51 protein-coding genes (2 of these 51 running past the window's edge) are annotated in these 57,671 nt (G+C 44.4%); 42 read left to right on the top strand and 9 right to left on the bottom strand.

The annotated features are described in order from the left end of the window. The 5 genes from BLW49_RS23170 to BLW49_RS23150 all read left to right on the top strand — a co-directional run. A protein-coding gene (locus tag BLW49_RS23170; RefSeq protein ID WP_076310759.1) for a UDP-glucose dehydrogenase family protein crosses the window boundary here: on the top strand, nt 1–332 show its end. 958 nt of this gene lie to the left of the window's left edge; only the last 332 of its 1,290 coding nucleotides appear in the window; the start codon falls outside the window, past its left edge; the stop codon is at nt 330–332. 184 nt (nt 333–516) lie between these two features. Then, on the top strand, nt 517–882 hold the full coding sequence (locus BLW49_RS23165; protein ID WP_076310758.1) for a GntR family transcriptional regulator: 366 nt from the start codon (nt 517–519) through the stop codon (nt 880–882). Continuing rightward, the gene (locus BLW49_RS23160) at nt 879–1,754 is read left to right on the top strand and encodes an ATP-binding cassette domain-containing protein (protein WP_076310757.1); all 876 of its coding nucleotides are present in this window, start codon (nt 879–881) and stop codon (nt 1,752–1,754) included. Before BLW49_RS23165 ends, BLW49_RS23160 begins: the two co-directional genes overlap by 4 nt. After that, nucleotides 1,751–2,467 carry a hypothetical protein gene (locus BLW49_RS23155; RefSeq protein WP_076310756.1) on the top strand — a complete coding sequence of 239 codons (717 nt, stop codon included), beginning with the start codon at nt 1,751–1,753 and terminating at the stop codon, nt 2,465–2,467. The genes BLW49_RS23160 and BLW49_RS23155 overlap by 4 nt, the downstream gene beginning before the upstream one ends. Nucleotides 2,468–2,650: 183 nt before the next feature. Further along, nucleotides 2,651–3,001, top strand: coding sequence for a hypothetical protein (locus tag BLW49_RS23150; protein WP_143042151.1), 351 nt, complete (start codon nt 2,651–2,653; stop codon nt 2,999–3,001). Nucleotides 3,002–3,051: 50 nt separating this feature from the next. Here BLW49_RS23150 and BLW49_RS23145 read toward each other — a convergent pair whose 3' ends face one another. Further along, nucleotides 3,052–4,542, bottom strand: a complete 1,491-nt coding sequence (locus BLW49_RS23145) for a glycoside hydrolase family 43 protein (protein ID WP_090727138.1) — start codon at nt 4,540–4,542, stop codon at nt 3,052–3,054. Between the two features lie 258 nt (nt 4,543–4,800). Between BLW49_RS23145 and BLW49_RS23140 the strand changes: the two genes are divergently transcribed. From BLW49_RS23140 to BLW49_RS23095, 10 genes are all read left to right on the top strand, one after another. Beyond that, nucleotides 4,801–5,514: a hypothetical protein gene (locus BLW49_RS23140; protein WP_256209909.1), complete on the top strand. Its 714-nt coding sequence runs from the start codon at nt 4,801–4,803 to the stop codon at nt 5,512–5,514. Between the two features lie 112 nt (nt 5,515–5,626). After that, nucleotides 5,627–6,973, top strand: coding sequence for an outer membrane protein assembly factor BamB family protein (locus BLW49_RS23135; RefSeq protein ID WP_256209908.1), 1,347 nt, complete (start codon nt 5,627–5,629; stop codon nt 6,971–6,973). 203 nt (nt 6,974–7,176) lie between these two features. Continuing rightward, nucleotides 7,177–9,549, top strand: coding sequence for a helix-turn-helix domain-containing protein (locus BLW49_RS23130; protein ID WP_177178829.1), 2,373 nt, complete (start codon nt 7,177–7,179; stop codon nt 9,547–9,549). Between the two features lie 233 nt (nt 9,550–9,782). Continuing rightward, nucleotides 9,783–10,709, top strand: a complete 927-nt coding sequence (locus BLW49_RS23125; protein WP_090727134.1) for an ABC transporter permease — start codon at nt 9,783–9,785, stop codon at nt 10,707–10,709. 22 nt (nt 10,710–10,731) lie between these two features. After that, the gene (locus BLW49_RS23120; protein ID WP_090727132.1) at nt 10,732–11,607 is read left to right on the top strand and encodes a carbohydrate ABC transporter permease; all 876 of its coding nucleotides are present in this window, start codon (nt 10,732–10,734) and stop codon (nt 11,605–11,607) included. 106 nt (nt 11,608–11,713) lie between these two features. Then, nucleotides 11,714–13,171 carry an extracellular solute-binding protein gene (locus BLW49_RS23115; RefSeq protein ID WP_371264618.1) on the top strand — a complete coding sequence of 486 codons (1,458 nt, stop codon included), beginning with the start codon at nt 11,714–11,716 and terminating at the stop codon, nt 13,169–13,171. 172 nt (nt 13,172–13,343) lie between these two features. Next, on the top strand, nt 13,344–14,387 hold the full coding sequence (locus tag BLW49_RS23110; protein WP_090727129.1) for a DUF1835 domain-containing protein: 1,044 nt from the start codon (nt 13,344–13,346) through the stop codon (nt 14,385–14,387). 29 nt (nt 14,388–14,416) lie between these two features. Beyond that, the gene (locus BLW49_RS23105; RefSeq protein ID WP_090727127.1) at nt 14,417–14,863 is read left to right on the top strand and encodes a hypothetical protein; all 447 of its coding nucleotides are present in this window, start codon (nt 14,417–14,419) and stop codon (nt 14,861–14,863) included. An 80-nt stretch (nt 14,864–14,943) separates the two neighbouring features. Then, nucleotides 14,944–15,834 carry a TIGR01777 family oxidoreductase gene (locus BLW49_RS23100; RefSeq protein ID WP_090727126.1) on the top strand — a complete coding sequence of 297 codons (891 nt, stop codon included), beginning with the start codon at nt 14,944–14,946 and terminating at the stop codon, nt 15,832–15,834. 200 nt (nt 15,835–16,034) lie between these two features. Continuing rightward, the gene (locus BLW49_RS23095) at nt 16,035–16,676 is read left to right on the top strand and encodes a nitroreductase family protein (RefSeq protein WP_090727124.1); all 642 of its coding nucleotides are present in this window, start codon (nt 16,035–16,037) and stop codon (nt 16,674–16,676) included. A 147-nt stretch (nt 16,677–16,823) separates the two neighbouring features. On the opposite strand, the gene BLW49_RS23090 is transcribed toward BLW49_RS23095, so the two are convergent. After that, nucleotides 16,824–17,345 (bottom strand): hypothetical protein, encoded by a 522-nt coding sequence (locus BLW49_RS23090; protein WP_090727123.1) that lies wholly within the window; start codon nt 17,343–17,345, stop codon nt 16,824–16,826. A 69-nt stretch (nt 17,346–17,414) separates the two neighbouring features. Beyond that, nucleotides 17,415–18,272, bottom strand: coding sequence for an AAA family ATPase (locus BLW49_RS23085; RefSeq protein WP_090727121.1), 858 nt, complete (start codon nt 18,270–18,272; stop codon nt 17,415–17,417). Nucleotides 18,273–18,464: 192 nt separating this feature from the next. Here BLW49_RS23085 and BLW49_RS23080 point away from each other — a divergent pair, with 192 nt between their 5' ends. The 3 genes from BLW49_RS23080 to BLW49_RS23070 are packed head-to-tail and all read left to right on the top strand — an operon-like array spanning nt 18,465 to nt 19,661. Beyond that, entirely contained in the window at nt 18,465–18,671 is a 207-nt protein-coding gene (locus BLW49_RS23080) for a helix-turn-helix transcriptional regulator (protein WP_076310740.1), read from the top strand. Next, a complete protein-coding gene (locus tag BLW49_RS23075) occupies nt 18,671–19,111 on the top strand; it encodes a hypothetical protein (protein ID WP_090727119.1) in 441 nt (146 codons plus the stop codon). The genes BLW49_RS23080 and BLW49_RS23075 overlap by 1 nt, the downstream gene beginning before the upstream one ends. A gap of 31 nt (nt 19,112–19,142) precedes the next feature. Next, on the top strand, nt 19,143–19,661 hold the full coding sequence (locus BLW49_RS23070) for a DEAD/DEAH box helicase family protein (RefSeq protein ID WP_076310738.1): 519 nt from the start codon (nt 19,143–19,145) through the stop codon (nt 19,659–19,661). A gap of 132 nt (nt 19,662–19,793) precedes the next feature. On the opposite strand, the gene BLW49_RS23065 is transcribed toward BLW49_RS23070, so the two are convergent. Beyond that, nucleotides 19,794–20,348, bottom strand: a complete 555-nt coding sequence (locus BLW49_RS23065; RefSeq protein WP_090727118.1) for a helix-turn-helix domain-containing protein — start codon at nt 20,346–20,348, stop codon at nt 19,794–19,796. A 120-nt stretch (nt 20,349–20,468) separates the two neighbouring features. On the opposite strand from BLW49_RS23065, the gene BLW49_RS23060 reads away from it, so the two are divergent. The 4 genes from BLW49_RS23060 (at nt 20,469) to BLW49_RS23045 (ending at nt 24,513) form a co-directional block, all read left to right on the top strand. Beyond that, a complete protein-coding gene (locus BLW49_RS23060; protein ID WP_076310736.1) occupies nt 20,469–21,047 on the top strand; it encodes a LysE family transporter in 579 nt (192 codons plus the stop codon). Nucleotides 21,048–21,278: 231 nt separating this feature from the next. Further along, on the top strand, nt 21,279–22,220 hold the full coding sequence (locus tag BLW49_RS23055; RefSeq protein WP_090727116.1) for a tyrosine-type recombinase/integrase: 942 nt from the start codon (nt 21,279–21,281) through the stop codon (nt 22,218–22,220). Between the two features lie 791 nt (nt 22,221–23,011). Next, nucleotides 23,012–24,016, top strand: a complete 1,005-nt coding sequence (locus BLW49_RS23050; RefSeq protein WP_090727115.1) for an LLM class flavin-dependent oxidoreductase — start codon at nt 23,012–23,014, stop codon at nt 24,014–24,016. A 170-nt stretch (nt 24,017–24,186) separates the two neighbouring features. After that, nucleotides 24,187–24,513: a hypothetical protein gene (locus BLW49_RS23045; protein ID WP_143042150.1), complete on the top strand. Its 327-nt coding sequence runs from the start codon at nt 24,187–24,189 to the stop codon at nt 24,511–24,513. A gap of 68 nt (nt 24,514–24,581) precedes the next feature. On the opposite strand, the gene BLW49_RS23040 is transcribed toward BLW49_RS23045, so the two are convergent. Together BLW49_RS23040 and BLW49_RS23035 are read right to left on the bottom strand one after the other, a co-directional pair. Continuing rightward, nucleotides 24,582–25,100 (bottom strand): spermidine/spermine N(1)-acetyltransferase, encoded by a 519-nt coding sequence (locus BLW49_RS23040; RefSeq protein ID WP_076310732.1) that lies wholly within the window; start codon nt 25,098–25,100, stop codon nt 24,582–24,584. Nucleotides 25,101–25,127: 27 nt separating this feature from the next. Continuing rightward, the gene (locus BLW49_RS23035; protein WP_090727112.1) at nt 25,128–25,580 is read right to left on the bottom strand and encodes a MarR family winged helix-turn-helix transcriptional regulator; all 453 of its coding nucleotides are present in this window, start codon (nt 25,578–25,580) and stop codon (nt 25,128–25,130) included. 208 nt (nt 25,581–25,788) lie between these two features. Between BLW49_RS23035 and BLW49_RS23030 the strand changes: the two genes are divergently transcribed. The 11 genes from BLW49_RS23030 (at nt 25,789) to BLW49_RS22980 (ending at nt 35,994) form a co-directional block, all read left to right on the top strand. Continuing rightward, nucleotides 25,789–27,042, top strand: a complete 1,254-nt coding sequence (locus BLW49_RS23030; protein ID WP_076310730.1) for a stalk domain-containing protein — start codon at nt 25,789–25,791, stop codon at nt 27,040–27,042. A gap of 12 nt (nt 27,043–27,054) precedes the next feature. Beyond that, nucleotides 27,055–27,426 carry a hypothetical protein gene (locus tag BLW49_RS23025; protein ID WP_090727110.1) on the top strand — a complete coding sequence of 124 codons (372 nt, stop codon included), beginning with the start codon at nt 27,055–27,057 and terminating at the stop codon, nt 27,424–27,426. A 205-nt stretch (nt 27,427–27,631) separates the two neighbouring features. Continuing rightward, nucleotides 27,632–28,510, top strand: a complete 879-nt coding sequence (locus BLW49_RS23020; RefSeq protein WP_090727109.1) for an AraC family transcriptional regulator — start codon at nt 27,632–27,634, stop codon at nt 28,508–28,510. 86 nt (nt 28,511–28,596) lie between these two features. Continuing rightward, nucleotides 28,597–29,898, top strand: a complete 1,302-nt coding sequence (locus BLW49_RS23015; protein WP_090727108.1) for an ABC transporter substrate-binding protein — start codon at nt 28,597–28,599, stop codon at nt 29,896–29,898. Between the two features lie 55 nt (nt 29,899–29,953). Continuing rightward, on the top strand, nt 29,954–30,844 hold the full coding sequence (locus BLW49_RS23010) for a carbohydrate ABC transporter permease (RefSeq protein WP_090727106.1): 891 nt from the start codon (nt 29,954–29,956) through the stop codon (nt 30,842–30,844). Between the two features lie 15 nt (nt 30,845–30,859). After that, nucleotides 30,860–31,738, top strand: a complete 879-nt coding sequence (locus BLW49_RS23005; RefSeq protein ID WP_083655657.1) for a carbohydrate ABC transporter permease — start codon at nt 30,860–30,862, stop codon at nt 31,736–31,738. 158 nt (nt 31,739–31,896) lie between these two features. After that, entirely contained in the window at nt 31,897–32,274 is a 378-nt protein-coding gene (locus BLW49_RS23000; protein WP_090727101.1) for a PH domain-containing protein, read from the top strand. A 35-nt stretch (nt 32,275–32,309) separates the two neighbouring features. Further along, complete coding sequence (locus BLW49_RS22995; RefSeq protein WP_090727100.1) at nt 32,310–32,921, top strand: hypothetical protein; 612 nt, start codon at nt 32,310–32,312, stop codon at nt 32,919–32,921. Between the two features lie 399 nt (nt 32,922–33,320). Continuing rightward, complete coding sequence (locus BLW49_RS22990; protein WP_090727099.1) at nt 33,321–34,133, top strand: class I SAM-dependent methyltransferase; 813 nt, start codon at nt 33,321–33,323, stop codon at nt 34,131–34,133. Nucleotides 34,134–34,260: 127 nt separating this feature from the next. Continuing rightward, nucleotides 34,261–34,743, top strand: coding sequence for an SRPBCC family protein (locus tag BLW49_RS22985; RefSeq protein WP_090727098.1), 483 nt, complete (start codon nt 34,261–34,263; stop codon nt 34,741–34,743). Nucleotides 34,744–34,941: 198 nt separating this feature from the next. Beyond that, the gene (locus BLW49_RS22980; protein WP_090727097.1) at nt 34,942–35,994 is read left to right on the top strand and encodes a glycoside hydrolase family 53 protein; all 1,053 of its coding nucleotides are present in this window, start codon (nt 34,942–34,944) and stop codon (nt 35,992–35,994) included. Nucleotides 35,995–36,058: 64 nt separating this feature from the next. Here the strand turns inward: BLW49_RS22980 and BLW49_RS22975 are convergent, their stop codons facing one another. Beyond that, the gene (locus tag BLW49_RS22975; protein WP_090727096.1) at nt 36,059–36,994 is read right to left on the bottom strand and encodes a LysR family transcriptional regulator; all 936 of its coding nucleotides are present in this window, start codon (nt 36,992–36,994) and stop codon (nt 36,059–36,061) included. A 135-nt stretch (nt 36,995–37,129) separates the two neighbouring features. On the opposite strand from BLW49_RS22975, the gene BLW49_RS22970 reads away from it, so the two are divergent. Both BLW49_RS22970 and BLW49_RS22965 read left to right on the top strand, forming a co-directional pair. Continuing rightward, nucleotides 37,130–38,536 (top strand): MFS transporter, encoded by a 1,407-nt coding sequence (locus tag BLW49_RS22970; RefSeq protein WP_090727095.1) that lies wholly within the window; start codon nt 37,130–37,132, stop codon nt 38,534–38,536. Between the two features lie 807 nt (nt 38,537–39,343). Continuing rightward, nucleotides 39,344–44,752: a S8 family serine peptidase gene (locus BLW49_RS22965; protein ID WP_090727094.1), complete on the top strand. Its 5,409-nt coding sequence runs from the start codon at nt 39,344–39,346 to the stop codon at nt 44,750–44,752. 77 nt (nt 44,753–44,829) lie between these two features. Here the strand turns inward: BLW49_RS22965 and BLW49_RS22960 are convergent, their stop codons facing one another. Continuing rightward, the gene (locus BLW49_RS22960) at nt 44,830–45,129 is read right to left on the bottom strand and encodes an MGMT family protein (RefSeq protein WP_090727089.1); all 300 of its coding nucleotides are present in this window, start codon (nt 45,127–45,129) and stop codon (nt 44,830–44,832) included. A 370-nt stretch (nt 45,130–45,499) separates the two neighbouring features. On the opposite strand from BLW49_RS22960, the gene BLW49_RS22955 reads away from it, so the two are divergent. The 3 genes from BLW49_RS22955 to cysI all read left to right on the top strand — a co-directional run bounded on the left by BLW49_RS22955 (nt 45,500) and on the right by cysI (nt 52,439). Continuing rightward, nucleotides 45,500–48,613 carry a pullulanase gene (locus tag BLW49_RS22955; RefSeq protein ID WP_256209907.1) on the top strand — a complete coding sequence of 1,038 codons (3,114 nt, stop codon included), beginning with the start codon at nt 45,500–45,502 and terminating at the stop codon, nt 48,611–48,613. 232 nt (nt 48,614–48,845) lie between these two features. Continuing rightward, nucleotides 48,846–50,681: an assimilatory sulfite reductase (NADPH) flavoprotein subunit gene (locus BLW49_RS22950; protein WP_090727086.1), complete on the top strand. Its 1,836-nt coding sequence runs from the start codon at nt 48,846–48,848 to the stop codon at nt 50,679–50,681. 33 nt (nt 50,682–50,714) lie between these two features. Continuing rightward, entirely contained in the window at nt 50,715–52,439 is a 1,725-nt protein-coding gene (gene cysI / locus BLW49_RS22945) for an assimilatory sulfite reductase (NADPH) hemoprotein subunit (RefSeq protein ID WP_090727085.1), read from the top strand. Nucleotides 52,440–52,520: 81 nt separating this feature from the next. Here the strand turns inward: cysI and BLW49_RS22940 are convergent, their stop codons facing one another. Then, a complete protein-coding gene (locus BLW49_RS22940) occupies nt 52,521–52,922 on the bottom strand; it encodes a VOC family protein (protein ID WP_090727084.1) in 402 nt (133 codons plus the stop codon). Between the two features lie 171 nt (nt 52,923–53,093). Here BLW49_RS22940 and BLW49_RS22935 point away from each other — a divergent pair, with 171 nt between their 5' ends. The 4 genes from BLW49_RS22935 to BLW49_RS22920 form a co-directional block, all read left to right on the top strand. Further along, on the top strand, nt 53,094–53,792 hold the full coding sequence (locus BLW49_RS22935) for a MerR family transcriptional regulator (protein ID WP_090727083.1): 699 nt from the start codon (nt 53,094–53,096) through the stop codon (nt 53,790–53,792). A 19-nt stretch (nt 53,793–53,811) separates the two neighbouring features. After that, on the top strand, nt 53,812–54,933 hold the full coding sequence (locus tag BLW49_RS22930; protein ID WP_090727081.1) for a DNA alkylation repair protein: 1,122 nt from the start codon (nt 53,812–53,814) through the stop codon (nt 54,931–54,933). Nucleotides 54,934–55,098: 165 nt separating this feature from the next. Then, a complete protein-coding gene (locus BLW49_RS22925; RefSeq protein WP_090727079.1) occupies nt 55,099–56,889 on the top strand; it encodes a cache domain-containing sensor histidine kinase in 1,791 nt (596 codons plus the stop codon). After that, a protein-coding gene (locus BLW49_RS22920) for a response regulator (RefSeq protein ID WP_090727077.1) crosses the window boundary here: on the top strand, nt 56,867–57,671 show its 5' portion. Its footprint extends 722 nt past the window's final position; 805 of the gene's 1,527 nt are visible here — the first part of the coding sequence; it begins with the start codon at nt 56,867–56,869; the stop codon falls past the right edge of the window. The genes BLW49_RS22925 and BLW49_RS22920 overlap by 23 nt, the downstream gene beginning before the upstream one ends.

Raw genomic sequence — 57,671 nt, 5'->3', positions numbered from 1 at the left:
CCGATACAGATGATATTCGGGAAGCACCTTCTCTGCGGTTAATTCAGCAATTGATGGATCATCATGCTGCTATTCATTTGTTTGATCCGATTGCCAAGCTGCCTGCTGAATCAAAATATGATAAGGTTAATATTGCTCATACACCGGAGGAAGTCTTTAACGATGCAGATGCCGTGTTCATATGTACAGAATGGCCGATATTTACAAGCATTGATTGGATGATGCTGCACTCGCATATGAAGCAGCCTAATATTTTTGATGGCCGAAATATGCTTGATGCACAATGGATGAAATCATTAGGATATCATTATCAAGGTATTGGGTATAAGTAACACTCGCGAATGATGATGGCAATAAATAGGAGTATAAAAGCTTCACGAGCCGCCTTTTATGTAAAAGGCGGCTCTTTTTCCGCTATTCTCCATTTACATTCCAAATATTGTATAGTATAGTTGGTTATACAAGTAGCCAACCAACCAACAGATAAAGTGTAATGGCAAGAAAGGAGGACTGTTTTTGAGAGGTTTGTTGGATGAATCCCAACCCATTTTCCAACAAATTGCCCAAATGATCATAGATGATATTGTATCTGGTCTATTAAAGGAAGAGGAGCGAGTTCCTTCTGAGAATGAGCTGTCCCGGTTTTACAACATCAACCGCGCTACGGCCCGTAAGGGGCTGCAAGCCTTAGTTGATGCTGACATTCTATACAAACAGAGAGGAATCGGAATGTTTGTACAAGAAGGGGCGAGAGATCGGGCATTGCGGGACAAACAAAAGAATTTTCGCGAAGATTATATTCGGCCGCTGCTAGAAGAAGCGATGCGAATCGGTATGACGGTGGAGCAGGTCATTGAATGGATTAAGGAGGAGAAAGAATGATCTCATTAAGTAATGTTTCATATGCTTACGATGAAACTCCAGTGATCAAGAGCTTTTCTTACGACGAACATGATCCAATCATAACAGGACTATGGGGACGAAATGGTGCAGGCAAGACAACGTTGATGAAGCTGCTTGCAGGGCATCAGAAGCCAATAGACGGCACGGTTAAGATCATGGGACACCAGCCTTACAATAATGAGAAAGCACAGAAGCATTTGTGCTACATGCAGGAAGATCATCCCTTTAGTGATATTTGGACTGTAGGTGATGCCTTGAGGTTCTATCGATATTTCAATCCGAACTGGAATCAGAACTTGGCCGAACAACTGCTTGAGACATTTAGATTACATCATAAGAAAAAGACAAAGAAGCTGTCTACTGGTATGAAAACCGCTCTCCAGGTCGTAATTGGCCTGGCCAGCCAGGCAGACGTTACTATTTTGGATGAACCGACGAATGGATTGGATGCAGGTATGCGGAAGGAGTTCTATAAGCTAATGCTGGCTAGCTATGACGCGCATCCTCGTCTAATTCTCATATCGACCCATCAGATTGAGGAATTGCAGCCTTTGTTAGAATCGATCGTTGTCGTTCATGACGGGAAGCCACTAATGCACGAATCGATGGACAGTGTCAGAGAAAGAGGGATCTGGTTAACCGGTGAGATCGACAAAGTAAATGAGCTGGTAGGCAGTCAGAGAGTCTACGAAGAGAATATTATGGGTTCTCTGAAGAAGGTTATGATTGACGCGCCATTATCAAGTGAGTGGAAAGAGAGAGCCAAGTTAAGCGGTGTTACCTTGGAGAAAGCACAGTTGCAGGACTATTTGCTGAATATAACGGAGAGAGTGAAGGAGGGTATGCGATGAACAGTGCCCAAGGAACATTTCGTTTGTTGTATGAGGATGCTGCATGGTTTATGGGAAAGCTTCTATTACTATACGTCACGCTTCCGCTAACAGTGGCTTGGATTCTAGTTGGAATCTCCTTTGATTTAAGCGAGACGCTTAGTACCATTGCTGCACCAGCCTATTTTTTCTTCATTCCGTTCTACGGTATTATGGGATTTAAGAGTCTTCTGCCCATTGGTGTTAGTCTCGGTAGCACGCGCACTCAAATCCTCAGAAGCTTCTATGGAGTCGGACTTATTGCTGTATTCGTATATGTATTGATCTTGAATGTACTACAGGGGGTTATTTGGACACTGTATGATCAGGGGATCAGCTCGGTAAGGATTTTACATCCAGGAATACTATATTCAAGTGAATATCAATTTCTGCCTTACTTGTGGATTGATCTTATGTCTAGCTTGGTCCTGTTCAGCGGTGCATTCTTTATTTACAGTATTATGTATCGACTGGGTATGAAATGGACGTTAATTGGTGCAATGATTATGGGGATTGCCGGGATGTTCCTGTATTATTCAGGAGCGCTGGATGCACCATTCGATTGGATATCAAACTTAAATGTTAAGGTGATGAGCGGGTTTACTGTGGCTGGAATTATTGGCTTGATCGCATTGTTTGCTACGTATCCTATGATGCGAAATGCTTCCTTACAGCCAAAAGCGAATCGAGAATAAAGATAATAGTGAAAGAAGAGTGAGGCAGTCGGATAAACGGCTGCTTTTTTTGCGTGTAGTCAAGTTCGATGTATAATTCATATCGTCTACATTTATGGTAGAATGTTACATGTTAAGGAGCTTGTCATTATGAGAAGGCTTATTCTTTCTGTACATAATTTGAATATATTAAGGATGTATATATTGAGTAAAAACGATAATAAAATGATCAATTGGTTTGCTCTGGGTGAATCTGATTCTAAACAGCTGGTCACCTGGGTGTTCTATGCCGGATTAGCTATCGCGCTATATTACTCTTATATTTTCGGAAAGGCCATATCCGTCTTACTTCCAACTACGATTACGGAGTCAACTGGATTCCACACGTATTCGAGTGTTGAAGCCCCAAATTACGCACTTGGAATGATCGGGGGAATCTTGTTTTTCTTTGTTTGTATGATCATTTGGAAGCTATTGTGTGAACTATTGTTGCTCGTCTTTGAAAGCTTACGAATATACATAGATAGTAAGAAAATGAAGGAACACTCGGATTAACACGCAATAAGGGACAGATGCACTCATGCACCTGCCCCTTTTTTTAAACCTTATTCATATTTACAACTGAATTTCGTAAACTCAGCAGATCCACCTTTACCACAAGCATATAAACCAATGACTACACCTGTGAAACCTCCAGCGACCTCTGAGGATAGGTATTTGGTCTGCGCTGTTCCGAGCGGGATTTGTTGATCTCCTTGCTGAAGGAAGAAGCTGTAACGCTCTGGAAGAGCTTGTATGAGAAGTGTAGCATGATTGCTGTCTTCCACAGGAATGATTGTTTGGATCGATTTGATATCCCCAATGTTAAGACGCTCAATGACCTCATAGCCTTGTTCAATCTGACGGATTGCGAGATCATAACGATGGTTCTCATCCATATAGAGAGTGATTCCTGCTTCACCGCTTGTAAGGGCAACATCACAAGAAATAGTTGCATTAAAATCTCTTTGTCGTATACCTATAAAGGTTGGAGATGCGGCTTGATCTAATGTGACTTCAGTCCCTTTGAGCGTCAGTTTATCCGTCCCCAGTTCATAATTCTCGAAATGAGGGTGACGCAGATAGCACCAATCCAAGCCCCATTCTGTATTCTCGAAGGTATACTCTTTCTTCTCATTCTGAACAACGTGCTCTGGGATGCGGTTGGTCTCAAAGCTTGTTAGTGTCGTACCGTTATGGCCTGCAGTAAACCATCCATCCTCACCAAAAGTAACCGGCGTCAGGAAGACTTCGCGTCCCAAGTGGTGGTAAGGAATCCATTTGCCAATCTGGCGGAAGCCCAGGTGGAAGAGCCACCAGTTTCCCTCCTGATCCTGAACCAAGTCACCATGGCCGACGGCCTGAACTTCATAACCACCCAAATTACGGTTTGTCAGAACCGGATTATGCGCGTAGGGTTCAAAAGGACCGTGAAGTGAAGAAGAGCGGGCATAGGTCTCCATATGACCAAATTCCGTTCCGCCTTCAGCAGCTAATAAATAATACCAGCCATTTATTTTGTACATATGCGGGCTTTCAAGAAAACGCCCTCCTGTACCTTTCCAAATAGGGCGGCTAGGAGATAATTTGCGGCCTGTCTCGATATCAATCTCACATTGAAGAATGACACCTGTACCGTCGTCGTCGCTTCCATTGCTCATGAAGTAGGCTTTGCCGTCTTCAAAGTACAGATCCGGGTCGATACCGCCTTGATCAATATAGATCGGATCAGACCACTCTCCATAAATATCATCTGTCCAGACATAAAAATTCTGATGGGTCGTATCGTTTGTGGTGGTCATATAGAAGCGGCCATCGTTATGCCGTATGGTAGGGGCAAAAACGCCGCCTGAGCTGTTCACCTTATCCAGCATGACTTGGCTTTTTCTTGTGAGTACATGTCCGATCTGCTTCCAATTGATCAGGTCCTTACTCTCAAAGAGCGGAACACCGGGATAAAACTGAAACGAACTGGTAACAAGATAGTAGGTATCATCTACTTTACAGACACTCGGGTCAGGGTAGAAGCCTTTGATAATCGGGTTGTTATATTTCATAAGTCACCTCAAGTATGTATAGATATAGTGGATTTAGAAAGCGTTAACGAAACCGTTTTAGTAAACCGAGTTCATTATATCATCCATGGTTTGATTCGGGCAATGGACTAACTTGCGATTTTATAGTTCTTCGATTATCTGCTTCTTTTAGTAGAGATAGTTGGCAGGATTTGGGTTTGAGATATAGAATTGTGAATACGGGGAATCCTCCGTCGTTACAGCAACATCAGAAAATATAAGCTCAAGGTGGAGATCAGAATGACACAGCAAACGAAACGCAGCCGTATGATGATGTTCACACTTCTCGCCGTCATTCTACTCTCTGCTGCCATCTTTTATGCAGCCATATTTATGATTGAAAGTCCGGGCGGCATCGCTGATCGCCGATTATCAGAGGCAGTTGGCATGAATGAGGATTTTTTGAAAATTCCAATCGGCAAGACACCGGAAGCAGCAGTAGAACAATTTAGAGGAGGCAGTTCATCCCCGTATGTGATACATCAAGAACCTGTGGACGAAGGGATGCTGCTATTCAAGACAAGCACGAGACAAGAAAGCACCAATTTACAGGTCGAATATGTCAGGAATACCTGGCTCGGCTGGAAATGGGTATGGGGAGGTGGTTTCTCAAACAGTGAAGCTTCTGATAAACCTTCTGCTGTCCATTATATGAGTTTACCTGAATTGAAGGGCGTTTCCACTCCTTTTCCCATGTTATTTGGATACGTATTTGATCCCTCTATCGTGAGAATCACGGTTGAAACAATGAAGGACGGTAGTAATGAGGCGAAGCAAATAAAGGTGGGGCCTGATGAGCACCTATGGTTCGTGCTTCTCCCTTCGTCAGCAGACATGCCGTATGAGATTAAGGGCTATGATGAATCCGGAGAACAGATTGCCAGCAAGATGATAGATGATCCGAATGACAGCGGCATCTTCGATCTGGGCACAACGGCTTCCTCTGCTCCATGATGGGGGCGAATGTAATCTAGTCACGATAATACAGGCTTGGGGAGGATAAATGATGGTTAACTCTAACAAAAATGATAGGACCATAAAATATAAAAAGAAGCGAATCAGGAGAGTGATTGCATGTATAACCGCTGGCGTACTGACTATTCATGGCGCAAACATCCTGCCAACTTCTTACGTTAGTGCAGACAAGGCAGATGTTTCTATACGCACCTGGTATTCCGGTTCTACAATTAAAGTCCCTGAATTGAAACCAGCCTGGACACTACGAGTTGACAGTGGTCTGGTGGAGCAGAGTCAGGACACAGGAGTTCAGGCTATTGCTGAAGAGGGGAAAGTGTTTGCATTCTCCGGCAATAAGCTGATCGCAGTCGACGCGCAAACGGGTAAACAGCTATGGAGTTACGGTAACGGAAGTCATTTGAATCCAATCATCACGTATGATCAAGGAATCATTTATGGGATGACAACGGATAAGAAGCCTTATGCTCTCCATGCAAAGACGGGTAAATTAAAATGGCAGGCACAGTCATCCACCTATGTTGATGCAGGGGAACGGACGGAAGCGTTAATACCCACTTCGGATACATTATATGCGATTAATGGCAGTACCACCTTTGCATTTGATAAATCATCAGGCAAGCTCAAGTGGAAGGCGGATGAAGGGAAGGCCGAAGGAAACGGTACTGCTTATCTCGAAGAAGCCGATGGCGTGGTGCTTAGAACCTTCTTCGTTCAAGGAGCACTCACATCCATTCAACTAAATGCATACGACAAGAAGACGGGAAAAGAGCTGTGGGAAGATTTTGGTCAAGGTGATGCTCTCAAGATTCAAGACGGAATCGTGTATTCGATAGACTACTTTTCACCGATGCTGACGGATTATCAGTCTCTGCCCGATCGCAAGGTCATCGTAAATGCGTTTAACCTGAAGACCGGTGTGAAGAAGGGAAGCCGGGAGTACATGTGGAAGCTGGCTGGTGAACCACCGTATAGTTACCATTCGGGAGATGCCTACCTTGCGGGGGACAAGCTGTACATTGAGCAAGGCGATAAAGTCGCAGTATACAATTTTAACAGCTACAAGGCTGGAGAGGGCCCGCTCCGCAGCTTGCAGCGTCCTGATGGAGACAGCTTGGACATGCTCGGAGTTGTGCAGGAACGACTCCTATTCAAGGATGCTACAGGGAATTTAGTCGGCGTTAAGCTGGCGAACGGTCAGAGGGTTGGATGGTATGGGGACGCGCCTGTGGCTCATATTGATGTGTACGGGAATGAAATCTATATGGCACAGCGTAACGGAACCCTGCTCGGTATTCATATGATGACATCTAAACCCGTCTTCCGAGTCAAAACAGGAGCTGATCTGCATGAGGCGACCCTCAAGACAAACGGAATGATTATTATACAGGCAGAAGGCAGGCTGATGGGAGTAAAGGTGCCCGCAACTATGCAGTGACGGAATTGACAGATCGTAGTATGAATTAGCACTACTGCTTATGCAGTGGTGCTTTTTTAGTTCAAAAATCAGTTCATTTGTTGCGTCATAAGAGGTTTTTCCACCAATTTATGGAATATATTGCTCATCTGCTGGCTGTAAATTCCAGGAACAGTCACATTTAGGGTGAATATATTATGATCTTAAAAGGAGGAGCCAAGTTTATGCCTACTTATATGATGCATCTGTTGCGTTTCAGCTTGCTTCTAGGACTGATTCCGGTCCTGACAATGGGCTTCTTATCTTATTACATTGCCGCTGGTGATGTCGAACAGAAGGTATTAGCCAGCAACACGCAGCTGCTTCGGCGCAATGAACAGCAGATTGACGACATGCTGAAAGGACTAGAGCGCTCCACACTACAGCTAGCGAACTCCCCCCTAATGAAGCAAGCGTTACAAGAGAATTGGACACCGGCTCATTTTCAGGAAATTCGAGAGATGTCTTCGGCTTTGTCGAATTTGCAAACCCCAGTCATGACCTCGGAGGCTTATTTTATCCATCTCGGGAACGGCACGGTCACAGGATTGGATCGCTTTCAGAGCCTGGATCAATTCAAGGATAGAGACTTAATCATGAAATATGCTTCCCATGCCAGCAGTCTGTTCATGGATACATCGAGCAGCGAAATCTACACAACGTGGGTCCAAAAAATCCCCCTGTTTCCTATGCGTACGGGTCCAAAAGGGCTTATCGTCGTGAAGATGCCTAAGAAGCATATGGCAGAACGTTTGTCCAAAGCAACAGAGCTGGGATCACAATATATTATCGATGCGAAAGGGAGACTGATCCTTGGCTTCATCCCGGACTCCTGGCAGAAGGAGCTGGATTCAGCGGTCAATACGGAAGTGCTCAGCAGTCTGAAAAATACAGGAATGACAAAGCAATCTGAAGCCTATTCATTTCGGACTCAAGTGGATGGAGCTCAATATAACGTAATCTTTCTTTATTCGGCTTCGTACGGATGGACTCATGTATCTGTCACCTCTGTTGAGGCCATGACCAAGCAAACGCAGCATATCGCGTGGATTACAGCCATGGTCAGTGGCGTCGTTTTAGTCGTCATTTTTGTTACCGCTTACATTTGGAGCCGGCGCATGTACAAGCCGATTCATCGCTTGGTCGAATACTCTCGTCAAACGGATATCGGGCCCGATCAGAATGCTCAGCCTGCTGGTTTGAATGAACTCCACTATATAGAACAAAGCATTCGCAGGCTCTCTTCCTCAAGAACGGAGCTTCAAGCACAGCTGTCTACGCATACGGAGCATATGAGTGAATCACTGATGCTGATGCTGTTATCTAATCGAATACAGGCGGATGAATTTGTGAAGCGATCCTCCAGATGCGGTTTCCCTAAGTCTTGGCAAGCCTTATCGGTGATGAAGATACAGATTGATACCTTCCATCTAAGCAAATATGACGAGCATAATTTGGAGCTGCTGCTGTATGCCATAAACAATATGGTAGCAGAATTAATCAGTCCAGCTTCCAGATTTGCTCCTGTAATACTGGATCATGCTCAAGTCACGCTGCTAATAGAACCGTCCAATAGTGCTGAGAATGCGCAGGGGAATGATCTATTCTACCAAACGGCGGTGCAATTGAAAGACAAGATCGAAAGCTATTTGCAGCTGCAAATCAGTATTGGTCTCAGCCGGTCCTTCCTGGACTTGTCTGCTGCGCCTGAAGCTTATATGGAATCCGCCTCTGCCCTAAGGCAGCGGATGGTGCCGGATGCAGGCTGCATCATTCGTTACACGCCACAGCGAGCAGATCATTCAGACGGCAGAACTCCGTATGCCAAGCTGCGGGAGATTGAAGAACATATTCTGTATTCACTGAGGAAAAGAGAACAGGATCAGCTCTCGCTCGCAATGGAGCTCTACCTGAACGAAATTACGGAAAATCGGGCCTTTCAACCGGAGCTCAATATCCTGCTCATTAAATTGGCCATGCGAATTATTGAAACAGCGCAGACACAAGAGCTGGAATTACATCTGGGCGGAACGCTAAGCGGAGAGAAGCTGCTATCTAAGCTGACCAAGCTAAATACAAAGGAAGATATACGATATTGGTTCGAACAGCAGCTCTTCATGCCTGTTATTCATGCCATGGAACAGCAGGCGGAGGAGCAGCAGGTAAGAATTGCGAGCCGTATGCTGGAAATGATTCATTCCAGATTTGATCAGGACATCACGCTGGAGTCGTGCGCTGCTGAATTGAACTACCACCCTTTTTATCTGAGCAGAGTATTTAAGAAAGATGTCGGCATGCCGTTCAGTGAATATTTAACTTCCTATCGGATGAGCCAGGCAAAGCTGCTGTTGGAGAATACGAGTCTGCTCGTGTCCGATATCGGACGTAAGCTGAAGTATGCCAATACGAGTGCCTTCATACGAACCTTTCGAAAATGGGCAGGAATGACGCCAGGGCAATATCGGGAGCAGTATGAACGAAGCACAGTGCGAACGAAGGCGGATCCGGAACTGGAACTGAAGCGGGAGCGAGAGCCCAAGTTAGAACCAGAACGTTAGCGATGAGCTTTTAGGTCCGCATTGGCTATACCTTATATCCTGCATACTGAAGGTTATGGGGGAGTTATTGTGCGCTAATTGGTCGTGCTCTGCAACAAATGAATGGAAGGTTATGAAATGATCATTTCCTGTCATCCCGTTGATCTGCATAATTATCCCTAATCTAATGCAGAAGGGGGAGGAAGATCATCAAGTACCGGTCAGAATTAGCGGATGCCAAGCCGGATGCGGTCATGATGAGAATGCGAAAAGAGGGATCATTGTCCATAGCAGGTCTACTACGAGATAAATGGCTGTATGTCATGCTTATACCCGGCATCCTGTATTTTCTTATATTTAAATACGTGCCGATGTATGGTCTAATCATGGCCTTTCAGGATTTCAAGCCGCATCTTGGGTTTTTCGGTAGTCCATGGGTAGGAGTGAAGCATTTCGAACGATTGTTCAGTGATCCGCAGTTTCTTATCTTGTTCCGGAACACGTTTCTACTCGCTTTTTACAATTTGGTTTTCTTTTTTCCGGCACCGATCATTCTTGCATTGATGCTGAATGAGATCCGGAGGGAAGGCTTTAAACGATTTATACAAACTCTCATTTATATTCCACACTTTGTATCGTGGGTCGTTGTAGTGGGGATATGCTATATTTTGCTGACAACCGAGAACGGAATTCTTAATGAGCTCATCTATCAGTTGACGGGACAAAAAATTGCCTTCCTGCTCGATGCAGAATGGTTCAGAACGGTTATTGTCTCTCAGCAAATATGGAAGGAAGTGGGCTGGGGAACGATTATCTTCCTTGCGGCACTAACTGGCGTGGATATGCAGCTATATGAGGCCGCACGGATGGATGGAGCAGGGAGATGGCGTCAGATATGGCATATTACACTGCCTGCGATTCGGAGCACCATCATTATTCTGTTGATCCTTCGGCTTGGCAGCTTTTTGGATACCGGATTTGAACAGATCTTCCTCATGCTGGCTCCAACAAACCGGGATGTCGGCGAAGTGTTCGATACATTCGTCTATACCAAAGGGCTTCTCCAGGGTCAGTACAGCTATAGCGCAGCTGTGGGGATGTTTAAGTCCGTGGTGGCTCTTGTGCTGGTGGTCTCCGCCAATTGGTTAGCCAAGAGGTTTGGCGAAGAAGGCGTTTATTAAAGGAGGGAGGTGGGGTTCTCATATGGTTCAGGATAAAACCGCGGCGAGTCGGATTTTTGATGTACTTAACTATATCTTGCTTACATTGGCTGCTCTGGCGGCCGTGCTGCCCTTCATCTATGTCATTGCTGTCTCGTTTACAGCGCCGCAGGAAGTGGCTAAGGGTGGACTCATTCTTTTTCCGAAGGAGTGGTCGCTGTCTGCGTACCAGTATATTTTCTCAACCAATACGCTGATTCGCAGTTTAAGTGTTACGATCTATGTCACGATTGTCGGTACGCTGTTTAATCTCGTGTTCACTTGTCTGATGGCTTACCCGCTCTCCAGACCTCGGCTTCAAGGACGTAGATATATTATGCTCGGCGTGTTGTTCACGATGCTGTTCAGCGGAGGAATGATTCCGACTTACTTTGTTGTACAGAACCTGCATCTAACCAACTCCTTATGGTCGCTCATCATTCCAAGTGTCATCAGCGCATTTAACCTGATCGTACTCAAAAATTTCTTTCAGCAGATTCCGAGCGAGCTGGAGGACTGTTCTAAGATCGACGGATGTACCGATATCGGTGTATTCTTTCGGATTGTATTGCCGCTCTCGGGTCCTGCCATTGCTACATTTGCGCTATTCTATGCTGTAGATCATTGGAATACTTTTTTCAGTGCGGTCCTGTATATCAACGATAATACCAAGTGGCCCATTCAGGTGTACTTGCGTGAGATCGTCATCCTAGCTCAGAGCAGTGTCGGGGATTCTACCGCGTTCAAGGATCTGGATATTCAGCCGCTCACGATTCGCATGGCGGTCGTTGTGTTCGCCACCATGCCTATTCTGCTCGTATATCCATTTTTACAGAAGCACTTTGTGAAAGGCGTTATGCTCGGTTCAGTTAAAGGCTGAGATGATATGCGCTGAGTCGCCTCAATGAATATGTAACTTAAAATGAATAGATAAGGGGATGTTACTTTTGAAAAAAGTTAAGCGCTTACTTTCGGGTGCATGTGTAATGTCGCTGTCCACCACCTTATTACTTGCAGGATGCGGCACTTCCGATGATGGCCGTGCAGCTGTTGATGGAGACAGTCCGTTTCCCATTAGTATGGCGATTGTTCAGGTTGGGGAAATTCCGGAGAGCGGTGATGTAGAGAAGGCAATTGAGGAATATACGAATACAGACCTAAGTATTCAGTGGGTTCCGTCCTCTGCCTATGATGAGAAGGTCAGTGTCATGATTGCTTCAAATGAGATGCCGATGATCATGAAGCTGAATTACGTACCCATTGTAATTAGCGCACTGCAATCCGGACTATTTTGGGAGCTGGGACCTTATATTGACGATTATCCAAATCTGAAGGCGCAGGATCCGAATCACTACAACAACATCTCTGTTGAAGGGAAAATATACGGCATTCCGTTATTCCGTGACATGGGACGTGCTTCTTATAACTACCGCAGCGATTGGCTCGAGACCTTGGGTATGGAGCTGCCGGACAATCTGGATGAGTGGTATGAGCTGCAGAAGGCGATGGTACAGAAGGACCCGGATGGCAACGGTAAGGATGACACCTACGGATTTGTGCTCGACAAAGGCTACAATACGGGACATTCCGCAGTAACGACACGTCTTGCGGTTAGTATCGGGGGAGTAAATAAATGGGGGCTTGTCGATGGTAAAATTACACCCGAGTTCATGACCACACCGTATGTGGATGTGCTTGATATGTTCAGACGGATGTATGCGGAAGGCTTGATCAATCAGGATTTTGCGGTGATGGACGGTACGGAAACAGGAAAGCTGTTCGATTCAGGCCGTGCCGGTCTTGGAAATGCGGTCGCCCAAGCCCTGAAGAGTCAGTATGAGCGGCTTACTGCAACCGACCCAAGCTATGTCGTGGATAATGCGGCCTGGACAGGACCCGAAGGTATAAGACTTGCTGGTGAGCCAGGGCATAATGGATTCTTGGCCATTCCGAAGCAGGCGGTGAAGTCTGAGGAAGAGCTGAAGCGAGTGCTTGAATTTATTAATGCCCTGCTGGATGAACCGTCTTCGACCCTGCTGATGAGAGGCATCAAGGATGTGCACTATAAGGAAACGGAGGATGGCCGGACGGAGTTTATTGATTTTGCCCTATTCCAGCAGCAAGTGAAGCCATATCGCGACAATCTGCTCAATATCGAGGGCTATCATGTGAAGCCGCTGAAGGATACGCCTCAAGGTGAAAAAGGGACCGCGATGGCGAAGGAGAACGCTAAATACGTGGTGCCGAACATCAGCCTAGGTCTCACATCCGCAACCTATATGGAAAGAGGAAATGAGCTTGACCTCTTAATCAGTGATGCCCAAACGAAATACATTATGGGACAGATTGACGAAGCCGGCTGGCAGGCAGAAGTAGATAAATGGCTAAAAGCAGGAGGTTCACAGGTTATTGAGGAATTCCAAGCATCGTATGATGCAAAATAAGAGATTTTACGAGCGAGAAAGGATTGCGAAGGTCAGCAATCTCTTCTCGTTTTTTGTTTCCAGCGTTCAGTTCAATAACAAGTCACGGTGCCTATTTATAACGATAACGATACTTTTTCAATTAAAGCGCGTTTATAATAGATAGGCAAATGCATAAATAGGGGGGACCAAGATGCCTGATCTCGATCAATTAAAACGGACCGTTGAGCAGATGAACGAATCCGAGCTCAGGACCCTGATGCTTCACTTCATGATCCATATGCAGATGGCACAAGAGCAAGACATCTTGAAGGAACAATTGTATGATCGAATGCTGAACATTTATGAGGCTGTTTTGAATACTCAAAACCAGCAGATAGCTCAGAGACGAAGCTGGATGCCGGATGAGAACACGAAAAATATACATATCGTATTCGACGCATCTGCTGCCGGTAGTGTGAAACAAATGATACGAGAGCATGGCTCCCGTGACATCGATCGAATTCTGCAGTTTGATGAAGTGTTCTCCATAGGTCCGATCTGGCGGCTGGCTGAAGAGCAAGGGAAGGAACATCGAAGAGCCTGGTTTCGTCAGCATCTGGATCCAAAATTTGAGAATGTCGGGGACGGGCATTATCCTTCTATTGAATCCCTACCTGCAGATGCTGCGATATATATATGGTGCAGCAATAATGCACACGAGCAGACCGGACTGCGATTTGTGAGCTGGTTATTAAAGGATCGCTCTAATCATTTGTATATACTGGATGCTCCAGCCGCTAATGAACAGAAAGAAGATCAGCCGGGTGTATTACAATTCTATTCCCATACAGGAGAGATCCCATCAAGAGATTTATCGCGAGTGTATCAAGATCCATCCAAGCATGTTCTAGTTACAGCTGAGCAGAGACGTTCTTATGAGCAAGAATGGCAGTCACTGTCTGAGAGCACAAATGTGCTCCGAATATGGGCATTTGGTGAGCTGATCTCAGTAGAGGTGACCTATTTTGATGATTTTATATTGGAGAAGGTTCGTATACTTGAAGAGGATAAGCCCAATGGGGAGTTCCTGAAGGCTGCTAGAGTCATTGGCGAAGTGATCGGACATTCCGGACAGTATACAGGTGATGCATTCATCGAATACCGGCTGAGAGAGCTGATCTACAGTGGCAAACTAGAGATACAAGGTGTACCTAGAGCAATGAGATATTACAGTGTACGCAGCAAGGGAACATAAACAAATGACAACAAGAGGAATGACGGCAGATGAAAATAATGGAATTATATACTTCTGAACTGAATGTGGATACGATCGCATTTTCCATCTTATTAATCGTTTTTGCAATGGGAAACGCAGTCGTCGTATCCAGGCTGATTACGTTATCTAAGCAATATGTATCAAGGCTTCGGTATATTATCGGTTTGATTCTACTATTCGCAGGAGGAGCGGCAGGGTTCGAGCTCGTTATGAAATACTTGCCTGACATAGGTCAAGCGGTTCCTGGACCAGGAGCAGGAATGCTTCTGATTGGTATCGGGGTAGCAGTGATCCTAACCGTCGTCTTTATAATTGTAGAAAAGTATGTCTTCCGCTTCAACAAGCTGCTAAATCCGACGATGTTATTTATTGCAGCCCAGCCCGTGCTGTTTCTCCTGTTCTTTGCAATCTTTGTTGCACTGGACAAATGGGGGTTAGTGACTCTTAATCAATGATGATGTAAGAATAGCGCTTGAACTATGAACGAATGAACCAATCCAATAGAGATCTTATCAATGAGAAAATAGGTGAGCGTATGAAGAAGGTCGTTCTTGCAGGAGGGACTGGCTTTATCGGCCAATATTTCCAACATGGTTTCGAGCAGCTGGGATATTATGTGTTCATCATCTCTAGACAGCAAGGTCATATTTCTTGGCAAGATCATGCCGGAATCGTTCAGGCACTGGATGGTGCAGATCTGTTAATTAATCTGGCCGGTAAGTCGGTAAACTGCAGATACAATGCATCGAACAAGAAGGAGATCATGGAGTCGCGTACGCGCACAACTCGGATTCTTGGAGAGGCGGTACTCCATTGCCGCAAGCCCCCGGCTCTGTGGATTAACGCAAGCACGGCAACGATCTACCGTCACGCTGAGGACAAACCGATGACGGAACAATCAGGTGAGTTAGGTACGGGATTTTCTGTGGAGGTGGCTAAGGCATGGGAAGAAGCCTTCTTTAGCTATGTTCTGCCTCATACAAGGCAGGCTGCTTTACGTATTGCTATTGTTCTCGGACCGGGCGGAGGCGTATTGACACCTTATATTTATTTGACGCGATTTGGGCTAGGGGGCAAGCAGGGGCCAGGCAATCAGAAATTCAGCTTCATCCATATCGAGGATCTGTTCCGCATAGTGCAGTATATACAGAGCCGCGAAGATCTCGAAGGTGTATTTAATGCATCGGCTCCGTATCCGGTGACTAATCGTGAATTAATGCACGAGATGAGGAAGACAATGCGTGTCCCTGTAGGGATTCCAACCCCCAAGTGGATGCTGGAGATGGGGGCTATTGTTATTCGAACGGAGACAGAATTGATACTGAAGAGCAGGTGGGTTGTACCAGAACGGTTATTGGAAGAAGGCTTTGAATTTAAATATCCGACGATACAATCGACCTTGAAGGCGGTACTGAACATCAAATAATTTAGCATATGTGATCGAATTAAAGCCGGTTAATAACACGTATGGTCATCGTGCCCGATTCACTGAAGTCTATACTTATCAATGAGATATAGACACGATATAGGTTGAAAATAAGTTGACAAAAATTAAATTTTGCATTATATTATTTTCGTTTCAATTCGTAATTATAATAATTACAGATATTAGGGAGGCATTACAAAATGACCCAGGATATACAAGCCAATTTCTTTAATTTGATTCGTGAACGTCAATCTATTCGCAGCTACGATCCGAGTGTTACGATTTCAGAAGAAGAACTGAAAGCCATTCTTGAAGATGCCGTGCTTGCACCTTCTTCGTCCAACTTACAGCCATGGCGCTTTATTGTGGTTAACGATCCGGCAGTCAAAGAGACACTCAAGCCGATCGCAAATAACCAGCAACAAGTCGTGGATTCCGCAGCGACAATTATTGTACTAGGAGACAAAGAAGCATATAAACGGGCAGATGAGATCTATGATCGTTCTGTAGAGCTGGGCATGCCTCAGGAAGCTCGGGATGCTTACGTACCAAGAATGTTAGAATATTACCGTACGATGTCAGAAGAAACAGCTCGGAGTACAGCTGAGATTGACGGAGGTCTGGTGTCCATGCAGTTGATGCTGGCTGCAAAGGCAAGAGGTTATGACAGTGTACCTATGGGTGGTTTCTCACATGAGCGTCTTATTGAAGAGTTTAAGATACCTTCTCATCTAGTTCCCGTCATGCTCATATCCATAGGTAAAGCAGCGAAGCCTGGTTTGCCAAAATCTCGTATGGCTCTCGATCGGGTAACTTATTGGAATGCGTTAACTCAAGAATAATAGTTGCTTTTATCCCGGGTGAGGGTAAACGCCAGTTCATAACAGCAGTGACTAATTGTCGCTGCTGTTTTTTCTGCTGTATGAATTCCATAGATCCGGGTTCTCTTTTAGAGGTGTGTCAAGCTATCGCTAATCATCATTTGTTCATTATTGAAAAATGTCGGACATTTTAATGCTAAGCGCTCGGGTCATGTTCTCCACCTTGGTTCTGCCATCCTCAAAATAATAGGAATACAGAACGATATCCCCGTCTGATTTGATCATCCGCTCAAACTGATCTTCATTCATTGACAATTCCATGTTCTCCTCAAGCCACTCATTTTTAGTCAACAGGGTAGGTATAGCAATACTCTCAGAGGAACTCGGTGGAAGAATAGATTGGTCGTCTATTTGCAGATCAATTCGGTGTATATCATAGCCATGCATGATCTCTATCTTAGATTCGCTGCCCACATATCGGAGACCAGCTTGAAATCGCAGCAATTGAGCCGTTTGTTCATTCACTAAATTTGTTTTCAGTCTTATCTGATAATCATCAATTCTTTTGATTGCGGTAACCGATTTCTCCGTCTTAACGATCTCATCCGGTGTGTAATCGACGTTGGAAGAGCAAGCAGACAGCAGCATGAGGATGAATAATAAAGTGAGACCAGTTATAGATACTCGCATTTTCGACCTCCAAAGGGTTGTCATATAAGAACTGACGCAGGGGAGTGGAGGAATGTTCCATTTATCTGATTAATTGAAGGCATTCTCATTCTTTTTGAAGAATTCGTAGTATGTGCGAACATGATCTAATTCGGTCCAGTGTCTCACCTTCACAGGATTTTCATCCAGGTTATAGATCTTTGCTCCATTCATGGATAGCAGGAAAGGGGAATGTGTAGAGATAATAAACTGGCAGCCAAAAAAACGAGCAGAATCTTCAATAAATTTCATCAAATCCAGCTGACGTTGTGGAGAGAGACTGTTCTCTGGCTCATCCAGAATATAGAGTCCATTTTCTCCGATTTTTTCAGTGAAATAGCGGAAGGCACTTTCCCCATTAGAATATTCCCTTACATTATCCATCAAAGTGCTTCGCACATATCGGGACTGTGTTTTACTTCTAGCGGTATTTACTTTCTTCAACTGATCGTAATCTTCCATAGATCTCATCTGAAATTGCGAATATTTCGCATCCAAGTATTCTTTGAACAATTCTTCCCGTTTATGATCAATCCCCTCGTTAAGATTTCGAATATTCAACATGTAGTCAAACACGTCATCACTAGTAATAATCCTACTATTTTCTGGGATGTCTGCTCTGGTATGCATCTCGCACATACGCACATAATCAGGATAAAAATTAGATTTATTATAGATAGAATCACGTTGAATTCCCGTTTTCTCTGCGATCACATTTAATGCAGTGGACTTCCCTGAACCATTCCCGCCGTATAGAATCGTCACCGGCTCAAAATCAATGACCTGTAAGCCATTTTTGGACATGATTTTGAAGGGATAAAATGAGTCATAGCACGTTCTCTTTATATTCATGAAAAAATCAAATTCCATGTCATCATTCGGAAATGAAAAAGTATGTAAATAAATCATCCTTCTCCTCCTTAAACAGTATCTATACTAAACTACTTGTTCCCGAGAAAAATGTCTAGAAGCGATCTGATTTAGTAAATGAGAAGGATGGATTAAATATAATTACCAGATAAGATGCAAAGTATGCTTGACATAAAATGCAAAGTAAACTATTCTAAAATTGCAAAGTAAACATTGCAAGGAAGTGGTCAATTGAAGACGAGAATTGCTGAACTGCGTAAGCAACATAAGCTGTCGCAGGAGGAACTAGGGCTCATTGTAGGGGTGACCCGGCAAACCATTACCTCCATTGAAACGGGAAAATATACGGCTTCCCTCGTTCTTGCCTACAAAATTGCTCAATATTTTGGACTTACCATTGAAGAAGTGTTTGATTTCAGCGAAGTGGAGGAAATGTAATGGAGAAGTACAAGGTTCAAATAAGAACTCGAAAGAACGCACTGTCGGTGGTAGCTGCTGCTATGTTATTGATCTATGCGGGACTTGTGTTTTATCGAGGTGGTCTGCCTGATTTACCTAGTTTTATAAAAGGATTTCACACGGGGGCATTTATCGGTGTTGAATTGTGCATTGTGTTTTTTCTAGCCAGGTATATTAAAGCCATCAAGAATGAAGCAGAGCTGAAGAAGCTGTATATCGAAGAGAAGGACGAGCGGAATGCAGTGATTCTTCAGAGTGCCAGCTCACTCAGTATGGTCATCATTCTTGTAGGTCTTGGGATGGCCTCTGTCATCGCCGGTTTCTTCAACACAATGATATTCTATACCTTAATGGCTGCTTTATTTTTTGTTTTGATCGTGTTTTTTGCATTGTGGATCTATTTTGCAAAGAAGATCTAACAGCTTAATAAGATGAATCGAGGTTGAATCAATGGAGAGTAAATTACCTTTATTTATCGTAACGGGTGCAAGCGGTTCCGGGAAATCCTATGTAATTCAGGATCTGCGGAGAATAATGCCTGAATTTGATATTTTTGATCCTGATCATCTTGTTGATTTTGTTGGGCACGATTGGGAGAAGATCCGAAATATTTGGCTGAGAGTTGCCCGAAATATCGCGGAGAGTGGACGTATGACGATTATATGCGGAACCATGATGCCTTGGGATATTGAGAAATGTGCAGACTTTTCGTTCTTTAAGCATGTGTATTATCTGAACCTACATTGTCATGATGTAACACGGGAAAAACGCCTTCGTGAGAGAAATTGGCCAGAGGAAGAGATTCAGAACCATCTTAACTTTGCAGCTCGATTGCTTGAAATTGCTGGCGAGGCTTATAATCCACCCATGCCTACAATTGATACTACGGAGACGGATGTCACTCAAGTTGCCCTTCAAATAAAAGAATGGGTTCATCAGTACACTAGAGGTAATGAATGTCCTGATTGAGGAAAATGACAAAACAAGAGATCTCTTTCCTACAGAACTTAGATGCAGCTGGTTAAGGAGCCAGCTGTTTTCTTATTGTCCAAGAAAATATTTTGATAGCCGATCTCATTAGCGATTGTTACCTGCATCCTCTCAAGAATTCGAATAATAAATAATCATGCTGGCACGGGTGATTTCGGGTCCTGAATTGTGGTACACATGCTCGCGATCGGCACGAAACCGGATGGAGTCTCCAACGTTCAATGTATATTCCTCCCCGTTAAACCGAACCGTTAACTGACCATCGAATACGGTGATGAATTCCTCCGTTCCTTCCTCATGAGGCTCAGCACTCAAATAGCCACTTTTATCGATCTCAAGCGAATAAACCTCAAAACGCCTGCCGTCTTCAAAAGGGAAATAAGGGTATACTCTAAACTTTTCATTATCGTCATAGATCGCTTTCGTTTCGTTTTTGGACACGATCACCGTATCTTCGGCAGGCTCGTTAATTAACGAGGTAAATGAAATTTTTAATCCGTTCGCTATTTTCCATACCGTTTGTATCGTTGGGCTGGACTCGCCGCGTTCAATTTGGCCTAACATCGTCTTGCTGACCCCTGTTAGATCAGAGACTTTATCGAGACTAAGCTTTCTCTGATTCCGCAAACTCTTCAAATTTTTGGCAAGCACAGAATTAATATTCAAAAAAATTCTCCTTTCGTCTGTTGTGCTTTATAACGTCTATACTGTACAATATAAAGCGTAATTGTGTACGTTAAAACGCACATTTTGTATAATTATAACATACATAGGGGTGAAAAACATATGCTCTTCATGTCTTTTTTGATTTATGTATTCGTAGGCTCTTTTACTCCAGGGCCAAACAATATCCTCTCAATGTCGAATGCGTCACGATACGGTTATAAAAAGACACTGCCTTTTAGTTGCGGCGTAATGACCGGATTTTTTGTAGTTATGCTGTTCTGCAGTTGTTTTAATCTTCTCTTGTTCCGATTTATACCCAAGATCGAATTCGCGTTGGCGATTATAGGTAGTATGTACATGATCTATTTGGCGATCGGCATAATGAGGAGCAAGCCACAAAAAAAGGAAGAGGAGACGAAGCCGTACACTTTCTTAACAGGCGTGTTGTTGCAGTTTATGAATCCGAAAGGGATTTTGTACGGCCTGACAGCGGTATCTACTTACATCCTTCCTCACTATAATTCGAGCTTAAGCCTTATTTTGTTTTCAATCTTTTTGGCTTTTATTTCCTTCCTTTCAACTTCCAGCTGGGCTATGTTTGGATCTTTGTTTCAACGTTTTCTTGCCAAGAACGAGAGGCCATTTAACGTACTTATGGGATTGTTGCTTATTTATGCCGCATTTTCAATACATGTATAATAAGGTACCGATGAGACACTGATAATTCAATCCAACGAGGAACATAGCCATTCAAAAAAGCTGTGTCAGATGAGGATATGATACAGCTTTTAGCGTTTAATTCCGCTTTCTTTCCACAAAAAAACTGCGTATAATATAAATTATACGCAGTTTTTGATTTAATCTATTTTTATATCTGCACTCGATCACTTGGTCAGTTTAATAGCAGCTTAGAAAGTGGTGAAGACGAGCATGATGACAGATTACATACAGGATACTTATACGGAGGAGCTCGAGGCCTTTGACATCTGGTTGAAGGATGCGGGCTACACAGGTTATACCGTGAAATCTTACAAGAGTGATGTATCTGAATTTTTAGAGACGCTGGAAGGAAAACCGATTGATCGGGTAAAACGGCTTCAGGTGCTGTCCTTCTTATCCAAGGCACGTGACCGTGGTATTAGTGATGCGACTAGGAATCGGAAGCATGCAGCCGTGAATTGCTTTTTCAAAGCTCTAATTGAGCTGGAGCTCCTTACGGTTAATCCGGCGGCTGGAATTAAGAAATCCAAGACAGAGAAGAATAGAGTTCCTGTTTTTATGGATGAACAGCATCTATCACGTTTCATGGCATCAGTAGAGGGGAAATACCGGGAACGGAATTTGGCGATCTTTTTGCTCATGGGCTATATGGGACTTCGTGTAGGTGAGGTTCATTTGCTCAATTTAGGTGATTACAACGCCGAGAGAAAAACGCTGAGTGTATTCGGCAAAGGCCGTAAGTGGAGGCTGCTTCCTGTACCCGATGCTGTTGGTGAAGTGCTGAAGAATGTGATCTATAAAAGGATTTCACCTCGGAAGTCGAAGGAGGATGCTTTGTTCGTATCCCAGCAGGGGAGAAGGCTGTCCATACGTACGATACAGCTCATTGCTTCTGAAGCGTTTGAGCGTTTTCAGAAAGATGTACCTCCTGCACAGCACGTATCCTATTCGAGTCATAAGCTCAGGCATTCCTTTGCTACGATGATGCTTCGTAAAGGCGCTGATTTGCGTACAGTGCAGGAATTGCTGGGTCATTCGTCGATTCAGACGACAACCGTATACACTCACGTTACGAATCGGGAGAAGGAGCAGGCGATGGCTATGCTAGATATTGTCGTTCCTGATTATAGTGATGCTGGTAACAGTAGATAATTCAATTTCCGTAATAAATATTATGTAAACTAATAAGTGAATCAATATTCAATTTAATTCAGACGATAACATTTTTATTTAATTCATAGCCGATTGCTTTAAAAGGATTGTAAACGGGGAATTTCTTACCGGCCTGAGGAAATTACAATTAAGGCAGATTCGATCTCGCCTGGCCCTTATGTTGAAATAAGAGATGATGATGTGATCGTGGCAATGGGAGACGAGAAATGTACGATCGAACGGCCCATTTTATTCATCAAAAAATGCAACCGGAACAAGACAAAGACAGACATGTTCACTCATAACGAGAGAATATGTCTGTTTTTATATAAACTATCAATGAATGTAAACTAGATCAACTAGAGATGCGATTTAGAAAAAAAGTATAACGGATATTTTCGATTTTCGTAATAAATATTATGTAAACAAATGTCGCCTCAAAACACTTGAACAGTATCCTGAGCTGGAGTGGATTGCCAATGAGCTGGAGTGCCTCCTGACGGAGCAGGAAATGTGTGGATGTAGATGCCCTGCTTGAAGATGATGTGGCTCGTGATTTTCTGATCGAGAAAGGTATAATTGAAGGTTAAAATGAATTTTAAAAGGGGATTCGCCTATATGGCGGATCTTTTTTGCCAAGATCTATAATTATACTCTACATATTAAACATTATGTAAACTAAATTTCTGAATTAGGAGCATCCGTCATAATCTTTTATAATACATAGAAGGTGCAATTAACGTAACTCAGCATCTTAAAATCAACATGTAAGACAGAAGGAGGAGTGTACAATGCGCGTCAGTATACTGGATCAAACACCGCTGAAAGTGAAGGGCACTCCTGAATTGGCTTTTAACGAAACGGCCCAGCTGGCAAAGTTTGCTGATCAACTTGGATATACACGGTATTGGGTAGCTGAGCACCATAGCACCGATGCGATGGGCGGTTCTTCGCCAGAAGTGCTTCTCGGTTATATCGCCGCGATGACGTCAAATATGCGGATTGGTTCAGGCGGTGTTATGCTGCAAAATTACAGTTCGTACAAGGTCGCTGAGAATTTCAAAGTACTATCTGCGCTTGCGCCCAATCGAGTGGATTTGGGGGTAGGCAGATCCCCTGGTGGTTTACCGAATTCGACTAAGGCGTTACAGGACCTGCAGCTTCGAGACCCGGATACCTTTACAGATCAGCTGCGTAGTCTGCAAGAATATCTAGGAAGAGTACTCCCTGTGTCCCATCCATTAAGAGGATTGATGACCACCCCACGTACTCAGTTCATTCCGGAGCTGTGGCTTCTCGGGACGAGTCGCTCCAGTGCGCGGCTTGCCGCATCCATGGGTCTTCGGTACGCCTTTGCTTATTTCTCACCAGGGCAGGAGGAGCAGCTCTATTCCGCTTTCCGTGAATATAGAAGGAGTTTTGTACCTCATGAGGGTCTTCATGATCCTTACGGGCTGGCGGCGATTCGGGTGATCGCGGCAGATACGGATGAAGAAGCGGAGGAGCTTGCAAAGACTTCCATACAGTTTACCTTTTATTTGAGAAAAGGGAGAGTGCTGCGAATGGACAGTCCGGAAGCCTGGAATGAAGCCGATCTGTCTCTGCGTGACAAGGAACTAGTGGACTCCATTAAACAGGCTCATATCATAGGCTCTAAGCAAACTATACAGAGAAAAGTAACCGAGCTGCAGGAACAGTATCTGTTCGATGAGCTGATGGCATTGTCCTTTATCTACGATTTGGATAAGCGCAAGGAATCCTTTCGTATATTGCATGAGGCTGTGAGAGATCTCTAGATCCTGCGCATATTTCAATATTGAATTCGGATGTGGTATTGTAGAAGTGGTAGCGAAACACTAGCATACAATATCAGATCTCATATCAAAAAGGTGGAACCATTCGTTGAACAAGAAGAAAAGACCAAAAATCACTGCTCTATATGTTAAAGGGAGATACAGCGGCTGAAGTGCCTGTCAAAGCAAAGGGCAAGCTGAATTGGACAGCATCCTTCAAGCTGTTTAAAGTATATCGTCAGGTGAGGGCAAGTAAAATGCTGGCTCCAAGCCTCATTATTTTGTATTTTATCTTTGCGCAGATCATGCTGCTCTTTTTCTCCATAATTATGTCCGTCTCGCTCATTCCATTTTTCCTGCTGGGCATTCTCCTATGGGCGATATTGAATAAATATTTAGTCTGGGTGCTCAAGGAAACAACGATTCGTACGTTAATAAAAGAAGGGTATACTCCCAAAGGTCAAGAGGATCAAGCTTACGTAGACGCCTTGTACCTGTAATATGTAAATTCAAGCCAGCCTTAAACAAGGTTGGCTTTTTCTTATTTTTAGAATGTCGCTTGAGCTGCTTATGAAAGGGGTCTAGACATTATAAGGTCAATTTGCTCTTCATCGCCCATCAAAAAAGGGTGAGATCCGGTTTGGACGAATCCCATTTTCTTATAAAATGCGATGGCTGGCTCATTCTTCTCCCAAACACCTAACCAAATTTTTGTTTTGTTACGTTCTAATGCTATTTCAATAGCTCTATTTAACAATTGCTTGCCAAGGCCATGTTTTTGAAATTTGTTCCTGATATATATTCTTTCTATTTCAAGTGATTCATCACCCATTAGTTCAGATTGAGCATCATTGATATTAATCTTTAAATACCCAGCGGTTACATTATTGAAATAAACAAAATAGAAATCAGATGAAATATTGGACAGTTCTTTTTCCAACTGTTTGGAATGAAATGCTTTTGCCAGATAGGAATTCATATTTTCTGGTGAGTTTTGATTTCTGAATGTGTCATTAAATGTTTCAATACTTATTTCTTGGAGCAGGAGCACATCTTCACGAGTGCATTTTTTTATGTTAACAACCATATGAATATGTCACATCCCAATGTATTTTTAATAAATTCTTTTTTTTCCTCTTTTTACATATTCCCAATCTTTTTCGATATTTGATCTTATTCTTTTGAGAAAGTGAAGCATGTTTTCTGTTTCTATGTCTGAGAACCCTTCTAAAGCAACACGTTCAGAATAATCGTTCTCTTCCTTAATAAAAGGATAAGTAGTCATTCCTTTTTCTGTAGGAAAGAGTTTCTTTATTTTTTTATTATGCTTGTCCTCTTTTTTTTCAATAAAGCCACTCATTTCGAGTTTTTTTACAGCACGAGCTGCTGTAGTTCGATCTACTTTAATCATTTCAGCCAACTTTTCTTGAATAATTCCGGGTTTTTCACAAATTCGCACTAGATACAGATATTGGCCTTTAGTCAGATCGTATTCTTTGAACTCGATATTACTTATAGAATCTAATGCTCTTGCTATCATTCCAATTTCACGAAGAATCTCCGTCATAACTCAACTCCTTAAACTTATTGTTGCATATACAACAAAAATCACATAATAAACTTACCTCATAATTGTTGTAAATGCAACAAATATGAAGAGATGTGTTATCAGATTAAAGAAAATTAACCTATTTCTTCTATTATTATAGTAAAATATGCAGCGTTGATAGATACAGCTTTTACTATAATGACTCAGAATGGGAGACGAGCGAGAAATGAAGCAATGGGGAAAAATACTGCTCAGCTGCGCCATTGTATTAGGTTCAGCAGCAGGTGGAGCTGCAGCTCCGTTTGCACAAGCGGCGAGCACCAATCAAGTGAAGATTATGCTGGACAATTATCCTTTGCCTTTTCCAGTAGAGCCGGTCGTCATTAGCGGAACAACGATGGTCCCTTTCAGAGCCATATCCGAAGCGCTTGGGATCAACGTGGTATGGAACCAGAAGGCCAAGAAAATAACGGCTTCCAAGCTGTCGGATGGCATTAAAAAGACAGTTGAACTCACTCTCGGCAGCAAGACAGCAAAAGTAAACGGACAAAACGTCTCATTAACGTTAGCCCCGAGGACAATCAGCAATACAACGATGATTCCACTTAGCTTCTTCAGTCAGCAGTTTGGTGCGGGCGTAGGCTGGAACCAAGCGTCCAAGACGGTATCCATTACATCGCCTAGAGAAGAGATGTACACGCTTGGCTATTATGCTCTGCGTTCCTTTGATGAAATTTCCTATCTCCATCATTTTGACGCTGCCGCGTTTGGCTGGAGCCGTATTGATCGAGAAGGTAATTTTACGTTAACAGGGGATGAGTACAGATGGCCAGCTCCATCAGGAGAGATTACTGGTGAATCGATTATTAATGATGCTGCATCGGAAGGAACAACTCCCTTTCTCATGGTATATTCCGTAGATGGCATGCTGGAGCTGACGAAGAACCTCGAAGACAAGGAACTGCGAAGTCAAACGATAGACAGCATAATGGAGGCAGCAACAGAAAAAGGCTTCAAAGGCATTGCACTGGACCTCGAAGGACTCGGGATGACTGGTGATAAATCCAAGGTAAAGAGCGATTATAATGCATTTGTCAAAGAGCTGTCTTTAAGAGCCAAGCAGCAAGACATGAAGCTGACCGTCATTGTGCATGCACTGAACAGCGTGTATCAAGGCTATGACTATAAGACGCTCTCAAATCTTGCGGATGATCTTGTCATCATGGCGTATGCCTATGGAGATGAAAAAAGTCCTGAGCCCGTGGCAAAGGTGGATGAAGCCATACAGCTGGCACTGAAGCAGGTTGACAAGGATAAGCTTATTCTGGGGATATCCCGTGGCAGCGAAACTGCAGCTAGCATTAATACGAAGATTGGTCTTGCGAAGCGATATGATCTGAAAGGCATTGCTCTATGGCGTCTTGGAATTATAGGTCCTGCTACCTGGGCTGAAATGAACAAGACCATTGTGCTTGATTAAGTGGAGGTTCAATTGAGAAAATTCAAGTTGCTCGTTGTGCTTCTGTTCCTATGTGCTGCAGGCTGCAGCGGGAGCAGCAAGGAAGCTGAGCTTTCTTATTTTCTATCCGATACAGAAGGGATGTACATAATTCATCTGTTTCGCGATTCGAGCAGAGAGCTAGATAACAAGCTGCTTGAGTATATGAACTCAAGTGAGGATTTGCTGGAGGTTATTCAAGGTATACAATTGTATGACATCAATACTGCCGATGACCAGATTAGAGCGAAACGGGTGGATGTTGAAGAGATTCCGACGATGTTAATTACCGATAATCACGAAATTGTACTTCGTACGCAGAGCATTCAGGAAGTGAAGAATTACTTTGAAGATATAATGAAGTGATTAACGAACTTAACCGTCGTGAATTCCGATCAAAAGTTGACTCCTAATAGTTATACGTGTTAAAAAAATCATAGTGAAGTTGATAAGCCGCTGCTTTCATTTATATTGAAGACAGCGGCTTATTTATATTTTTGCTGGTACGAACCGGGGGAGCATAACTATAATAAGGTAGTGTGATAAAAACGAATAGGAAAGGGTGGAGAGAATGGGCGTACCGACATTTCTTGAAACAGGTCATATGACAGAAGGTTTTCCTATCAGGGTTATTCATACGGGTGATCAATTTAACTATGCAGCACATTGGCATGAAGAGGTTGAGATGGTATTTGTCAAAGGGAACTATGGGCGTATTGGCGTGAACAGCAGTATTTATGAGCTTCAAAAAGGCGATGTGCTGGTGATCAAGCCTGGGGATGTACATTGTTTTTTGCCGGGAACACAGAATTTAACCATTATATTGTTTCGGATGGAGCTGTTTACGAGCAGCTTTATAGAAGACACAGATTGGCTTGGTATGAAGCAGTTATTTAATAAAACAACCGTTATTCCTGCTTCGACATGTAAAGAGAGAGCATTAGGAGAATACCTCAGTGCGCTTTCAGCGGAAGAGAGCAACCGACAGGCAGGTTATAAATGGGCCATGATTGCAAGGCTGTATGACTTTATTGTACAGCTCCTGCGCACAATCGATCCTAGTGAGGATTCCGATGCGCTTAACTGGCAAATTACAACCTCGAAGAAGTTTGAGTTTATTGAGGGGGTATGTGAATATCTGGAGGAGCATTACGCTGAGAATATCAAGCTGGATCAGGTCGCTGATCATATTAAATTTAGTAAATTTTACGTCTGCAAGCTGTTCAAGGACATTAAGGGCATCACGCTGATGGAGTATTTGAATCATTTTCGAATTATCAAGTCGGAATGGGCGCTGCTGTTCAGTGAGGATTCCATTCTTGATATTGCGGTAAGCCACGGATTTAACAATATTAACTCATTTAACCGCCTGTTCAAAAAATATAATAACTGCACCCCGTCCGATTTTCGAAAGAAGCATAAAACAAACAACGCAAAATATGAAGGATGATGAACAATATTGGTGAAGAAAGCCTACTTCAAAATCAATATAATCGAATAAAATGTAAGCGTTTCCTTAATTGAAGGAGGGAGCTCATGAATCTATTTTCTCGTCACCGGAAGCCGCAGGTTAAACGCCATCATCTAGTGCTGCTTGTACTTCTATGCTCAGCCGTATTGCTGTCAGGCTGTCAGCTCCAGGCCTTGGCCGAATCTAATGATAACGAGATCACGGTGTGGAGCTTCACGGATGAAGCCGGCTATGCGATTGAGAAGTTCGAGGAGAAGTACCCGGACATTAAGGTTAATTTTGTCAACATTCCGGGTAATTTCTATATCACCAAGCTGAAGTCGGCACTTCAGACCAGCTCCAAGGCACCTGATGTCTTTATGATTGAAAACGCTAACATTAGAGAGCTGATTGATGTGCCTTACCTGCAAAATCTGTCGGAGGCACCTTACCATGCGGACGAACTGCTTCCTGAGCAGTATCCTTTTGTCCAGGCCAATGAGAAAGACAGTGAAGGAAATGTTAGAGCAATTGGTTATCAGGCAACTCCGGGAGCTATCTATTACCGGCGGGATCTGGCGAAGGAATACTTGGGGACAGATGATCCCGAAGAGGTCAGCAAGCAAATTGACACATGGGACAAAATCTTTGAGATCGGCGAACGGGTACAGCAGGAGAGCGGCAACCAAGTCCATGCTTTGGCGAACTGGAACGCGATCTCGAACTCTTATGACGGAATACCTTGGGTACAAGACGGCAAGTTTGTCATGGATGATACGTATCTGGAAATTCTGAACCTTGTTAGAGAAGCGAGAGAACGTAAGGTGCTTGCGGAATATGAAGAAGGAAGTGCAGGCTCCGCTGCCTCCATGCAGAAGGGCACCGTTATGTTTTACCCAGCAGCCACCTGGGGGCTTCAATACACCTTTAAGGCCAATGCTCCGGACACTTCTGGCCTGTGGGGGCTCGCTAAAGGACCCACTGGATTCAGCTCGGGTGGAACCTATATTGCCATGTACAGCAATAGTGACAAGAAGGATCTGGCCTGGAAGTTTATTGAGTTTTATAACTTTGACCACGAATTTCTGTCTCAGCTGGCACAGGAACAAGACTACTTTACGAGCAACATGATCGTGAATGATCAGCTGGCAGAGACAGTAACGTCGGATTATCTTGGCGGGCAGAAGCATTTTGAGTTCTTCTCAGAAGCAGCAAAAGACGTACCTGTCTATGAAAGAACGAAATATGACACGGTGATCAACAATGATATATTCAAAAACGTCCTTCAGCTGTATCTGAACAACGACATTCAAACGAAGGAGGAAGCGGTAAAGAGGATTAAACGCGACGTCAAATTGAGATTTCCAGAGCTCGAAGGATTGGAGTGAAATGCTGAATACGAAAGAACGTAAATAGGAAACCGATGACGGGGGGGACCAATGAATGTTTGCTAAGTCCATACGCAAAGACCACTATGGTTATTATTTTATTGCTCCGTTTTTCATCATTTTTCTCATCTTTGGACTTTATCCGATTCTGTACAGCTTATACATCAGTTTCACCAACTGGGACGGAATTACGACGCCGGAGTTCGTCGGCCTTGGCAATTACGCGGCGGTCGTGCAGGATCCGCTCTTTTGGAAGACACTGTTTAATACGTTATTCATATGGGGAATATCGGTAGTTCCTCAGCTGACCGTGTCGCTGGTATTGGCTTTTATCCTAAATGACAAGCTTCTCAAGGGAAGAGATTTTTTTAGGGCCGTATATTTCTTTCCGAACATCGTCACTGCAGCTTCCTTAGGTTTGCTGGTGAGCTTGATCTTTGATTGGCAGTCCGGGGGACTCAATCACTTTCTAGTCCAGGTGGGTCTCATTGAGAATCCGATCAATTGGAAGAACGATCCTTGGTTCATGCGGCTGATCGTATCGGCGATCTTGTTCTTTCAATATTTTGGCTACTCCATGGTGATCTATCTTGCAGGCCTGCAGGGCATCGACCCTTCCTTGCAGGAAGCGGCCCAAATTGACGGCGCGGAGAAGAAGCATATCTTCCTTCACATCATCGTTCCTATGCTGCGCCCGATTATTTTGTTCCAGATCATTACGTCCATCATCGGCGGCATTCAAATCTTTGATCAGCCTTTTACACTGACGAACGGAACAGGGGGACCTGACCGGGCAGCGATGACAAGCATTATGTATCTGTACAATGTTGCTTTCCAAAGCACGCGTTTTGGTTATGGAGCAGCCATTGCCTTCTGCTTGTTCGTGATCATTATTTTGTTGTCGGTTGCCTCGTTCGTGATGACGAAACGCAAGAGCAGCTCATAAGAGGGGGGAATGAGGATGCAAACGGCCAAATCATTAGAGCAAAGCATGGCTTATGAGAGAAAAGCAAAGGTAAATCGGCTGACACCCGGCAAAGTATTGATCTATCTTTTTCTAATTGCACTAGCCATTATTTGTATTATCCCGTTCTATCTCATGCTGATCTATTCTACCCATAACAATGCTACGATCGCGTCAACCTTCACCTTTCTTCCGGGTTCGTTCCTGCCCGACAATTATGCCAATATGGCTTCCAAGATCAACATTTGGCGGGGCTTCGGGAACAGCATCTTTATCGCAGGAGCTTCCACGATTCTCTCTCTGTATATCGGTGCCTTGACGGCTTTTGGATTTGCAAAATATAAATTCAAAGGCCGCACCTGGCTGTTCCTGTTCCTGCTGGCAACGATGATGGTACCCGGGCAGCTGGCGCTGATCGGGATGTATCGACTGTTCAGTACACTCGGCATGCTGGACAGCTATGCAGCCATCATATTGCCGGCGGCAGCCAATGCCTTCAACGTATTTTTCATCAAGCAATTCATCGAGAGCAGCATTCCGGATGAGATTATCGAGTCATCACGGGTTGATGGGAGCGGAGAGTTCAGAACCTTTAACCAGATTGTGCTGCCGATTCTTGGACCTGCGGTAGCAGCGCTTGGCATATTTACATTCATTGGCTCATGGAACAACTTCCTTACTCCGCTTGTATTGTTCTTCTCACTGGATAAATATCCACTGCCGGTGCTCGTTGCACTGGTTCAGGGATATTACGGTATGGATTATGGACTCCTGTACTTGGGTGTCGCCATCTCGATTGTCCCTATTATTATCGTGTTCGCCGTGTTCTCCAAACAGATTATCGGCAGCGTTGCACTCGGGGCGGTAAAAGGTTAGAGAATGACAATATGATATGTAGATGAAAGGCAAGGTTCACGTGAGTTCTACTGCGCTCGCATGAATGTTGCCTTTTTGATCGTTTCCTAGATTCTGACTGCTAATTTCGGACTTTTTCTAATATAATGGAGTTATTATAGGAACGGAGGAGAACCATTATGGGATTTTTAGATGGATTATTAGGAAATGCTTCACAAGTGAACTTGGCTGATGTTCAAAAAGAATTTGCTGCTCTGCTGGCACCTAATGAGCAAATTGAGCGGGCGTATAAGCTGGTAAGAGACTTGTTTATTTTCACAGACAAAAGATTAATCCTAGTTGATAAACAAGGGATTACGGGCAAGAAGGTGGAATACCATTCGATCCCTTATAAGAGTATATCGCATTATTCCATTGAAACGGCGGGACATTTGGACATGGAAGCTGAACTTAAGATTTACATTTCCAGCTCTACCGTTCCGCTTCAAAAGACGTTTAATAAAAACACGAATATTTACGAGGTGCAGAGCGTTCTTTCTCATTATATTCTGAAATAAGAGACAGCATGGTCCAGACAGGGAGAGAATGACGCTTGAAAAATGAGTGGCTTGAATGGGTTTTAGCAGGAAGTGTTGTAATTAGTTTATTGATGATGTTACTCTCGGGAATTGGAATGGGAACAATGTATTTCATCAGGAAGATTACGGGCGACCCTTTCGACGAACTAATGAAGTTAGATGAAACAGATGTTGATGATAAAGACCTGGAAAAATCCTTTAAAAGAGCTTCTCAAGTGGATTCTATTCTATTTTGGATGTTCACTTTTTCAATATTTGGTTTGGTTATTATCGCTCTTATATTCCTCATAACTGATCCATCAGAGGGAACCGAAGTAATAGATCAAGGAATAGTCTGGCGTTTTATTACGGGTCAATGGAGCGGTCTTACATGGTATGAATGGATTTCAATTGCTTTTACACTTTTAGGTTTGATTTGGTTTATCAAAGAGATTGCTCATTACATTATAAAGACGTATAAAAAGAAGATAAAGAAGCGGGAAAGTGCTGTACGCAGTTTTGATCAACATGAGCTACTAAAGCTCGAGATGGAGGAAACGAAAGAAGAGTATAAGAATAATAGATTCTCCATACTCACTCCTGGATTATTCATTCTTATCGGACAAATGATCAGAGATCTTACGTGAGCTCTTGCAAATTCTTTGCTTGGCAATAACCTTTTCTATATGTATAATAGTGGAAATTCAAAACACGAAAAGCGATGAAAGGGATCTGCTTCCGCATGATGACTTAGAGAGCTGCCGGTTGGTGCAAGGCAGGGATTCAAGCAGAGGCACACCTCACCCTGGAGCAGTATAGCTGAATTGAACTCTTGCTGATATTGGAGTCTTCATTTAGGCTGTACCGGCTAACCGTCGATATACGGTTGTTCAAGATTCGGATGCGTTTGTGCACATGACCCGCATTCGAATAAAGAAGAGTGGTACCGCGAAGGAATGATGGCCCGTCGCCTCTTTAGAGGCGACGGGCTTTTTTGGTGCCAAACAGGCAGTTTATCTAGATATCCATTGCAGGGGGAAGTAATGATGAAAGAGATCATTGATTATTATGAAGCCTTTGATGAATGGGGAAGACTGGATCGGGAACCGCTGGAATTTACAGTGAACTGGCATTATATAAGGAAATACCTTCCGCCATCTGGTCATGTACTGGACAATGGGGCAGGTCCAGGTAAATATGCCTTGGAGCTGGCGAAGCAAGGCTATCGGGTCACCTTGTCTGATCTGACCCCCAGACTTGTGAGAATAGCAGAAGAACAGGCAACACGTTTACAGCTGGATTCACAATTTGACGGATTTCATGTGCTGAATGCAGCGGACCTCCATTTATTTTCAGATGAAGCCTTTGATGCATCCCTGATGCTTGGTCCATTGTACCATTTGCAGGAAGAAGCGGATCGAGCCAAAGCCGCGAGGGAGCTGTACCGAGTTACCAGATCAGGTGGAGTCGTGTTTGTTGCCTTTCAGACACGCACCCGCATGCTGCTGAACTCATTACTGAATCCAACTCACTGGAAACCCAATCATACGATGGATAATCTCGAGCAATTTTGGGCTACAGGCAGATTTAATCACGAGGATAAAGGGCGTTTTACGGGAGCGTACTACTTCGACACAGCCGGCATCGAACCTTTTATGCAGGAGCATGGATTTGAGAAGATTAGTCTTATTGGCTCTACCAGTATCGGAGCATTGCTGCAACCTGAACAGGTGGATTATTGGAGAAATCAAGGGGACGAGTCTTACCAAAAATATGTGGAGCTGATGATCTCAACTGCAGAAGACCCGGCGCTGCTTGGTATATCCTCACATTTACTCTACATCGGACGAAGAAGGTAGCTTAGACCATCGAGTCCAAAACCAATAGCTCATTATGGGTAGTTGACTGGATAGACGGCTTTGATCATTCGTAATGACCTTATATTATCGGTATAATGATGTGTATATAAGAAGGAGGGACATTCAAATGATCGCTCATATTCAAAGAAATGAATCGGGTTACATCGCAAAATTCAAACGCGAATTAAATCATCCAGCATATAAGGTATGGGCAATGCTCATTGATAACAAACGATTGAAAGAGTGGTTTCCAGAGCTTGAGGTGAAAGAACTCGGAACTGGGGGAATGATTCTGTTTGATATGCAGGATGGGACTTATGAGGAAATGCCGATATTGGACTATGTAGAGGGCAAGGTACTCGAATTTGTGTGGGGAGAAGACAAGGTGCGATTTGAAATCCATGCAGACGAAACGGGCGAAACTTCGACGCTTCTACTCTCAGAAAAAATCACTTTTCTTACAGACCATACCCCTAAGGATCTGGCAGGCTGGCATGTCTGCCTTGATGCTATCGAAACTTTGTTAAATGGAAGAGCATTAACAGAGAGTAAAGAAGAGTGGGATCACTGGTATCCGCAATATGTGGAAGCACTCAAGCCTTTTCAATAACCTGCTTAAACGTAAAAAGTCGTCCTTCATGGAGGGCTTTTTCTTTTACCTCCTTTTACCTCATCGATTCCTACTCCTTTAGTCAGGTTAGAATAAGTTCCAAAATGTTGGAAAAATATCCTAGGATGCATATATGACAGCGTTTACAATACAGATAACACTTTCCGAGGAGAGTGAACTGGATATAGGAGGTCTTGTATGAAAAAGCACCGAAACAGAATTGGATTGATATTCTTGAGTCTCTCGATGTTACTCATGCTGCTCGGCCCGTCTGGTATAGATCGTAAGGCAGAGGCAGCCCCTGCTTTTGCCAAAGGAGCGGATATAAGCTGGGTAGCAGGGATGGAAGCAGCGGGATACAAGTGGAAGGACAAGAACGGGGTGCAGCGTGATATCCTGCAAATTTTAAAAAATGACTATCAGATGAACTCGGTTCGCTTGCGTGTATGGGTGAATCCCAACATGAGTGATTATGCAAACGGATATATGAATGCAGAGAAAGCAGCTGATCTCGCGCTTAGAGCGAAGAATCTGGGAATGAGTGTAATGCTGACCTTGCACTACAGTGACTCGTGGGCTGACCCGGGACAGCAGAACAAGCCTTATGCCTGGCGAAATTACACTTTTCAGCAGCTTATGGACGCCGTATGGTCCCACACCATTTATGTAATGAATACAATGAAGAACAAAGGGGTTACACCCGATTGGGTTCAAATTGGTAATGAAACGAATGACGGGATGTTATGGAATGACGGTAAAGCTTCCGTAAACATGAAAAATTATGCTTGGCTCGTGAACACCGGGCATAATGCCGTGAAGTCGATCAGTCCGAATACGAAAACCATCGTGCACCTGGCAAACGGACATGATCAGGCCGTTCTCGACTGGAATATCGGAGGTCTTGTTCAAAATGGAGCTAATTTTGATGTGATCGGACTATCTCTATATCCATCGGCCTCTGATTGGACGACCAAGGTGAATCAGACCATAACGAATGCGAATCAGTTGATATCGAAGTATGGAAAAGAGATTGTCATATCCGAGATCGGTATGGATTACAATCAGGCTTCGGCAGCCAAGAGCTTCATTACAAAGATCAAAAATGATGTGCGTAATATTTCTGGAGGCAAAGGGCTCGGTGTATTCTATTGGGAACCTCAAGCGACCCCCGGGTATAATGGTGGATACAACAAGGGTGCCTGGAACGCAGATGGCAAACCGACTATTGCACTGGAAGGATTTATTAACTAAAAGAGTGTATTCGTTCTTATAGAGCTGGCTCGTATTCGTCATGAATACGGTCCAGCTCTTTTATTTATCTTGACGAAGAGATTTTCACCTCGTTCTGCCATCGATCTTCCAGCTTCTCGTTTAAATTCAAACCCTGCATATAGTAGTCTATTAAAAATTGCTTGAAAGCTAGAGCCGCTTTCGATAAATAGCGGTTCTTATGCCAGGTTAAACGAAACAATGCTTTGGAATGCTCATCCACGATGCTGACTAGCTGCACTTGGGGAGACCAGTCACGAATACAGGAGGATACGAAGGCGACTCCCATCCCTGCTTCAACCATTTTGAGCAGCATGGAGGGTTCATCCACCCGGCATACAAAATTGGGTGATATTCCGGATTTACGGCAAAATTCATTCTGGATATGGTAGAGAGCATGAGTTTCCTTGTAACCAACAAAGTGCTCTTGTTTCACTTCAGACAGCTGCAGCCTGTCACGATCAGAAAAAGGATGGTTCGGGGGGAGTGCCAAATTAATAATTTCTTTCGTGAGATATTCAGATTGGATATCCGATGCAGCGATCGGAAGGGAAGACAGGCAATAATCAATCCGATCTTCATTTAATAAAGACTCCATCTCATGATGTGTGGCTTGAATGATCCCGAATTTGGCGTTTGGATATTTCTTACTGAACAATTTCAAAGGCTCTCCTATACGATCCGGGTCTTGAATGGCAATCTCAATCCTTCCTTGGTTCAGTCCAGCCATGTCCTCAAGTTCTCTTCTGCCTTCTTCAAGTGTTGACAGCACGAGTTCTACACGCTGAAGAAATGATTTCCCGTATTCATTAAGCCTTATCTGCCTGCCGTTCCTTCGAAATAAAGGAACACCCAGATCCTCTTCAAGGCGAGCGATGGTTTTGCTGAGCGCAGGCTGAGCAATTCTTAACTGCTCAGCAGCCTTCGTCATATGCTCAAGCTGCGCCACAGTACGGAAATAGTGAAGCTGCAAAAGTTCCATCGTTTTCACTCCTTTTTCTCGATTACATACAGCTTAATATACTTCAGTATATAAGAATATGGCTAAATATATATTTTTCTTCCATCTTCTTCAAGAATAAACTGGAGAAAAGAGAAGTAAGGGAGGAAAACTGAAATGGACGACAAGGTGGTTAGTCCGACTCAACAAGATGCAGCCGATCGTGCAAATAGACTAATTCGAGTTTTAGCATTTACCATGGTGCTGTCGGTCATGAGTGTAACGATGTTTAACATCGCGCTGACGGACATCAGCATTGAATTTTCATTAACCGTAGCTCAGGTAAGCTGGGTATCCACGGCATATCTCGTCGTCTACGCGCTGGGTACGCTCACATACGGGAAGCTGGTAAGCATGGTTCATCTGCGGCATTTAGTTGTGATTGGATTGTTCATGTTTGCTCTGGGATCGCTGGTTGGATTTACAGCGCAGTCTTACTCTATGGTTGTACTGGGCAGAATCGTACAGGCGGCAGGGGCTGCTGTAGTGCCGGCCATGAGCACCATCATACCTGTCAGATATTTCAGTCCAGAGAGAAGAGGGTATGCACTGGGGATTACCTTTACAGGACTTGCGGTTGGAAATGCAATAGGACCTGTCATCTCAGCAGCAATTGTCAGCTTTGCCGAATGGAGATGGCTGTTTGCAGTGCCGATCCTTACACTGGTTACTTTACCGTTTTACCTAAAGTATTTAGAGAAGGGCGAGTTAAAGAAAGATAAGATCGACTACTTCGGGGGAAGCCTGCTCGCCTTATTTGTTGTATTGCTTATGATGTCGATAACTCAAGCGAACATACTGTATTTTTCAGCAGCGTCAGTCCTGTTTATATTATTTCTTGTTCGTTCAAGGCTGACGTCAGCCCCATTTATCCCCCTTCAATTGTTTCGATCGAAAGGGTATGCCATCGGGCTGGTTATTCTGGTTCTTGTACAGGGGATTGGGTTCTCGTTCCCATTTCTGACCCCGCTGCTGCTGCAACAGGTCAATGATCTTTCCTCGGGAATCGTCGGATTTATGTTGGTTCCTGCAGCGATCGGTTCTGCCTTGCTTGGAAAAAGAATTGGAAAAGTCGTCGATGCCCGCGGGAATCACTTTGTCTATTCGATATCGGCATGTCTTTTGTTCATTACATTTATGGCGATGTCCATTTGGGCAGGGGTTCATCATTATTGGATAGCAGCTATCCTCATTGTGGGTACTGTAAGCCAAATGAGTCTTCAAATTTCGCTCATTAACAGCGTGTCCCGTTCACTTGCTCCAGAATATATAGGAATAGGGATGGGGCTTGTTTCGACTCTTAATTTTATGTCCGGAGCAATCGCCGCTTCCTTCTACAGTATACTCCTTGATCAAGGAGCGGGGACTGCGTGGAATGGACTAAATGGAAACCTGGAAGCATCCGTATTCAGCAATATGTATTTTGTGTTCGCTGTCATGCATATCCTCATGCTCGCAGCTTTTCACTACTTGTACAGGAACCCTGTTCCGAAAGTTCGAACAGCAAACAGACATTCGCACTAATTCGCCAAAATGAAACAATTAGTATTATATTCCTATGAAGTTGTTAATAAACAACAAATAAAATAGAAAGAATTCAGGCGAACAGGACAAAAGAAATGCTGCACGAGCATAGATGGTACTATTTTGTTTTTGATTCACGCTGATCTGTGCGTCAAAATGTATTTTTCATAGACCAAACAACCTAAATCACAACTGAAAAATAAATGCTGGATAATCGGTCCTGCATCTATCACAAAATTGACATTATTATTCTATCCAAGTAGTAATATCAACGCCCCAATTCGCATTTTCCTTCAAGAACCGCTATAAATGCGGTTCTTTATCCTTTTATGAGAATTTTATCGAAAAATGCGACATGCATGTCATATGACGTATCCGTCTTAATACTTAATTGACCTATGTAAAATAAGTATTAAGAACCAAATGTAAAATTATGTTAAATAAATGCTTGTAACCGTCTTTTTTTATGATTTATACTCTCTTCACAAGCAATAGCTTTTCATTTAACAATTCCTCTAAAATGTTAATTCTCATCTCATCAAACTCTCAGAATCTCATCAATCTCCAAGAATTTTTAAACTCTCTCAGTAATACAAAATAGATTAGCCCCCTGAATCTACTCAAATTAATCTTCTTTTTCCCATCGAAGATGCTTAAGTCTATGAATTCACTTCTATTAACCCCTTAAAGGAGGTGGTGCTCCCAATCAAATTCTGATTACTAATTTCTCGTTGTTTGATTGGTCGTGTATTTGTTTGGAGGAAATTCACACGTTTCTATCTCTATTCCCAAAGGAGTGTATTAGACTTGGTCACAGCGAAAAAGACGAAAAAAACGATCTCATTAGGCATGGCTTTCCTCCTGGCAGTGTCCATTGTAAGTCCGGCTATGGCTGCACCGACGACCTCAGTTTCTGACAAGATCGATTTGCGTACTGCGGCTCCCGAACTGATCACTGCAAAAGTAGACTCTAAGCTAAATAAGCTGTTTGACGAAGACAAATATGTCACCTATCTGGTCAAAATGTCGGAACAAGCGGATACTGCGCTTGCTTCTCAGAAAGCAATGGATCTGGCCACTCAAAAAGCGACTCCTGCAGCTGCAAAGCTCTCAGCTCGTACCTCAGTGGTTAGTACACTTCGTGAAACGGCATCGCGTACACAAATACCGATCCAAAAATATTTGGATGAACAGAAGGAAGCTGGCGGAGTTAAAGAATACAAGAGCTATTTCATCGTCAATTCGCTGGCGGTTACAAGTACCAAAGAGGTGATGGAGGAGCTTGCCCTTCAGCCTGGCATAGACAAGATTCTTCCGAATGAAGAACGATTCCTGCAGGAAGTTACGGTGGATAAGAAGGCTTCGACTCCGAAGGCGAATGATTTGGACATCGATTCTGCTGCCTCAGCAGCGGATCAGAACAAGAATACAGAACCTTCTGATTATGACCCGGCAGAAATTGAATGGAACATCGCTCAAGTCAACGCACCCGAAGTGTGGGAGCAAGGAATTGACGGCTCTGGAATTGTCGTCGCAAATTTGGACTCCGGCGTTGATTATACACATCCTGCCCTAGCCAGCAAATGGCGTGGTTTGGATGCCAGCGGAAATGTCGTTGATCCAGAGCTGAGCTGGTACGATCCTCATAGCGGTGCCTCACTTCCAGCCGATACGGACGGTCATGGTACACATACAATGGGGACGATGGTAGGTGCTGAAGAAGACGGCACGAATATTATTGGTACAGCACCCGGCGCAAAATGGATGGCGGTCCGAATCTTTAATCCGAGCACAACGGATGCCATCATTCTGGATGGTGCGCAGTGGCTGCTGGCACCGGTAGATGAAGAGGGTAATCTTCATCCAGAGCTTGCTCCAGATGTAGTGAACAACTCATGGGGTGGAGGACCTGGTATTGATGAATGGTTCAGACCCATCGTACAAGCATGGCGTGATGCACAGATATTCCCCGCATTCTCTGCAGGTAACACCACATTGACGAATCCTGGTGGCCCTGGATCTGTTGCCAATCCGGCGAACTATCCGGAATCCTTTGCTACAGGTGCAACGGACATCAATGGAAATTTGGCAGATTTCTCACTATTGGGTCCCTCTCCGTATGATGAAATTAAACCAGAAGTCTCTGCTCCGGGTGTGAACATACGCTCATCGGTTCCAGGCGGCAGTTACGAAGGAGGCTGGAATGGAACATCGATGGCTGCCCCCCATACAACTGCCATTGCGGCCATGCTATTGCAAGCGAACAGCTCTCTCACTGTCGATGATCTGGAGGATATTCTGACAGAAACTGCGACAGAAAGAACGGATAGCACCTATCCAGAATCACCTAACAACGGATATGGACACGGCATCGTCAATGCACTTGATGCGGTCGGCTCAGTCCTTCAAGGAGTTGGTTCTGTAACGGGTCGAGTGACTATTGACGGTGATGACCTGACTGCACCTGAGCTGGATTACACTGTACTGGAATCGGTTTATGCCGGACTGGATGCCGGATTCTCCATTGAAGCCAGTGATAATGTATCGGTTACTGAAGTCAGTGTTTATGCAAGAACAGAAGGTATGAGCCGCTATGTATACATACCAGCGGAACTCACTTCCGGAGATGCGCTTGATGGTACGTACCGAGCTGTTATTCCTGCAGCACTTATCGAGGAGCCAGGCCTTGAATATTACATCCGTGTGAATGACTATGGCAATAACGGTTATGAGACGGAAGTGCATTCCGTAGACGTACTGGAAGGAATCGAACCAGGTTATTCCCAAAATTTTGAACAGGATTATGTTGGATTCTTGCCTGATCTTGACAATCCTTGGGTATGGGGAGCTCCTGAAAGCGGACCTGGAAGTGCCTATTCCGGGGAGCATGTAATGGCGACAAATTTGTCGGGTACGTATGCACCGAATTCTAACACCGCTCTCATTGCACCGCCCATTAATTTAGCTGACGCACCTGAAGGTGCTCTGTTGTCCTTCAAGCAATGGTTTGACCTTGAAGACGGCAGTGATTTCGGAAGTGTGTACTTAGCGACAGAAGAGAATGACTATGAGTTTGAACAGCTGCTTACGGTTACGGGAAGCAGTGAAGATTGGGTAAACCAGTATGTCGATTTGACCGCGTATGCGGGTCAAAAGGTTTATGTGGCCTTTGTCCTCAGTTCGGATGGATCAGTTCAAGGAGAAGGATGGTACATTGACGACTTCTCGCTGCAGCTTCCGGATGAAGTGGCTCCAGCAGCTCCGTCTGATCTGACAGGAACACCTTCAATACTTGGTGACGTATCGCTAGAGTGGAGTGCTCCTGCTGATGAAGATCTGAAGGAATATCATGTTTATCGTTCTTCAACATCCGACACGGGATATGAGCTGATTGGCACGACATCTGAAGCATCCTATGTTGACAGTATTACGATTGAAGGAGAAACAACTTATTATTATGTAGTCAAAGCAAAAGATTACAGCGGCAACGAGAGTGACGCTTCCAATGAAGTCACTGTGGATGTAGCTGTGCCGGAGACCCTATTCAGTGATTCGTTCGATGGTGATAATGACAATGGATGGACACATGCGGGAACGAATGATGTATGGGAGCGGGGAGCTCCTGCTGCACCGGGTCCAGCTTCCGCGGTCAGTCCTCCGAATGTTTGGGGCACGGATCTGAACGGGACTTATCTGGCAAGCTCAAATTTCTCTCTGGTATCGCCTGTGATTGACTTAACTTCTCAGAATACGGCTGCACTGACCTTCAATCACTGGTACGAAATCGAAAGAAACTATGATGATGCCTACGTGGAAGTAACCACGGATGGCGGTACGACCTGGACAGAGATTGGCTACTACTCTCATGCAACAGAAGGTAAGCAGTGGTCACCTGTATTTATTGATCTGTCAAGCTATGCAGGAAATGAAATTCAAGTACGCTTCAGATTAACCACGGACAGCAGTGTACAAAAAGCCGGATGGTACGTAGATGATGTACGGGTGCTGGCTGTTTCTGCACCAGAATCAACAGCTAGTGATACAAAGACTGAATCTAATAAAGCCAAAGCAATACAGAAGGCACCTGTATTGACGGACTTTGTGAGCAAGCAGCCGATTACGACTCAAGGTGATTCCGTATCGAAGGATGGAGAAGTCGGACTGCTTAGTCTTCCCGTCTCCGCTACAGTAACGGTTGTCGAAACCGGCAGATCGGTTCGTACGGATGCATATACAGGCCGTTACAGCTTTAATCATGTAGCTGGTGACTATAATTTGAAGGTCGAGTCTTACGGCTATTACCCACAGACAGTGCCTGTAAGCATTGAAGATGGAAAGACACGTAACGTTAACTTCCAGCTCGAAGAAATTCCACAAGGCACGATTACAGGCATCGTTACAAATGAACGTACGGGAGAGCCGATTGCCGATGCAGTAGTTATGGTCATGGAAGACGCACAGGTATCCCCTGTTCGGACTGACGAAGCGGGGGCCTTTACTCTGCAGGTATATGAAGGAACTTATACTTTGTCCATTTCCGCATTAGATTACTATAGTGAAACAGCAGCAGTAACCGTTCCTGCGAACGATACTGTCACGCAAGACTTTGATCTGAAGCCCTTCATCGGCTATGCAGGTGAGATCAAATATGATGACGGAACAGCGGAGAATGCTCGTGCATGGAATGCGGCAGGGAATGCGTGGGCCGTTAGAATGAGTCCAGAATCAGAGGCAGCACAAGTAACCGGTGCATCCTTCCGCTTCTGGAATACAGAGTGGCCGAGTCCAGGCGGTACAGCCTTCAGTTATTCTGTATATGATGCATCTGGACCAGATGGAGCACCTGGACGTGAGCTTGCAGGTCCATTTGACGGCACCGCTCTAAGAAATGACGAATGGACAACGGTGGAATTCCCCGAACCGGTCTCAGTTACAGGTGATTTCTACATTGTATACGAGCAGACCGAAGCGAATCCTAATTCACCGGGACTTGCAACCGATGAGAGCAGTACAGTCGCTGAACGGGCATGGCAGCGGATTAGTGGAGCATGGACTGCCTCGCCTCTAGAGGAAGGGAATTACATGATCCGGGCGCATGTACAGTATGCGATTGGCGCGCCAATCATCACTTCTCCGGCTGAAGATACGTACACGAATGAAGAGTCGATTATAATTACCGGTACTTCCAATGCCAATGGATCAACGGTGACGATTTATAACGGGGAAGAAGAAGCAGCAACTGCGACGGTTGCAGAGGGACAATTTGAAGCGGTGATCGATCTGAATGCAGGCGAGAATGTTCTTGTCGCTGAAGCCTTGGTGGGTGATGAAGTAACAGACCCTTCTACTCCAGTAACGGTAACTCTTGATCAAGCTGCACCAGAGCTTATTGTTACCTCTCCAGAGGATGGAGAGACGACGAACGCTGAAGCTTATACCGTGAGAGGTACAGTGAATGATGAATACCTTGATACGGTTACAGTGAATGGTGAAGCAGCTGAAGTTACGGAGGATGGAAGCTTCGAGCATCGTCTTCTAATCAATTCAGGTGATAATCTCATTACCGTTACAGCAACGGATTTGGCAGGAAATGAAACAACTATTACACGTACAGTAGTAGTAAACTGGGCAGCACCTGTCATAACGAATCTTACACCAAGTTCGGATCTGCATATTTCAGCAGGAGAGGCGGTGTATGTATCCTTCGACAGCAGCCCAGGTCTGTCGGCATCCTTCCGTGTCGAACTGCCAGGCATTGCCCCATCGAGCTTCAATGAAGCTCCGCTCACAGAGACTTCACCTGGACACTATGAAGGAACCTATACAACCTCAGAATCGTTGAGGCTGGAAGGTGGAGTTATCGTAGTAAGAGTATGGGATACAGCAGGTAACGAAACAGAAGTTGCAGCACTTGGTAAACTATATGTAACAGAGAGTGGGGAAGAGCCGGCTCCGCCGAATGTTGCCCCTGTCGCCATCATTCAATCTCCGAGCGCAGCGCAGCGTAACCGGGATGTTACTTTCGATGCTTCAAATTCATACGACGAGGATGGCAGCATTGTTTCTTATACATGGAATTTTGGTGATGGAGCAACGGGTAGTGGAGTCACCGCTACACATGCCTATACCAAAGGCGGGAATTATACGGTGGAGCTCATCGTCACAGATGATCAAGGTGCAGTGAATACGAAAACATTTGTCATTCGAATTCGCTAAGCTCTTGAACGAACACTTGTCCTAATGAAAAAGAGGAGTTCCGGATTATGGTCCGGATTCTCCTCTTTCTCGATTTTTTAGGCTTGATATTTGGATAGGTCAATCCGTCGGTCAAGTCCCAGTTCTACACCTTCATCTTCGAGCTTCATCTCTTGGATCAATCGCTGCTCGTCCTGAGTCATGCTTATTTCTCCTAACTTATTTACGACTCGGTGCCAGGGGAGGGCATGCTTCTCACTCATTGTGTGAAGTACCCGGACAACCTGTCTTGCCGCACGAGGACTTCCGGCTAAAGCCGCAACTTGTCCGTAGGTCATTACCTTTCCCTCTGGAATGGATTGAATGATTCGAATCACTTCTGCGGTAAAGGGCTGCATTGCTTCCTGTCTCCTTAAGTTTCTACATTCGTTGATAGAATCATTTCAGATGATTATATCAAAAAAATATCGTTCTTAAGAACTGTTTATCGCGAAGAATGGTAACAAGTGGTTGACGATGATCAAGACTCAAAGGTAATATAATCATGCAAACGGTTTCACTAGATTTAAAGCAAGGAATTCCTTTTCTGGACAAAACCACAAGCAGACATTTAGAAAAATGTTTGCGTTAATTAGAACGGAGGTGCATGTTTACGCTATTCTTGAGCAGGAAGAAGATAGAATAACAACGATCCATATGGTTCGACAATCTATGCAAACGGTACCAAATTGGGTGTATTCCATTTCAATATGAATCGGAGGAATGTTCATGCGCAATTATCGTTCTTTGCGTACAGCAGTAACAGTGTTCATCGTTGCAGTTATGGTCTTGACAAGCATATGGATCGTGCCTGCTGATGCTCAGGAGAATCATTCAATTCAGTCGATACCTGAGCAGACTTTAAGAATTCATTATGACGGGACTGGAGAGAATCTGGGTGTTTGGGTATGGGAGGATGTAGAGCTTCCGTCAGCCGAATGGCCAAGCGGTGCAATTCCGTTTACAGCAGCACAGCAGGATGCTTATGGAGCCTATGTAGATATTCCGCTCAGAGCAGATGCTAAAAAAGTTGGCTTTCTCCTCGTAGATCGGACGACCGGGGAGAAGCGCGGTGGAGATAAGATACTAGAGATGGGCTCAACAAATATAAATGAGGTGTGGCTGGGACAAGGATCAGACGAGATTCTCCTGTATGAACCTGTACCCTTGGCTGATGACGTCGTGCGGATCCATTATTCTCGTGCAGATCAAGACTATGATGGATATGGATTATGGTTATGGGAAGATGTGAAAGCGCCTTCAACAGATTGGCCGCAGGGCGCGCTCCCATTTACTAACGAACAGACCGATAAATATGGTGCTTATATTGATGTTGAGCTAAAAGAGGATGCGACGAAGCTCGGGTTTCTTATTGTGAATCGTAATAATGGTGAGGAAAAGGATGGTGGAGATAAGAGCTTCAACCTCCTTCAGCATTATGATCAATTATGGGTCCGGGAAGGTGATGATCAAGTGTACGTCTCACCTTATGGTGAGATGGCTACAGGAGTTACAGCTGCTACAGTCACATCCAAGGACCAGATTGAGCTCAAATTTACTCGAACTGAAGGACTTACTCCGGATGCGGTAAGCAAAGAATTGATCATTAAGGATCAGGCTGGCTCGGTTGTTGAAGCTAGTGAAGTCAAAGTAACCGAGAAAAATACAGTAGTAATCACAGCTGATTTTGATCTGAACAAGCTTCCACTTACAATTACGTATGCAGGCATAACGGTTAAGGCAGAGCTTCATTGGCGTGTTATTGATGAATTGTATGCTTATAAGGGTAACGACCTCGGTGCTACATACAGTAAGAAAAAAGTCACCTTCAAGCTGTGGGCGCCGACTGCAAGCTCAGTAACACTGAATGTTTACGATAAGAAGGATGCATCTGTTCATATTGGATCCAAGGAGCTGACCCTTCAAGAGCAAGGGGTATGGAAGACCGTAGTTCGACCAGATGAGCTTGGCGTGAAGGATCTTAAAAATTATTTTTACCAATATGAGGTTGTAAACAATGGCGAGAGTCAAAAAGTGCTGGATCCTTATGCGAAATCGATGGCAGCTTTCCAGGTCGATACTTCAGGCGCTGCGGGTCAAGACGGGGATGTCGTTGGCAAAGCAGCCATCATTGATCTCAGTAAAACAAATCCGAAGGGTTATAACTATGCCAAGATTGACGGTTATCAAAATAGAGAGGATGCGATTATATGGGAGCTGCACGTTCGGGATTATACTTCCGATCCTTCTATTCAAGATGACCTAACCTCCAGATGGGGCACCTATAGTGCATTAGAAGACAAATTGGATTATATGAAATCACTAGGCGTCACTCACGTACAGCTTCTCCCGGTTATGGCCTGGTACTATGGGGATGAGACGAAGATGGGCGACAGGGAGCTGCAATACTCTGCCGGAGGCAACGAATATAACTGGGGATATGACCCTCACAATTACTTCTCTCCTGATGGGGCGTATTCCGAAGATGCCACAAATCCGGAGCTTCGAGTCAAAGAGCTTAAGAACATGATTGATGCTATTCATGATGCAGGTATGGGTGTCATTCTCGATGTCGTTTATACGCACATGGCGAATGCCGATCTTCTGAATGATATTGTTCCCAACTACTATGCTTGGAAGGACAGTAATGGTGCATACGTCGGCGGCTTCGGCAATAATCTGGCTACGAATCATGTAATGGCCGAGAAATTGATGGTCGATTCCGTAAAATACTGGTTTGACGAATATAAAATTGACGGTATGCGTTTCGATATGATGGGGGATGCGACTTCCGGTTCTATTCAAAAAGCTTATGATGCCGCTGCCAAGCTGAATCCGAATGCGCTATTCATTGGTGAGGGCTGGAGAACCTTTAGTGGAGCTAATGCAGATCCTGAACTTGCCGGACAAGGTGCGGACCAGGATTGGATGGACGAGACAAATGATGTGGGTGTATTCTCCGATGAAATTCGTAATGAATTAAAATCCGGATTCGGTTCTGAAGGAGAGCTTAGATTCCTTACCGGCGGTGCAAGAGATATCAACCTGATCATGAGCAATATCAAAGGCCAGCCGACAAACACGCCAGCGGACGATCCTGGAGATATGGTGCAATATATTGAAGCTCACGATAATCTCCCGCTGTATGATGTTATTGCACAATCGATCAAGAAAGATCCGTCCATACCGGCAAATGATCTTGAAATTCATCAGCGAATAAGGCTTGGAAATCTGATGGTGCTGACTTCTCAGGGAACGGCATTTCTGCACGCGGGGCAGGAATACGGACGCACGAAGCAGTGGCATGGTGAAGGGTTGCCTGAGCAGAAATATCACGCTTTGTCAGATGAAACCGGTAAAGTATTTGGCTATTTCATTCACGATTCCTATGACTCTTCAGATGCGATTAACAAATTCGATTGGGATAAGGCACTGGACAGTAAGAAATATCCGATCAACAGTGTAACAAGGGAGTATACGGAGGGACTCATTCAACTGAGGAAATCAACCAACGCCTTCCGTCTAGGGGATGAATCTCTTGTAGATAAGAATGTATCTCTAATTACGGCACCGGAGATAAACAGTAAGGATCTGATCATCGCCTACAAAAATAAGTCAACGGATAACACGGGGACATACTATGTTTTTCTTAATGCGGATCAAACTCCAAGAACGCTTAGCCTCGATACAGATCTTACGAAAGGAACTGTTGTCGTGGATCAGGATGAAGCTGGAGTTAAGGCGGTTTCTGACAAATCCGGGTTTGAACTTAGTAAAACTTCAATTACACTTGAGCCGCTGACGGCTGTTGTAATTAAGATGAAAGAAAAATCTAAAAAGTAAAGCATTCCTAAGAAACTCTCCTTATTTGATAGGGAGAGTTTTCTATTCATCACAATATTTCTACATAATTATCTCTTATTCACGAAAAAACACCCTTTATCAGCAAACCTGATAGATGTCATAAGATCAATCTAATTGACCACTCTCTGGTCCTGTGATAGTTTCAGTAGAGACAAATTAATTCTGATAAACTTACTGAGAATTATTATCAAAGCATCCGAGGTGGATATTATTGGAACTCCAAGTGATTAACAGCCCATTTACTCAGGAACAGACGGAACTATTAAATCGATTATTACCTACATTATCCGAGACACAGCGTATATGGCTTAGCGGCTATTTAACGGCGATTCAAGCAAGCGGTGTGGCTGCGACATTAGAAGCCCCGGCAGTGAACGCTGCCGGTCAGCCTGCAGTACCTGCACCTGCGATCAGCAAAGAGATAACTGTGCTGTTCGGCTCTCAGACGGGAAACAGCAGCGGAATTGCAAAGAAATTCAGCAAGAAGCTTCAGGAGCAAGGGTTTGAAGTAACAACCAGCTCTATGAGTGATTTCAAACCAAACAATCTGAAGAAGGTTCAGAATCTGCTCATTGTCGTCAGCACCCATGGAGAAGGAGAGCCGCCGGACAGTGCAATTGCTTTCCATGAATTTTTGCACAGTAAACGTGCACCTAAGCTGGATGACTTGAAATTCTCTGTTCTGGCACTTGGAGATACTTCCTACGAATTCTTCTGCCAAACAGGCAAGGATTTTGACAATCGTCTGGCCGAGCTCGGCGGAACTCGTTTGACGCCAAGAGTTGACTGCGATGTTGACTTTGAAGAGCCAGCAGCTGAATGGATGAATAATGTCCTGTCTGAGCTGAATGCGGCAAGTACATTAACTCCGGTAAGTGTCAGTAGTGTAGGTGCGGCAGCCTCTACCAGTACAGAATCAGAGTTCACCAGATCGAACCCTTTTCAAGCCGAGGTGCTTGAGAATCTAAATTTGAACGGACGCGGGTCCGATCGTGAAACCAGACATATCGAGCTGTCCTTAGAAGGATCTGGACTAAGTTATGAGCCTGGGGACAGCCTCGGCATCATCCCTCAGAATCATCCTTTGCTCGTAGAAGAGATCATTGCTGCAGCAGGGTGGAACGGTGAAGAAATCATTCAGGTATCCAAAAAAGGCGACACGCTCTCTTTACAGGATGCACTGACGAAGTATTTTGAAATTACGGTACTGACCAAGCCGCTGCTGGAGCAAATTGTGAATCTGACCTCGAACGCTCAGCTTAGAAAGCTGCTTGAGCCAGGTAATGAACAAGAGCTTCGCAATTATATCAATGACCATGATCTGCTCGATTTGATCCAGGACTTTGATCTACGTGGTGTAACCGCATCTGAATTCGTTACGCTGCTTCGTAAAATTCCGGCACGCCTCTATTCCATTGCCAGCAGTCCAAGTGCATATCCTGATGAAGTGCATCTGACTGTGCGTACAGTACGTTACCAAGCGAACGGACGGGATCGCTACGGTGTCTGCTCCGTGCAGCTGGCAGAACGAATCGAACCAGGAGATCAACTCCCTGTATTTATACAGAATAACGATAACTTCAAGCTTCCAGCGAACCCTGATGCACCAATTATTATGATTGGACCAGGTACGGGTGTTGCTCCTTTCCGTGCATTCATTGGAGAGAGAGAAGAGCAGGGAGCCGGGGGCAAGAGCTGGCTGTTCTATGGTGATCAGCATTTTGCAACCGACTTTTTATATCAGGTGGAATGGCAGCGCTGGCTGGCAGATGGTGTGCTGACCCGGATGGATGTCGCTTTCTCCAGAGATACAGACGAGAAGGTATATGTTCAGCACCGGATGCTAGAGAGAAGCCGCGAGCTGTACGAGTGGCTTCAGGAGGGTGCTTACATCTACGTCTGTGGAGATGAGAAGAAGATGGCGCACGATGTGCATTCCACACTTGCAGCCATTCTCGTACAAGAAGGCGGCTTGACGATGGAGGCGGCAACGGATTATCTGATTCAATTACAGCAGGACAAACGATATCAACGCGATGTTTACTAAGGAAGTCTTTTCATACCGGAAGGAGATACTAGCATGGCACTAAATGAATTGTACCCGCCACAAAATGCACCCCACAGCGATGTGGAGGATATAAAGCGTCGAAGCAATTATTTAAGAGGTAGTCTTGTTGAAACATTAAAAGATCCAATTACAGGTTCTATTCCAGAGGACGATAATCGTCTGATGAAGCATCACGGCAGCTACATGCAGGATGATCGTGATCTTCGCAACGAGCGTGCCAAGCAGAAGCTGGAGCCAGCCTACCAGTTCATGCTGCGTGTACGCGCAGCTGGAGGTGTGGTGACACCGGATCAATGGCTGATGATGGATCGGATCTCTCATAAATACGGAAACGGTACAATCCGGCTGACGACACGTCAGTCCTTCCAGCTTCACGGTGTACTGAAATGGAATCTGAAGAGCACGATCCGCGAAGTAAACGATGCACTGCTAAGCACACTTGCTGCATGCGGAGATGTTAACCGGAACGTGATGTGCAACCCAAATCCTTACCAATCCGAAGTGCATGAAGAAGTGTATGCATGGGCGAGTAAGGTTAGTGATCATCTCGATCCCCGCACAAGAGCGTATCATGAGATCTGGCTTGATGAAGAGAAGATCATTGACAGCCGTGATAATGATGCCGAGCAGGAGCCTATCTATGGTGCGGTATATCTGCCGCGTAAGTTCAAGATCGGTATTGCAGTACCTCCATCGAATGATGTTGATGTATTCTCCCAGGATCTCGGATATATCGCGATCGTGGAGGATGGCAAGCTGAAAGGGTTCAATGTGACCGCAGGCGGCGGTATGGGGATGTCGCATGGCGATACCAAAACATATCCGCAGGTGGGTAAGTTAATCGGCTTCTGTACTCCAGAGCAGATGGTAGATGTAGCTGAGAAGATTGTGACGATTCAGCGTGATTACGGTGATCGTGCCGTGCGTAAGCACGCACGCTTCAAATATACGGTAGATGATCGGGGTCTGGATTGGCTGAAGAATGAATTGACCACTCGTCTTGGTTATGCTTTGGAGCCTGCGCGTCCTTTTCATTTCGATCATAATGGTGACCGTTACGGCTGGGTTGAAGGCAGCAATGGCAAATGGCACTTCACCCTGTTTATCCAGAACGGACGAATTGTCGATCTAGATGGTTATCCGCTGATGACAGGTCTTCGTGAAATTGCCAAGGTTCACAAGGGCGATTTCCGCCTCACGGCGAATCAGAACTTGATTATTGGGAACGTTGGACCGAAGAGCAAGAAGAAGATTGAGAAGCTGATCGCTGAATACGGCCTTACGGATGGGCTTCATTATTCAGCGCTTCGTAGAAACTCCATGGCATGTGTTGCGCTTCCTACATGTGGACTTGCGATGGCTGAATCCGAACGTTACCTTCCTACACTTATGGAAAAAATCGAGTATATTCTGGAAAGTAACGGACTTCGTGAGAAGGAGATTGTAATCCGCATGACAGGCTGCCCTAACGGATGTGCCCGCCCGATGCTGGCTGAGCTATCCTTCATCGGCAAAGCACCTGGTAAATACAATATGTATTTGGGCGGCGCATTTAACGGTTCACGCCTCAATAAGCTCTACAAAGAGAATATCGGGGAAAAAGAAATATTGGAGTCGCTTGATGAGATCATCGCAAGATATGCTAAAGAGCGTGAGGATGGAGAGCATTTTGGTGATTTTGTCATCCGTGCCGGATACGTGGAAGCTGTATATGACGGTATGAGATTTCACGCATAATATTTGCTGCATGGGAATTAAGGCTAGAGAAGTACCTGCTTTGACAGGTACTTCTCTTTTTGTTTTGGCTCTTGTACTGCTTTACTTTTTCGATTGAAGCCACCATAAGTTTTGAAATGGATCGACAAACCCTGCCATGCAGCCGCCATCTTCATCTTCCATCACTTCCATGACTGATGCTGCACCCGCTGCAATTGCTTTCTCGTATGTATCTGCTACGTTATCCACATAGATATACATTTGAATTGGTATTAATCCGTCATTCTTTAACTCACCGCAAACGCCTGGACCACAGCTGCCATCATGTGAAGTATCGGCAAAGTAAATGAGGCTCTCACCGATTTTCATTTCTGCATGAATTACTCCTCCTGTTTCTTCATGCTTGTTAACCTTCACGACCTCGGACTGAAAGACGGACTTGGTAAAATCAATAAATTGGGGTGCACTCAGCACCATGAAATAGGGTACGATTGTATGCTTCATTTTGAACTTCACTCCTTAGGATTTTGATGAATTTCACCTTACATTTAGATCATATAATATTGATGCAAATGCTAAGGTTTGTTATGTTTTTTATTGAAGTAAGGGTATTCTATACTTGAAAGCCGTCATTAGGTTTAATTCTAAATTACAAGCTGTGAATAGGAGTTGTTTATGAGAGGGATTGATATAGCCAAGAAATTGAACATTAGCACCAGTGCCTTAAGACATTATGAATCCTGGGGATTGGTTCCTAAGGTGGAAAGGGAGAAGAATGGCTACCGAATTTATACCGTGGAGCATGAGGCTTATTTTCAATGTATCCGTGCGCTCTTGCCTGGATTTGGTATGGAATTGATTAAAGAGCTTATGCCGCTTATCATAAGAGGGAACAAGACGGAGGCATTATGGCTGGTTAATCAAGCACAGGTAAAACTACATACAGAGAAGGAAACTGTACAAAAAACGGCAGAAGTACTTGAATTAAATGAGCTGATGGAAATTCCGCGTTTCTCTGATCGAAATTATTTTACAATTGGGGATGTAGCAAGAGAAGCAAATGTATCTACGTCTGCCATCCGACACTGGGAGAAGGAAGGGTTGATCACTCCAGATCGACACAAGGATAGTGGATTTCGTATTTACAATGCGTCTGATATCCGAAGAGTACTGATCATTCGAACTGTGCAAAAAGCCGCCTATTCATTGAACATTGTTCGTGAGGTATTAGCGGATCTTGAGAAGAATAACATTGCCCAGGCGAAAGAAATAACACTAAAGTCATTGGCCTACAATGATTACGCATTAGAAGAACAAGTACGTGGAATAGCAGCGTTACAGAATCTTCTCGATGTGGTGTCTAAATTACATTGAAGACAAGGAGAATAATTACATGGCAGAACCGTTGAAAAATATATACAATCCTGCCTTTCTAATGGAATTCGGACAAACGATACAAGCTGCTGATCCTTCCTTTCCGGCTGAAGCTTTCGTAGATAAAGTCATGAATGAGCATTGGGAGGAGCTTGCTCTGAAAGCTCGGATTCGTCATATTACTAACGTGCTCGGAGCTTTATTGCCTGAACGATATGAGCATGCAATCGATATTTTACTTGAAGTGAACCGGCATTGCTCTGGTTTTCCTTATCTGATTCTACCAGATTATGTGGAGGTATTCGGTCAAGCCGATGAGCATTTTGAGCTGTCCATGCGAGCACTTGAGACATTTACGCAGCATTCTTCTGCTGAGTTTGCGGTAAGACCGTTTATTATTCAGCATCCTGAACGGATGATGAAGCAAATGCTATCCTGGTCTACAAGTGAGAATGAGCATGTACGGCGGCTCGCAAGTGAAGGCTGCAGACCAAGACTGCCGTGGGGACAAGCATTGACTGAATTTAAGCGTGACCCCGCTCCAATCCTTCCTATACTGACTCAATTGAAGGCGGATCCTTCCTTATATGTTCGTAAAAGTGTGGCCAACAATCTGAATGATATTGCGAAGGATCACCCAGAGCTGGTTCTACAGATCGCGAAGGAATGGATGGGACAGAATCCGCATACGGATTGGATTGTTAGACATGCCTGCCGAGGTCTGATCAAAACGGCTGCTCCAGAAGTTATGGCGTTGTTCGGTTATTCACCCACTACGGGAGCAGAGCCAATTGCTGAAGATGCTGAGCTGATCGTTACGCCAAATCAGATCGAGATTGGAGACAATACCGAGCTTAAGTATAATCTCCTTATTCGCACAGGCGAAGCTGTGCGCATCCGTTTGGAATACGGAATCGATTTTGTGAAATCCAGCGGCAAGGTGTCACGCAAGAAGTTCCTTCTATCGGACAAAACAGTAGAAGGAGGTTCCCGGCTTACCGGCTCAAGGACCCATCGCTGGGCAGATTTGACCACACGCCGCCATTACCCCGGCCTTCACCGTATTGTACTGCTCTTGAACGGTCAGGAAATGGCGTATACGGAATTACAGCTCCAAAATGCCATAGAGGACCAGCTTTAAGTAATTTATAACAAATAATTGATGCGCCCGAGGTCCATTACTTTAGACTTCGGGCATTTTGTATTTCCCCCAAAGAAAATGACGACTTTTAAACAAGAATGCTGTAATATTAACTCACTTCATTTGGAAGCGCTATCAAAAAGAAGAGAGGAGATGAGTATTTATATGAGGAAGCTTGCCGAGAGAGTCCTTCAATCACTGCAATCCATCGTTGTTCAATTGTTTTTGCTCTTTTTTATCGGTATGGCCATACCGGTAATCATCATGGGATACCTGTCATATGAAAAATCAGCCTCCATTGTAGAGGAGCAGGTCAGCAAGGTAGCGTCTCTTACGATAACGCAGCTGAGTGACAAATTGAATATGTTCTTCAAGAAAATCGACGATTCCTCCATGATGCTTCTCAACAGCAAAATTATCCACGGCATATTGGAGGATCAGGAATCCGGATTATACGAGAGCACCGCTAAGGTGAAAGAGGGAAAAGATTTGCTGACCTCCATTATGATCAACTCGCCTGAGATTCTGGATATTTATATTTTTGATATCAAAAAGCGAAATTCTGTGCTCAGCGCCGACTCCTTTATGTCGATTCCCAACCATGAGCAATCCGAGTGGTTTAAGCAGATCTTTCAGGCTAATGGAGCCTCTGTCTGGTTTGGTTTATCGGAGGAATCGTACCTCAAACAGGCGGGTATGGGCTTTCCTGTATTCGGATTTGGCCGGGCTATTCGCAGCTGGGAAACAGGTGAAATAACCGGAATTTTATTTTTTGAAATGATGGGCAATGTGCTGATTTCGGAGCTCGACAAGGTCCAATTTGGTGACAGCGGTTATGTGGTCATCACGAATGATGAGCATCAGTATTTTTATCATCCGGACAAGACGCTCTACGGGCAAATCAGTGATCTGGAGCTCCCCGCTCAAATGAGGCAGTTTCACAGTGGAAATAAGAGCACTCTCATGATTCCTGAAAAAATGAACAACGGCTGGTATGTTCACGGCATTGTACCGCTGGAAGAACTGACAGCTGATTCCGCAAGCATTCGAAAATTTACAGTATGGATTATACTCGGTGCTCTGCTGTTTGCAATAGGAATGGGTTATTTTGTCACTTTAAAAATAGGAAATCCGCTGGTGAAGCTGAGCCGTTTGATGCGAAAAGGAGAAGAGGGCAATCTTAGTGTGCGAAGTCCGGATGTAGGAAGCAATGAAATTGGACAGCTTGGCAAGAGCTTTAACAAAATGATTGAACAGATCGATATCCTCATTCAACAAATCGCAAGAGAGGAGCGAGAGAAGAAACTGGCGGAAATCAGGGCTCTCCGCTACCAAATTAACCCTCACTTTCTCTATAACACACTGAATTCCATCCGATGGCTGGCCAGGCTGAACCGAACGACAGAGGTCGATCACACGATAACAACACTTGTACAGCTTCTCGAAGGGAGCTTAGCCCGCGACGGTGTTTTTATAAGGCTGGGAGAGGAGCTGGATCTGCTTACTAAATATATGATCATTCAAAGTTACCGATATGATTATGAGATTCAGCTGGACATCAGCTGTCCGGATGAGCTTAGGGAAATACCGCTGCCGCGTATGCTGCTTCAGCCTATTGTAGAAAATGCTATTTTTCATGGTATTGCTCCAAAGGACAGTGGAGGCCGTATCGAGATTAAGGTTGCTTTGAACGAGGAGGATTTAACAATTCTCATTCGTGATGACGGTGTTGGAATGAGCAGTGATCGATTGGAGGAGCTGTTGAACCGGGACAGAGAACGATTTAACCAAGGGATGATGAATATCGGGGTCAGGCATGTGCATCAAACCATTCAATTGTATTACGGCGATAACTATGGCGTGCAAATGAGAAGCGGAATTGGGGCAGGAACGGAAGTGAAGATTACCTTATCCAGCCAAGGGGGAGATTTGGATGTGCAGGGTGCTGTTGGTTGATGACGAGAAAATAGCAAGAACAGGACTAAGGACGGTCTTTGATTGGAAAGGGCATGGCTATGAAGTCGTAGGTGAAGCAGCTAACGGTGCTAAGGCGATGAAATGGGTCGAGAGCAGAGACATCGATATCCTCATTACGGACATTGCAATGCCGGTTATGGATGGGCTTGAGTTAACCCGTGCAGCCAGGGAGCTGTGTCCTTGGGTTCAAGTCCTGCTGTTGAGCTGCCATAGTGACTTTATATACGTAAGGGAAGGAATCCGGCTAGGTGCCTCGGATTATATCTTGAAACCAACATTAACTGAAAGCACGCTAGTCCCTGTCCTTGATCAGCTCCGAAAAAAAATGCACCAGGAAAAACAAAACCTTCGGATACTAAACGAATATAGGAAGGAGGCCATCCTGCTGCCGTATAAAAAGAAAGAGCATCTGCTGTACAAGGCACTCTCAGAAGATATAGTTGCCTCAACAGCCTTTCATACGGAGATGACTGCAGGAGCATTTCGGATGGCTGTATTAGACACTGACGGCTCCAATATTTCGTTAGAACAGCTCAAGATGCGATGGTATGAGGTGTTTCCGAATAGCATCTTCTGTACTGCTTATTCTCATCAATGTGTAATCTATTTGCCTGAGGATACGGCGAAGTTCCCTTTACTGGCCGAGTGGATAGACACGCAGCGCAGCCTCCGGGATTTCTCAAGCTCAGAACTCAATTTGACTATTGGAATAAGCAGGAAGCATCAACCTTTACACCGGATTCGTTCTGCATGGGAAGAGG

This window comes from Paenibacillus sp. PDC88 (assembly GCF_900106725.1).
Classification (GTDB): domain Bacteria; phylum Bacillota; class Bacilli; order Paenibacillales; family Paenibacillaceae; genus Paenibacillus; species Paenibacillus shunpengii.
This window is presented reverse-complemented; position numbering and strand designations above follow the sequence as displayed.

Coding starts and splice junctions, on each gene's coding strand:
- BLW49_RS23160 (WP_076310757.1), top strand. CDS start 879: ATGATCTCATTAAGTAATGTTTCATATGCTTACGATGAAACTCCAGTG.
- BLW49_RS23155 (WP_076310756.1), top strand. CDS start 1,751: ATGAACAGTGCCCAAGGAACATTTCGTTTGTTGTATGAGGATGCTGCA.
- BLW49_RS23145 (WP_090727138.1), bottom strand. CDS start 4,542: ATGAAATATAACAACCCGATTATCAAAGGCTTCTACCCTGACCCGAGT.
- BLW49_RS23140 (WP_256209909.1), top strand. CDS start 4,801: ATGACACAGCAAACGAAACGCAGCCGTATGATGATGTTCACACTTCTC.
- BLW49_RS23130 (WP_177178829.1), top strand. CDS start 7,177: ATGCCTACTTATATGATGCATCTGTTGCGTTTCAGCTTGCTTCTAGGA.
- BLW49_RS23125 (WP_090727134.1), top strand. CDS start 9,783: ATGATGAGAATGCGAAAAGAGGGATCATTGTCCATAGCAGGTCTACTA.
- BLW49_RS23120 (WP_090727132.1), top strand. CDS start 10,732: ATGGTTCAGGATAAAACCGCGGCGAGTCGGATTTTTGATGTACTTAAC.
- BLW49_RS23115 (WP_371264618.1), top strand. CDS start 11,714: ATGTCGCTGTCCACCACCTTATTACTTGCAGGATGCGGCACTTCCGAT.
- BLW49_RS23110 (WP_090727129.1), top strand. CDS start 13,344: ATGCCTGATCTCGATCAATTAAAACGGACCGTTGAGCAGATGAACGAA.
- BLW49_RS23105 (WP_090727127.1), top strand. CDS start 14,417: ATGAAAATAATGGAATTATATACTTCTGAACTGAATGTGGATACGATC.
- BLW49_RS23100 (WP_090727126.1), top strand. CDS start 14,944: ATGAAGAAGGTCGTTCTTGCAGGAGGGACTGGCTTTATCGGCCAATAT.
- BLW49_RS23095 (WP_090727124.1), top strand. CDS start 16,035: ATGACCCAGGATATACAAGCCAATTTCTTTAATTTGATTCGTGAACGT.
- BLW49_RS23090 (WP_090727123.1), bottom strand. CDS start 17,345: ATGCGAGTATCTATAACTGGTCTCACTTTATTATTCATCCTCATGCTG.
- BLW49_RS23085 (WP_090727121.1), bottom strand. CDS start 18,272: ATGATTTATTTACATACTTTTTCATTTCCGAATGATGACATGGAATTT.
- BLW49_RS23075 (WP_090727119.1), top strand. CDS start 18,671: ATGGAGAAGTACAAGGTTCAAATAAGAACTCGAAAGAACGCACTGTCG.
- BLW49_RS23070 (WP_076310738.1), top strand. CDS start 19,143: ATGGAGAGTAAATTACCTTTATTTATCGTAACGGGTGCAAGCGGTTCC.
- BLW49_RS23060 (WP_076310736.1), top strand. CDS start 20,469: ATGCTCTTCATGTCTTTTTTGATTTATGTATTCGTAGGCTCTTTTACT.
- BLW49_RS23055 (WP_090727116.1), top strand. CDS start 21,279: ATGATGACAGATTACATACAGGATACTTATACGGAGGAGCTCGAGGCC.
- BLW49_RS23050 (WP_090727115.1), top strand. CDS start 23,012: ATGCGCGTCAGTATACTGGATCAAACACCGCTGAAAGTGAAGGGCACT.
- BLW49_RS23040 (WP_076310732.1), bottom strand. CDS start 25,100: ATGGTTGTTAACATAAAAAAATGCACTCGTGAAGATGTGCTCCTGCTC.
- BLW49_RS23035 (WP_090727112.1), bottom strand. CDS start 25,580: ATGACGGAGATTCTTCGTGAAATTGGAATGATAGCAAGAGCATTAGAT.
- BLW49_RS23030 (WP_076310730.1), top strand. CDS start 25,789: ATGAAGCAATGGGGAAAAATACTGCTCAGCTGCGCCATTGTATTAGGT.
- BLW49_RS23020 (WP_090727109.1), top strand. CDS start 27,632: ATGGGCGTACCGACATTTCTTGAAACAGGTCATATGACAGAAGGTTTT.
- BLW49_RS23015 (WP_090727108.1), top strand. CDS start 28,597: ATGAATCTATTTTCTCGTCACCGGAAGCCGCAGGTTAAACGCCATCAT.
- BLW49_RS23010 (WP_090727106.1), top strand. CDS start 29,954: ATGTTTGCTAAGTCCATACGCAAAGACCACTATGGTTATTATTTTATT.
- BLW49_RS23005 (WP_083655657.1), top strand. CDS start 30,860: ATGCAAACGGCCAAATCATTAGAGCAAAGCATGGCTTATGAGAGAAAA.
- BLW49_RS23000 (WP_090727101.1), top strand. CDS start 31,897: ATGGGATTTTTAGATGGATTATTAGGAAATGCTTCACAAGTGAACTTG.
- BLW49_RS22990 (WP_090727099.1), top strand. CDS start 33,321: ATGAAAGAGATCATTGATTATTATGAAGCCTTTGATGAATGGGGAAGA.
- BLW49_RS22985 (WP_090727098.1), top strand. CDS start 34,261: ATGATCGCTCATATTCAAAGAAATGAATCGGGTTACATCGCAAAATTC.
- BLW49_RS22980 (WP_090727097.1), top strand. CDS start 34,942: ATGAAAAAGCACCGAAACAGAATTGGATTGATATTCTTGAGTCTCTCG.
- BLW49_RS22975 (WP_090727096.1), bottom strand. CDS start 36,994: ATGGAACTTTTGCAGCTTCACTATTTCCGTACTGTGGCGCAGCTTGAG.
- BLW49_RS22970 (WP_090727095.1), top strand. CDS start 37,130: ATGGACGACAAGGTGGTTAGTCCGACTCAACAAGATGCAGCCGATCGT.
- BLW49_RS22960 (WP_090727089.1), bottom strand. CDS start 45,129: ATGCAGCCCTTTACCGCAGAAGTGATTCGAATCATTCAATCCATTCCA.
- BLW49_RS22955 (WP_256209907.1), top strand. CDS start 45,500: ATGCGCAATTATCGTTCTTTGCGTACAGCAGTAACAGTGTTCATCGTT.
- cysI (WP_090727085.1), top strand. CDS start 50,715: ATGGCACTAAATGAATTGTACCCGCCACAAAATGCACCCCACAGCGAT.
- BLW49_RS22940 (WP_090727084.1), bottom strand. CDS start 52,922: ATGAAGCATACAATCGTACCCTATTTCATGGTGCTGAGTGCACCCCAA.
- BLW49_RS22935 (WP_090727083.1), top strand. CDS start 53,094: ATGAGAGGGATTGATATAGCCAAGAAATTGAACATTAGCACCAGTGCC.
- BLW49_RS22930 (WP_090727081.1), top strand. CDS start 53,812: ATGGCAGAACCGTTGAAAAATATATACAATCCTGCCTTTCTAATGGAA.
- BLW49_RS22925 (WP_090727079.1), top strand. CDS start 55,099: ATGAGGAAGCTTGCCGAGAGAGTCCTTCAATCACTGCAATCCATCGTT.